Annotated in this window: 46 protein-coding genes; 22 read left to right on the top strand and 24 right to left on the bottom strand. The window is 65.7% G+C overall.

The genetic code is table 11. The features are described from left to right. Positions 1–34: 34 nt before the first annotated feature. Positions 35–1939 carry an ATP-binding cassette domain-containing protein gene (locus VK98_RS00695; RefSeq protein WP_048412185.1) on the bottom strand — a complete coding sequence of 635 codons (1905 nt, stop codon included), beginning with the start codon at positions 1937–1939 and terminating at the stop codon, positions 35–37. A gap of 121 nt (positions 1940–2060) precedes the next feature. Continuing rightward, positions 2061–3086: a tRNA (adenosine(37)-N6)-threonylcarbamoyltransferase complex transferase subunit TsaD gene (gene tsaD / locus VK98_RS00690; protein WP_048412184.1), complete on the bottom strand. Its 1026-nt coding sequence runs from the start codon at positions 3084–3086 to the stop codon at positions 2061–2063. Positions 3087–3208: 122 nt separating this feature from the next. Here tsaD and VK98_RS00685 point away from each other — a divergent pair, with 122 nt between their 5' ends. Continuing rightward, positions 3209–3625, top strand: a complete 417-nt coding sequence (locus tag VK98_RS00685) for an OsmC family protein (protein WP_019102622.1) — start codon at positions 3209–3211, stop codon at positions 3623–3625. Here VK98_RS00685 and VK98_RS00680 read toward each other — a convergent pair. Beyond that, the gene (locus tag VK98_RS00680) at positions 3594–4031 is read right to left on the bottom strand and encodes a hypothetical protein (RefSeq protein WP_048412225.1); all 438 of its coding nucleotides are present in this window, start codon (positions 4029–4031) and stop codon (positions 3594–3596) included. The two genes, VK98_RS00685 and VK98_RS00680, sit on opposite strands and share 32 nt — an antisense overlap. Positions 4032–4253: 222 nt before the next feature. Here VK98_RS00680 and VK98_RS00675 point away from each other — a divergent pair, with 222 nt between their 5' ends. The 3 genes from VK98_RS00675 to VK98_RS22595 all read left to right on the top strand — a co-directional run bounded on the left by VK98_RS00675 (position 4254) and on the right by VK98_RS22595 (position 8616). Then, a complete protein-coding gene (locus VK98_RS00675; protein WP_048412183.1) occupies positions 4254–4850 on the top strand; it encodes an MFS transporter in 597 nt (198 codons plus the stop codon). After that, a complete protein-coding gene (gene hslO, locus VK98_RS00670; protein ID WP_048412182.1) occupies positions 4847–5728 on the top strand; it encodes an Hsp33 family molecular chaperone HslO in 882 nt (293 codons plus the stop codon). The genes VK98_RS00675 and hslO overlap by 4 nt, the downstream gene beginning before the upstream one ends. A gap of 221 nt (positions 5729–5949) precedes the next feature. Continuing rightward, positions 5950–8616, top strand: a complete 2667-nt coding sequence (locus tag VK98_RS22595) for a collagenase (RefSeq protein WP_082158698.1) — start codon at positions 5950–5952, stop codon at positions 8614–8616. A 197-nt stretch (positions 8617–8813) separates the two neighbouring features. On the opposite strand, the gene VK98_RS00660 is transcribed toward VK98_RS22595, so the two are convergent. Continuing rightward, a complete protein-coding gene (locus tag VK98_RS00660) occupies positions 8814–9962 on the bottom strand; it encodes a hypothetical protein (protein WP_231589180.1) in 1149 nt (382 codons plus the stop codon). Positions 9963–10000: 38 nt separating this feature from the next. Between VK98_RS00660 and VK98_RS00655 the strand changes: the two genes are divergently transcribed. After that, complete coding sequence (locus VK98_RS00655; RefSeq protein WP_048412181.1) at positions 10001–10726, top strand: GAF domain-containing protein; 726 nt, start codon at positions 10001–10003, stop codon at positions 10724–10726. Positions 10727–10861: 135 nt separating this feature from the next. Continuing rightward, positions 10862–11443, top strand: coding sequence for a GTP cyclohydrolase II (gene ribA, locus VK98_RS00650; protein ID WP_048412180.1), 582 nt, complete (start codon positions 10862–10864; stop codon positions 11441–11443). 61 nt (positions 11444–11504) lie between these two features. On the opposite strand, the gene VK98_RS00645 is transcribed toward ribA, so the two are convergent. The 5 genes from VK98_RS00645 to lptF all read right to left on the bottom strand — a co-directional run bounded on the left by VK98_RS00645 (position 11505) and on the right by lptF (position 18982). Continuing rightward, positions 11505–12149 (bottom strand): HugZ family protein, encoded by a 645-nt coding sequence (locus tag VK98_RS00645; protein ID WP_048412179.1) that lies wholly within the window; start codon positions 12147–12149, stop codon positions 11505–11507. 102 nt (positions 12150–12251) lie between these two features. Further along, a complete protein-coding gene (locus VK98_RS00640; RefSeq protein WP_048412178.1) occupies positions 12252–13880 on the bottom strand; it encodes a protease pro-enzyme activation domain-containing protein in 1629 nt (542 codons plus the stop codon). 342 nt (positions 13881–14222) lie between these two features. Continuing rightward, entirely contained in the window at positions 14223–16796 is a 2574-nt protein-coding gene (locus tag VK98_RS00635; protein WP_048412177.1) for a [protein-PII] uridylyltransferase, read from the bottom strand. Position 16797: 1 nt separating this feature from the next. Continuing rightward, complete coding sequence (gene lptG, locus VK98_RS00630; RefSeq protein WP_048412176.1) at positions 16798–17874, bottom strand: LPS export ABC transporter permease LptG; 1077 nt, start codon at positions 17872–17874, stop codon at positions 16798–16800. Positions 17875–17881: 7 nt separating this feature from the next. After that, positions 17882–18982: an LPS export ABC transporter permease LptF gene (gene lptF, locus VK98_RS00625; protein ID WP_048412175.1), complete on the bottom strand. Its 1101-nt coding sequence runs from the start codon at positions 18980–18982 to the stop codon at positions 17882–17884. A 201-nt stretch (positions 18983–19183) separates the two neighbouring features. Here lptF and VK98_RS00620 point away from each other — a divergent pair, with 201 nt between their 5' ends. The 4 genes from VK98_RS00620 to VK98_RS00605 are packed head-to-tail and all read left to right on the top strand — an operon-like array spanning position 19184 to position 24437. Beyond that, on the top strand, positions 19184–20749 hold the full coding sequence (locus tag VK98_RS00620; protein ID WP_048412174.1) for a leucyl aminopeptidase: 1566 nt from the start codon (positions 19184–19186) through the stop codon (positions 20747–20749). Then, positions 20733–21158: a DNA polymerase III subunit chi gene (locus VK98_RS00615; protein ID WP_231589178.1), complete on the top strand. Its 426-nt coding sequence runs from the start codon at positions 20733–20735 to the stop codon at positions 21156–21158. The genes VK98_RS00620 and VK98_RS00615 overlap by 17 nt, the downstream gene beginning before the upstream one ends. A 2-nt stretch (positions 21159–21160) precedes the next feature. Next, positions 21161–23884: a hypothetical protein gene (locus VK98_RS23540; protein WP_048412173.1), complete on the top strand. Its 2724-nt coding sequence runs from the start codon at positions 21161–21163 to the stop codon at positions 23882–23884. Next, a complete protein-coding gene (locus tag VK98_RS00605; RefSeq protein WP_048412172.1) occupies positions 23877–24437 on the top strand; it encodes a cob(I)yrinic acid a,c-diamide adenosyltransferase in 561 nt (186 codons plus the stop codon). The genes VK98_RS23540 and VK98_RS00605 overlap by 8 nt, the downstream gene beginning before the upstream one ends. A gap of 67 nt (positions 24438–24504) precedes the next feature. Here the strand turns inward: VK98_RS00605 and VK98_RS00600 are convergent, their stop codons facing one another. From VK98_RS00600 to glnE, 6 genes are all read right to left on the bottom strand, one after another. Next, positions 24505–25104, bottom strand: coding sequence for a hypothetical protein (locus VK98_RS00600; RefSeq protein ID WP_048412171.1), 600 nt, complete (start codon positions 25102–25104; stop codon positions 24505–24507). A gap of 123 nt (positions 25105–25227) precedes the next feature. Then, a complete protein-coding gene (locus VK98_RS00595) occupies positions 25228–25776 on the bottom strand; it encodes a TetR/AcrR family transcriptional regulator (protein ID WP_231589177.1) in 549 nt (182 codons plus the stop codon). A 41-nt stretch (positions 25777–25817) separates the two neighbouring features. Continuing rightward, positions 25818–26858, bottom strand: a complete 1041-nt coding sequence (waaF, locus tag VK98_RS00590; RefSeq protein WP_048412169.1) for a lipopolysaccharide heptosyltransferase II — start codon at positions 26856–26858, stop codon at positions 25818–25820. A 133-nt stretch (positions 26859–26991) separates the two neighbouring features. Beyond that, positions 26992–27192 (bottom strand): zinc-finger domain-containing protein, encoded by a 201-nt coding sequence (locus VK98_RS00585; protein ID WP_019104039.1) that lies wholly within the window; start codon positions 27190–27192, stop codon positions 26992–26994. A 43-nt stretch (positions 27193–27235) separates the two neighbouring features. Continuing rightward, positions 27236–28159, bottom strand: coding sequence for a branched-chain amino acid transaminase (locus VK98_RS00580; RefSeq protein ID WP_082158697.1), 924 nt, complete (start codon positions 28157–28159; stop codon positions 27236–27238). 102 nt (positions 28160–28261) lie between these two features. After that, positions 28262–30952: a bifunctional [glutamate--ammonia ligase]-adenylyl-L-tyrosine phosphorylase/[glutamate--ammonia-ligase] adenylyltransferase gene (glnE, locus tag VK98_RS00575; protein ID WP_048412168.1), complete on the bottom strand. Its 2691-nt coding sequence runs from the start codon at positions 30950–30952 to the stop codon at positions 28262–28264. A 57-nt stretch (positions 30953–31009) separates the two neighbouring features. On the opposite strand from glnE, the gene VK98_RS00570 reads away from it, so the two are divergent. The 6 genes from VK98_RS00570 (at position 31010) to VK98_RS00545 (ending at position 39722) form a co-directional block, all read left to right on the top strand. Then, positions 31010–34882 carry a YhdP family protein gene (locus VK98_RS00570; RefSeq protein ID WP_197082920.1) on the top strand — a complete coding sequence of 1291 codons (3873 nt, stop codon included), beginning with the start codon at positions 31010–31012 and terminating at the stop codon, positions 34880–34882. Next, on the top strand, positions 34879–35688 hold the full coding sequence (locus VK98_RS00565) for a carbon-nitrogen hydrolase family protein (protein WP_048412166.1): 810 nt from the start codon (positions 34879–34881) through the stop codon (positions 35686–35688). The genes VK98_RS00570 and VK98_RS00565 overlap by 4 nt, the downstream gene beginning before the upstream one ends. Positions 35689–35702: 14 nt before the next feature. Then, positions 35703–37145 carry a metalloprotease TldD gene (tldD, locus tag VK98_RS00560; protein ID WP_048412220.1) on the top strand — a complete coding sequence of 481 codons (1443 nt, stop codon included), beginning with the start codon at positions 35703–35705 and terminating at the stop codon, positions 37143–37145. A gap of 349 nt (positions 37146–37494) precedes the next feature. Next, the gene (locus VK98_RS00555; RefSeq protein ID WP_048412165.1) at positions 37495–38019 is read left to right on the top strand and encodes an ester cyclase; all 525 of its coding nucleotides are present in this window, start codon (positions 37495–37497) and stop codon (positions 38017–38019) included. Then, positions 38016–38723 (top strand): SDR family oxidoreductase, encoded by a 708-nt coding sequence (locus VK98_RS00550; protein ID WP_048412164.1) that lies wholly within the window; start codon positions 38016–38018, stop codon positions 38721–38723. The genes VK98_RS00555 and VK98_RS00550 overlap by 4 nt, the downstream gene beginning before the upstream one ends. Before the next feature lie 27 nt (positions 38724–38750). Beyond that, on the top strand, positions 38751–39722 hold the full coding sequence (locus VK98_RS00545; RefSeq protein WP_048412163.1) for a polysaccharide deacetylase family protein: 972 nt from the start codon (positions 38751–38753) through the stop codon (positions 39720–39722). A gap of 199 nt (positions 39723–39921) precedes the next feature. Here VK98_RS00545 and VK98_RS00540 read toward each other — a convergent pair whose 3' ends face one another. From VK98_RS00540 to VK98_RS00515, 6 genes are all read right to left on the bottom strand, one after another. Beyond that, positions 39922–40854 (bottom strand): LysR family transcriptional regulator, encoded by a 933-nt coding sequence (locus tag VK98_RS00540; protein WP_048412162.1) that lies wholly within the window; start codon positions 40852–40854, stop codon positions 39922–39924. Between the two features lie 46 nt (positions 40855–40900). Continuing rightward, positions 40901–42688, bottom strand: coding sequence for an aminopeptidase P family protein (locus VK98_RS00535; RefSeq protein ID WP_197082923.1), 1788 nt, complete (start codon positions 42686–42688; stop codon positions 40901–40903). Between the two features lie 151 nt (positions 42689–42839). Then, positions 42840–44198 (bottom strand): APC family permease, encoded by a 1359-nt coding sequence (locus VK98_RS00530; RefSeq protein ID WP_048412160.1) that lies wholly within the window; start codon positions 44196–44198, stop codon positions 42840–42842. 212 nt (positions 44199–44410) lie between these two features. Continuing rightward, complete coding sequence (locus VK98_RS00525; protein WP_197082919.1) at positions 44411–45949, bottom strand: aminotransferase class III-fold pyridoxal phosphate-dependent enzyme; 1539 nt, start codon at positions 45947–45949, stop codon at positions 44411–44413. Beyond that, positions 45946–47457 carry an aldehyde dehydrogenase gene (locus tag VK98_RS00520; protein WP_048412159.1) on the bottom strand — a complete coding sequence of 504 codons (1512 nt, stop codon included), beginning with the start codon at positions 47455–47457 and terminating at the stop codon, positions 45946–45948. The genes VK98_RS00525 and VK98_RS00520 overlap by 4 nt, the downstream gene beginning before the upstream one ends. Beyond that, entirely contained in the window at positions 47447–48877 is a 1431-nt protein-coding gene (locus tag VK98_RS00515) for an amidase family protein (protein WP_053077151.1), read from the bottom strand. Before VK98_RS00515 ends, VK98_RS00520 begins: the two co-directional genes overlap by 11 nt. Before the next feature lie 300 nt (positions 48878–49177). Between VK98_RS00515 and VK98_RS00510 the strand changes: the two genes are divergently transcribed. From VK98_RS00510 to VK98_RS00500, 3 genes are all read left to right on the top strand, one after another. Continuing rightward, positions 49178–50134: a LysR family transcriptional regulator gene (locus VK98_RS00510; RefSeq protein ID WP_048412157.1), complete on the top strand. Its 957-nt coding sequence runs from the start codon at positions 49178–49180 to the stop codon at positions 50132–50134. A gap of 146 nt (positions 50135–50280) precedes the next feature. Continuing rightward, positions 50281–50409: a hypothetical protein gene (locus VK98_RS24320; protein ID WP_254894653.1), complete on the top strand. Its 129-nt coding sequence runs from the start codon at positions 50281–50283 to the stop codon at positions 50407–50409. A 283-nt stretch (positions 50410–50692) separates the two neighbouring features. After that, positions 50693–51058: a DOPA 4,5-dioxygenase family protein gene (locus VK98_RS00500; RefSeq protein WP_048412155.1), complete on the top strand. Its 366-nt coding sequence runs from the start codon at positions 50693–50695 to the stop codon at positions 51056–51058. 220 nt (positions 51059–51278) lie between these two features. Here the strand turns inward: VK98_RS00500 and VK98_RS00495 are convergent, their stop codons facing one another. Continuing rightward, complete coding sequence (locus tag VK98_RS00495; protein ID WP_048412154.1) at positions 51279–52457, bottom strand: acetyl-CoA C-acetyltransferase; 1179 nt, start codon at positions 52455–52457, stop codon at positions 51279–51281. 232 nt (positions 52458–52689) lie between these two features. Continuing rightward, on the bottom strand, positions 52690–54390 hold the full coding sequence (locus VK98_RS00490; protein WP_369700238.1) for a PHA/PHB synthase family protein: 1701 nt from the start codon (positions 54388–54390) through the stop codon (positions 52690–52692). Positions 54391–54734: 344 nt separating this feature from the next. Between VK98_RS00490 and VK98_RS00485 the strand changes: the two genes are divergently transcribed. The 3 genes from VK98_RS00485 to VK98_RS00475 all read left to right on the top strand — a co-directional run bounded on the left by VK98_RS00485 (position 54735) and on the right by VK98_RS00475 (position 57138). Further along, the gene (locus VK98_RS00485) at positions 54735–55391 is read left to right on the top strand and encodes a fumarylacetoacetate hydrolase family protein (RefSeq protein ID WP_048412152.1); all 657 of its coding nucleotides are present in this window, start codon (positions 54735–54737) and stop codon (positions 55389–55391) included. After that, positions 55376–55792: an RNA-binding S4 domain-containing protein gene (locus tag VK98_RS00480; protein ID WP_197082918.1), complete on the top strand. Its 417-nt coding sequence runs from the start codon at positions 55376–55378 to the stop codon at positions 55790–55792. The genes VK98_RS00485 and VK98_RS00480 overlap by 16 nt, the downstream gene beginning before the upstream one ends. A gap of 176 nt (positions 55793–55968) precedes the next feature. Beyond that, on the top strand, positions 55969–57138 hold the full coding sequence (locus tag VK98_RS00475; RefSeq protein WP_048412150.1) for an MFS transporter: 1170 nt from the start codon (positions 55969–55971) through the stop codon (positions 57136–57138). Here the strand turns inward: VK98_RS00475 and VK98_RS00470 are convergent. Next, positions 57126–57656: a GNAT family N-acetyltransferase gene (locus tag VK98_RS00470; RefSeq protein WP_048412218.1), complete on the bottom strand. Its 531-nt coding sequence runs from the start codon at positions 57654–57656 to the stop codon at positions 57126–57128. The genes VK98_RS00475 and VK98_RS00470 overlap by 13 nt on opposite strands. Positions 57657–57671 lie beyond the last annotated feature (15 nt).

Here is a 57671-nt window from a genome sequence, read left to right as displayed (position 1 = left end):
CGATTGCTGTGGAAAACCCCGGCCGTCGCCGCCGTCATTCCGCCTGTTCCAGCGCCTCCAGTTCGGCCTGGGCGTCCAGCCAGGCTTCCTCCACTTCGGCCAGCCGGGTCGCCACTTCGCCCTGGCGGCGCACCGCGTCGGCCAGCTTTTGCCGGTTGGCGTCCTCGTAGGCGTCGGCGGAAGCCATGAAACCGTCCAGCTCGGCTTTGGCCGCGCTGAGCTGGTCCAACTCCTTTTCCAGCTTGTTCAGCTTGTTCTGCAGCGGTTTGCGCAGCTGGGACAGCCGCTGGCGGGCTTCCGCTTCCTGGCGCTTCTGTTCCTTGCGGTTCAGGCCCTGGGCGTCGCCGGACGAGGGCTTGCCGGCGTCGGCCAGCAGGGTCAGCCGCCATTGGCGATAGTCTTCCAGGTCGCCGTCGAAGGCTTGCACCTTGCCGTGGCTGACCAGCCAGAAAACGTCGGTGGTGGCTTCCAGCAGGCTGCGGTCGTGGGACACCACGATCAGCGCGCCGCTGAAGTCCTGCAGCGCCATGGTCAGCGCGTGGCGCATTTCCAGGTCCAGGTGGTTGGTGGGTTCGTCCAGCAGCAGCAGATTGGGCTTTTGCCAGACTATCATCGCCAGCGCCAGCCGCGCCTTCTCGCCGCCGGACATCGGGCCCACCGGGTCGGTGGCGGCGTCGCCGCGGAAGTTGAAACCGCCGAGGAAGCTGCGCAGCTCCAGTTCGCGCGTGGTGGGCGCCAGTCTTTGCATGTGTTGCAGCGGCGTTTCGTCTTCGCGCAGGGTTTCCAGCGTGTGCTGGGCGAAATAGCCTATCTTCAGCGTTTGCGCGTTGACGACTTCGCCGCGCAGCGGGGGGAGGTCGCCGGACAAGAGTTTGACCAGGGTGGACTTGCCGGCGCCGTTGACGCCCAGCAGACCGATGCGCGCGCCGGACTCCACCGATAGGTTGAGCCCGCCGAGTATGGTGGCGTCGCCGTAGCCGACATCGGCCTGTTCCAGCTTCAGCAGCGGGTTGGGCAGGTTGTCCGGGCTGTCGAAGTGGAAGTCGAACGGCGAGGCCACGTGGGCCGGCGCGATGCGCTCCAGCTTTTCCAGCGCCTTGACCCGGCTCTGCGCCTGGCGCGCCTTGGAGGCCTTGGCCTTGAAGCGGTTGACGAAGGATTCCAGGTGGGCGATCTGGCGTTGCTGCTTTTCGTATTCGCCTTGCTGGCGCGCCAGCTTTTCCGCGCGCATCACTTCGAACTGGCTGTAATTGCCGGTGTACAGCGTCAGATCCTGGTTGGCGACTTCGACGATGTGGTCGCAAACGCTGTCCAGGAAGTCGCGGTCGTGGGAAATCATCAGCAGGGTGCCTGGATAGCCTTGCAGCCAGTCCTCCAGCCACAGCACGGTTTCCAGGTCCAGGTGGTTGGTGGGCTCGTCCAGCAGCAGCAGGTCGGAACGGCACATCAGCGCCTGCGCCAGGTTCAGGCGCATGCGCCAGCCGCCGGAGAAGCTGGCCACCGGCCGTTGCTGGGCGTCGACGTCGAAGCCCAGGCCGGTCAGCAGCTTGCCGGCGCGCGCCGGCGCGGCGTAGGCGTCGATGCGCGCCAGCTCGCCGTGCAGATGGCCGATGGCGTTGCCGTCGTGGCGCGCTTCGGCGTCCAGCAACCCCTGTTCCAGCTGGCGCAGCTCATGGTCGCCGTCCAGCACGTAGTCCAGCGCCGAGCGTTCCAGCGCCGGCGTTTCCTGCGCCACGTGGGCGATGGTCCAGTGCGGCGGCAGCAGCGCGTCGCCGCTGTCGGCGTGCAGTTCGCCCATCAGGAGCGCGAACAGGCTGGACTTGCCGGCGCCGTTGGCGCCGGTCAGGCCGGTCTTGTAACCGGGGTTGAGGGTCAGATTGGCGCCTAGCAGCAATTCTTTCAGGCCGCGGCGCAGATTGAGGTTCTTGAGCTGGATCATGGTTGTTTTGGCCGCGAAACCCGCGAAACGTCAGCAAGGGCAAAAGCCGGCGAGGCCAGGCCAGGCTGGCCGCAATGCTTGATGTTGTTCGCGTCGTTTCGCGGCGATAAGATTTTCAGGTTCAAACCGCCGGCAGGCTGGACAGGTCCCAGCGCGGCTTGATCGAGTAGCTGCCGGGAGCTTGCGCGTATTGCAGCCGCATGGCGCCGGCGAAGGCGATCATCGCGCCGTTGTCGGTGCACAGCGCCAGCGGCGGATAGAACACGTCGAAGCGGCGGCGGCGCGCGGCCTCGTCCAGCGCGGCGCGCAGTTGCTTGTTGGCGCCGACGCCGCCGGCCACCACCAGCCGTTTCATGCCGCACTGCTTGAGCGCGGCCAGCGATTTCTTGGTCAGCACTTCGACGATGGCTTCCTGGAAGGCGCGGCAGATGTCTTTGCGCGTCTGTTCGTCGATCTGGCCGTCGGCGTCCGCCACTTGCTTGCTCAGCGTCAGCACCGCGGTTTTCAGGCCGGAGAAGCTCATGTCCAGATCGCCGGAATTCAGCATCGGTCGCGGCAGGGTGAAGCGGGCAGGGTCGCCTTCCTCGGCCAGCCGCGACAGCAGCGGGCCGCCGGGATAGGGCAGGCCCAGCAGCTTGGCGGTCTTGTCGAAGGCTTCGCCGGCGGCGTCGTCCAGCGTCTCGCCCAGGATCTGGTAGTCGCCGACGCCGCGCACCGCCATCAACTGCGTGTGGCCGCCGGAAACCAGCAGAGCCAGGAAAGGGAACTCCGGCCTGGGCTCGGCCAGCAGAGGCGACAGCAAATGGCCTTCCAGGTGGTGGACGCCCAGCACCGGGATGTTCAGGCCGAAGGCCAGCGCGTTGGCCACGCTGGCGCCCACCAGCAGCGCGCCGCCCAGGCCCGGGCCCTGGGTGTAGGCGATGGCGTCGAGGTCGGCCAGGGTCTTGCCGGCTTCGGCCAGGCAGGCCTCGGTCAACGGAATGGCGCGGCGGATGTGGTCGCGGCTGGCCAGCTCCGGCACCACGCCGCCGTATTCGGCGTGCATGGCCATCTGGGTGTGCAGTTGGTGGGCCAGCAGGCCGCCGTCTGTGTCGTACAGCGCGACTCCGGTTTCGTCGCAGGAAGATTCAATACCTAGTACCAGCATGTTTGGGCGCAGCTCGGAATATAGCGGGACAATCTTTCTATTTTACCGGTGAATCTTTGTTCGCCCAAATCGGGATGTTAGGCTAGCCGTTTTCGATAGCTTGACGGTGAAAGGTGGGAGCGATGAAAGCCAGGCTGAAGTGGGTGGACGGCGTGTGTTTCCTGGGCGAGAGCGGCAGCGGCCACGCTGTGGTGATGGACGGCGCGCCGGAGGGCGGCGGCAGGAATCTGGGGCCGCGGCCGATGGAACTGTTGCTGCTGGGCACTGCCGGCTGCACCAGTTACGACGTGATCACCATTTTGAAGAAGTCGCGGCAGCGGGTCAGCGATTGCTGGGTGGAGATCGAGGCCGAGCGCGCCGAGGAGGAGCCCAAGGTGTTCACCCGCATCCATTTCCATTTTGTGGTGACCGGCCATGAGTTGAAGGCCGACGCGGTGGAGCGGGCGATCAGGCTGTCGGCGGAGAAGTACTGTTCCGCCTCCATCATGCTGGGCAAGACCGCCGACATCAGCCACGATTTCGAATTGCGCGACGCCTGAGCGCCTGGCCGGCGACGGGCGGACCGGCCAGCAGTTCCGCCGCCAGGCTCATGGCCGCGTCGCAGTCCGGCCGGTGACGCAGCGGATAGCCCCAGAACTTTTCGAAGCGCGGCGCGAACTCGTCCAGATACAGCTGTTGATCGGCCTGCGGGGCGATCACGATGGTGCCCCGTATCAATTGGCGGATCTGCAGTCGGTTGTCCTTGACCCACAGCGCCGCCATTTTGCGGATGATGCGCGCGTGCAGGTCCAGTTCGGTCGGGGCCGGTTCCCTGGCGATGAAGACGAAGGGGCGCTGCTGAAGCAGCAGCTGGTCCAGCGTGGCGAAGATGTCGGTGGGCTGCTGCCCATCCGGGCGGCGGCGATCCAGCCAGACGATGGGAAAGTCTTGAGCGTGGAATTGCATGGCTATTTTGTAAATGAGAATCAATATCATTGTATCGATAAAAACCCGCTTTGTCATCCCGTCGCGGCCGCGAAGCGGTCTTGAGATTCGCGCCGGCGATCCCCACCTTTTTCCGGACCGGCCGTGGGCGCAAGGCTTGGGTTGCCGGGCGTAAGCCGATACAATAGGCGGTTTTGCGCGGCCGTCGACCCCGGGGCCGCCATCGACGAAAAAGGCGCAGGGATGACTACCATCGTGGCGGTAAGAAAGGGCGATCAGATCGCGATCGCCGCCGACAGCCAGACCACTTTTGGCGACGACCAGAAGCTGCTGGCCGGCTATGATTGTTTCCACAACAAGATTTTCCAGCACGGGGACAGCTATTTGGCCATCTCCGGCTCGGCCGCCCACGATCTGGTGCTGCAAGGCGCGCTGAAGGAATTGAAGAAGAAGGACCTGAGCAGCCGCCAGGGCATTTTCGAGACCTTCCGCAAATTGCATCCCAAGCTGAAGGACGGTTTCTACCTGCGTCCGGAAGAGGACGAGGAAGATCCGTACGAATCCAGCCAGATGATGGTGGTGATCGCCAACCGTCACGGCATTTTCGGGGTTTACCCGATGCGCGAGATCTACGAGTTCTCTCGCATCTGGGCGATAGGCTCCGGCCGCAAGTTCGCGATGGGCGCGATGTACGCGGTGTACGACCAGGCGCTGAGCGCGCGCGAGATCGCCGAGATCGGCGTGCGCGCCGGCTGCGAATTCGACGTCAGTTCTTCGATGCCGATGACGGTCTATACCGTAGAACTGGCGGCGGACAAGGATAAGAAAGACACAGCATGAGCACACAAGACAGATTGCAACGATTTTTGTTCGACGGCGCGCCGGTGCGCGGCGCGCTGGTGAGGCTGGACGGCGCCTGGCAGCAGGTGCTGGCCCGCCGCAGCTATCCGCCGGCCTTGAAGAAGATCGTCGGCGAGATGATGGCGGCGGCCGAGCTGATGGCCGCCAATCTCAAGTTCGACGGCGCGCTGATCCTGCAGCTTCACGGCGCCGGCGCCCTGAAGCTGGCGGTGGTGGAGTGCAACAACGACCGCACCATTCGCGCCACCGCCAAGTGGGACGAAGGCATTGCCGACGACGCCTCCATCCAGTCCTTGCTGGGCGCTCACGGCCGCTTCGTGGTGACGCTGGAGCCGCGCGTGGACAAGGCGCAAACCTGGCAGGGCATCGTGGCGCTGGAAGGCGACAGCATAGGCGAGATGCTGGAGAACTATATGTTGCGCTCCGAGCAGCTGGAAACCCGGCTGATTCTGGCCTCCAGCGACGAAACCGCCGCCGGCATGCTGTTGCAGAAGCTGCCGGAAGGCCACGGCGATCCGGAGGGCTGGGAGCGCATCCAGATGCTGGGCGCCACGCTGAGAGCGGACGAACTGCTGGGCCTGCCGGCCGAGGACGTGCTGCATAGGCTGTTCCATGAGGAAACGGTGCGGGTGTTCGATCAGGAAACGGTGAGCTTCGCCTGCAATTGCAGCCGCGAGCGCGTCGGCGACATGCTGAAGATGCTGGGCGGCCAGGAGGTGGGCGAGGTGTTGCTGGAGCAGGGCAGCGTGGAAATCGTTTGCGACTACTGCAACCAGCATTACGTCTATGATGAGGAAGACGCCAACCGACTGTTCGATTACGACGTGATGGCCGCCGCGCGCGAAGCCAGGCATTGATGCATTAGTCGGTTTGGCAACAAACTTTATGGAAGCCGCCTGCGCGGCTTTTTTTACGCCCTTTTTTCGGCGAAAAACAGGGTAAAAATACCAATGTTGTAATTATGGTTTAAATTGGCGGTTTTATTTTAAACTGAATTCTCATGACGATGGCTATTCTATATGATTTGAAATGCGCATCTGAATATTGATGCGACATTATTAATGTCTTGGATAGCGTCATGATAAAAACAGCTTCGCTCAGCGGCGTGCGCGCACTGAGTCTTTCCGTGATGGCCGCCGCCTTATTGGCCGGTTGCGTCAGCGATTCCGAAAAAACAACGGTCAACCAGCCGGCGCCGCAGGCCAATCTGCCGCAGGCCGGCCACTCCTCGCATTCTCCGGCGCTGTCGGAGAAACCGTCCTACCCGCACGGCCTGCCACCCGGCGCGCCGGCCGACGGCGCCGGCCCCGGCGCCAAGCCGCAAGGGCCGATGCAGCAGACCGGCGCGCGCCGCGCCAAGGTTGCCGCGGCCGCGCCGCAATACGCCGCCTGCGAGGAAGCCAAGCTGGGCCAGTTGTCCGGCGCGGCGCTGGCGCGCTATGTGGCCAGCGTGCAGGGCAGCTGCATGAACCGCCTGTTCCAGGCGGACGCCTTCACCTACCGAGTGGTGTCGCCGGCGAATATGCGCGAAGTGGCGGCCGAAGCCCGCGCCCGCGCGCAAAACTGGGACGGCAAGAGCGCCAACGGCTTGTGGCCGCTGGCGGTGTTCCTGAAGGCCGGCTACTTCACCCAGTACAGCCACGCCGCGGAAGTGGGCGACTACGGCCGTCCGGTGGACGAGCCGGTGATGCAGGCGGTGAGCGCGCTGGCAGAGAATCCGGCGCTGTGGAGTGAACCTGTGCGCGACGGCAGCGGCGATCAAGACGCCTGGTATCTGGCGACCGATCTGCGCCAGTCGGTGGCGGAAACCATGATCCTGGCGGATTCGGTACGCAAGCAGGAATACGCGCTGCCGCTGCTGCAGCGCTTCTTCGGCCGCTACAACGCCGCGGCGAAGAACAACTGGGCGCGCATCGCGCTGCACCCGATGCAGACCACGCTGTTCAATATGCATTACACCGAGGGCTTCGCCGCCAAGGCGGGCGCCGGTCAACTGGACGCGCTGGCGACCAGCCTGGCAGGGCTGACCCGCGCCGGCCAGCCGGCCTTCGCCGATGAACAAATGTATCTGAACACCGTGCGCGAAACCGGCCGCTTCATGCAATACCCGCGCACCGCCAAGCTGGCGGAAGACGCGGTGGCCGGCTTGCTGGGCGGTGAGAAGTTCGGCGCCTCGTGGGCGGAAGCGGTGTACGCCTTGAAGAAGCTGGGCAAGGTGCCGTGCGAGCGCTACGGCATCTGCCAGGCCGAGCAGGAGCTGAAAACGCATCTGTTCCCGCACAGCTGGAGCTTCGACAACGGCAATCTGGTGTTCGAAACCCCGCTGGCGCTGGCCGAGGTGGAACCGCTGTACTACGCGATGAAGCAGGTGCAGGCGCAACTGGGCCGGGTCAGCGGCATCAGCCAGCCGGTGACGGGCGACAGCAACGCCAAGCTGCGCATGGTGATCTACGGCAGCAAGACCGCCTACCAACGCTTCCAGGGCCTGCTCAATGAATTGTCCACCGACAACGGCGGCATCTACATCGAGAAGGACGGCACCTTCTACACCTTCCAGCGCGAAGTGCCGCGCGAGAGCTATCTGAGCCTGGAAGAGCTGGTGCGCCACGAGTACGTGCACTATCTGTCCGGCCGCTTCATCCAGCCCGGCATGTGGGGCAGCTCCGAATTCTACCGCGACGACCGCCGCATGGCCTGGTACGACGAGGGCTTCGCCGAGTTCATGGCCTGGAGCACTTCGCGCGACGGCATCAAGGTGCGCGGCCACGTGGTGGACGTGGTGGCCAATGGCTGGCCGCAAAGCTATCTGGAACCATCCCGCATCATGCGCTCCAGCTATAGCGACGGCTGGGACTTCTACAGCCATTCCGCCCTGTGGTTCTACTATCTGAACCAGCAACAGCCGGGCCGTATCGCCGAGATCCTGGCCGCGCTGCGCGCCGACGACGTCAAGCGCTTCGACGCGCTGGTGGCGGAAATGGGCCGCGACGCCGGCCTGGCGCAGGGCTTCCACGACTATGTGGGCCGTCAGGTGGAGGCGCAGCGCGCCGGCCAGCTGGGCAATACTTCGACCGAGCAGGGCGTGGACTGGCTGAAGCAGGCGCAATGGCAGGCCGGCGACGTCGGCGTGATCGAAGGCGCGATGCGTCGCCATCTGCCGGTGGCGTGCCGCGTCTGGGCCGACGGCGAGCGCAGCGCGCTGCGCCGCTTCGAATGCGACGGCGCGCTGCCGCTGCGTTCCGGCACCGCCACGCTGGCGCGCCAGGAACTGGACAAGACCCTGGACTCCGCCTTGCAGAGCCTGCTGCGCGGCAGCGGCATCAACAATATGATGGCGCTCAACTGCGCGGCCACCGACTACGACTTCAAGGCCAAGCGCGCCGCGCTGCGCTGCGAAGGCCCGTTGGGTCCGGCCGCGTCGCAGCCTTCGCAACCGGGCGGCGGAGACGCGCAACTGGGTTTGGCCAAGCTCAGCTATTCCAGCCCTGTGCGCTGCCTGCGCGGCCAGCTGCAAGGCGTGGGCGCGCCGGACGGCTATAGCCTGGTGACCGGTCCCAAGCTGGGCCGCGCCATCATGGCCGACCACGGCGCGTTCAACTACCGCCGCGATCAGGACCAGCCGGGCGTGGCCGACCAGATCACCGTGCGGGTGCGCAAGGGCGCGCAAACGCGGGACGTGGTGGTGCAGTTGCTGGCGACGCCGGTGAATATGTCGGAAGAGGAGTGCTGGGCTCGCGCCGGTTGAGGCGTGTCTGAGGTATGAATGAAAAGAGCCGGGAGATTCCCGGCTCTTTTTGTTTTAGAACCTGTTTACGATCTGCTGCGCTTCGGCGATACAGCGTTGAAAACACCCTCAAAATGCTCATGTACCAACCGTACACTCCGCTTTTTCGGTCGTTTTCGCCTTGTCTCGCTCTTGCTCGCGAGACTTTGAACAGGTTCTTAGAGCGCTTGAACCTGGCCCAGGTCCGGCCGCTCCAGCCACGCCATGAAGGCGTCGCCCAGCCTTTGGCTCTCGGCGGTGGCCTGGCGCCAGACCTGCTGGCGCTGAGCGTCCCGGCCCAGGTAGCGGTGGAAGTCCTTGCGGTCCGGCAGTTTGCCGCCGGGCAGCCGCGCCAGGTAGTCGGGCGACGGCGCGATCAACACGGTGTTGGCGTGGTGGGCCGGACTGGACCGGCGCCAGGGCAGGAATTTGTCGAACCAGCCGGGCACGATGCGATCGGTGAAATGCGGGTAGAGCACGATGTCGTCGCCCTGGGCGAAGGGGAAGTCCAGATGGTAGTCGGTCAGGCCGCCGTCGCGGTAAGTGGCCGCCGGCGCGCCCGGCAGCTGCACGCCGTTGAGCACGCCGGGAATGGCGATGGTGCCCATCAGCGCGGCGTCCAGATTATCCGTTCCCAGCGGCTGGCACAGCGTGGGGATGTCGTCTTCGGGCTTGAAGCGCAAGGCGCTGCGCGGATCGTGGCAGATCACCCGGCTGAAGGCGTGGCGCAGCAGGCCGCGCGACACGGCGTTGAGCGCGGCGCTCAAGGCCAGACCGCCCAGCAGCGCCGCCCGCGCCTCGCTGGCGAGCAGGCCGTGGGAACGCACCAGCAACAGGCTAAGCTGATAGTGCGGGTGATCGATCAGCCCGGCGCGCGCCGCCGGCGGCAGCACCTCGTCCAGCATCAGCCGGGTCTGGCGGGTGATGTCGGCCACGCCGATGTCGGCGGCGTAGGTTTCCGCGGTGTAGCGCTCCGCCAGCCGGGCCAGCGCCTGGCGCGGGTCGGCCTGCATCGCGCAGGCGAAGCGCCAGCCGCCGATGGAGGCGCCGACCAGCTCGCGCCGGCGCGGGCTGCGGTTCAGCCATTCGAACACCGCCTGGTCCAGGCCGGTGATGCCTATCGCCTTGGGGCCGCCGGCTGCGCCGGGCAGGGTGGCCACGCTGGCGGCGGGCAGGCCCTGGCTGGCCAGCAGCTTGCGCGCGTGCGCGCCGGCTTTGATCACGAGGGGCGGGTAAGGGATATGGATGGCGGGCATGGTGTCGTATTCTGGACTGGGGTTGGCCAGCGCGGGGCGGTTTTTGGTATCCTGCTGGGTTTCGATATTCATTCGCATCGGGCGGCGCGGCCGCCTTCAGGAGCACAGTCATGATACCCGTAAGCCAACTGGCCGACTATCTGCGCGAGCAGAGCCTGGAACTGGATCGCACCGAGCTGCAGATCGCGGTGCTGACCCTGTCCGCGGTGTTGAACGCGGACAAGCCGGCGGCGCGCCAGGATTTGTACCGCTACCGGGTGCCCAAATTGAGCGAGGACGGCAGCTGCTCTCTGTTCGAGGAGCTGGCCGACGAGCCTTACGACCTGGCGCCGCTGTTCGGCGGCGAAAGCCCGGAGGCGGCGACGGCGCTGCGCAATCTGCACGCGCTGGTGGAGTCGGTGAACCACAAGGTGGGCGCGGACTGGCTGGGCGTCTACCGCAAGATAGGCAAGGGCCAGCAGGCCAAGCTGGTCAAGCTGGCCTATCAGGGCGTGCCCAGCCGCGCCGAGTTTCCGCTGACCGAGGCCTTCGCCGAATACAGCAACAACAGCCGGGTGGGCCTGACCGGTTGGGCGGTGTTGATCGAGGACGTCAAAGCCTGGCGCGCCGAGGGCGGCGGCTATTACGAGTGCGACCCCAAGGTGATGAGCGAGGTCTGCCTGCCGGTGCTGGGCCAGGACGACAATGTGCTGGGCATTCTGGACGCCGAGGCCTCCAGCGCCGGCTTCTTCACGCCGGAGCGGCTGGTGTGGCTGACCGCGCTGGCCATCGTGCTGGCCGAGCCCTTCGCCGCCTTGCCGCTGGCGCTTGAAAATCCGGAAGCCGACCACAGTTAATCAAGATTATCGCGCGCGGATTCAGGCGCGCTCATTAGGGCCTGTGGACGCGGGTTTTCAGCCGCGACAGGCGCTAAATCTAGTGGAGAAACAATGTCATTGCCTGCTGTCGAGCTCAGCGCGGATGAGCCGAGGATGGAATACATAGCCAGTTGCAAGCTGCCCACCCCCTGGGGCGAGTTCACCATGCATGGTTTTGAGGAGGAGGGCGGCCGCGAGCACGTCGCGCTGACTCTGGGCACGATAGACGACGGCGAGCCGGTGCTGTCGCGCCTGCATTCGGAGTGTCTGACCGGAGACGCGCTGTTTTCGCTGCGCTGCGACTGCGGTTTCCAACTGGAGGCGGCCTTGTCCGCCATCGCAGCCGAAGGCCGCGGCGCCTTGCTGTATCTGCGTCAGGAAGGCCGCGGCATCGGCCTGATCAACAAGATCCGCGCCTACCAGCTGCAGGACGGCGGCGCCGACACCGTGGAAGCCAACGAGCGGCTGGGTTTTCCCGCCGACATGCGCGATTTCCGCATCGCCCGCCACATGCTGGAACAGCTGGGCGTGTCGCGGGTGCGGGTGATGACCAATAATCCGCGCAAGATCGAAACCCTGCGCAGCGCCGGCATCGACGTGGTGGAACGGGTGCCGCTGGAGGTGGGGCGCAATCCGCACAACGACCGTTATCTGGACACCAAGGCCAGCAAGCTGGGCCATATGTTGTTCAAGTGAGCGGCCGCGCCGGAACGGCGCCGCCAGGGATGAGGGAACGGGAGCCGGCGGCTCCCGTTTTTCATGCCAGCGCGGCGATCAGTTCCGGCCAGCGGGCGGCCAGTTCGTCGCTTTCCAGCGCGGCGGGGAAGGCCAGGCGCCGGCGCGCGGCGGCGCTCTCGTAGTCGATGCCGTGGCAGTCGGCGCCCAGCAGCCGGACGCCGGCGGGCAGCGCGGCGGCCCGATCCAGCAATTCCGCTTCCCGTTCCGGCTCCAGCGTCGGACCGTCCAGCCACTGTTCCGCCTCCAGCCAGCCCATGCGGCCGAAGCCCTCGATATAGCGCAGCCGTTGCGGCCGCAGCCGGTAGAAGGCGAAGTCCAGCCGCAGCCAGTCTTCGGCCTCCGGCTGGTAGCGCAGGTGGCGGGCCAGCTCCAGCGGCGTGGGCTGGAAGGGCTCCATGTCGCCCAGCAGGGTCAGGCGCGAGCCGCTCTGGCTGGACGCGGCCTCCGGGTCCAGCAGCGCCACGCTGCAGCGCGGATCGGCTTGCAGGTTCTTGCTGTGCTCGGCCAGCGCGCTGAGGCAGAGCGTGGGCCGGTGGCGGGCGTCTGGCACGCAGGGTATCGGCGTGGCGTAGGGGTAGCCGGCCAGTTGGGTGCTGTGGCTGGCCAGGCTGGCGTGGACGCAGCGGTGCAGCAGATGGATGGCGGCGGCGGGCGGGATTTTCATGGCGATTTATCTTTGGCGCTAAGTGGCCCCATCTTAGCCGCCGGCGGCGGCGGGCGCAAAAAAGCCCCGGCGGGCCGGGGCTCAAGGCGAGAGGGCGCCGCTTTAAAAACCAGGTGTCCGCGCGATGAAGGCGTTCAGATTGGCGATGTTCAGACTGCCCCAGCCGGTGGTGTAGTCCCAGCCCTTGGCGGCGCTGTAGGCGCCGTTGCTGCCGCTGGTGACGTCGTGGTACAGCGCCGGGTTGGCCTTGAAGTATTTGTAGATGGAAGGCGCCGGCGAGTTGATGTTGTTGCCGTTGGCCGATTCTATCCGCGCCCAGAAGCCGGTGAACAGCGGCGCCGCCAGGCTGGTGCCGCCGATCTGCGAGAGGCCGCCGTTGACCAGCACCAGCGCGCCGCTGTTGGGGTCGGCGTCGAAGGAGACGTCGGGCACGCCGCGCTTGGTCTTGGAGATGGTCAGCACGCCGGCGCTGGTCTGCCAGGCCGGAGCGTTCTCGGTGTAGCTGGGGCCGCCGCCGCCGCCGTTCCAGGTGCTTTCCGACAGGTAGCCGGTCTTGCCGCTGGTGGACAGCGTGGTGCCGCCGACGGCGATCACGTACGGGGACACCGCCGGGTAGCTCTGGCGCGCGGTGCGGCCGCCGCATTCGTAGGAGCCGGAGTCGCCGGTGGACACCGAGAAGGTCTGACCCTGGGCCACCGCCGCCTGGAAAATCTGGTCGGCGCTGGCGGTCATGCCGTCGCTCTTGGCGCTGGTTTCGCACTCGCCCAGCGAGACGTTGACCACCTTGGCCGTGCCGTCGCTGACCGCGGCGTTGAAGGCGGCGGTGATGTCGGCGTTGGTCATCGACGGCGCCACGTAGAAATTCATCTGCTGCACCGCGCCGCCGGCGGCGGCGAGGATGTCCTGACTGTCCAGGTTCCATTCCTCGGTGCCGGAGGTGTCGCTGCTGGGCGCGCCGCTATTGATCACCGAGGTGGCCACCGCGCCGTAGCCGGCGCCGCTGGCGAAGTCCTGCAGATCGCTCAGCGTCTGGCTCAGGTCGCCCTCGGCGATGATGCCGACGGTGGTGTTGCCGGCCGGCGGCAGGCTGTTCGCGTTGTAGATGCTCGGGAAATCGGTGGGCGAGTGGCCGCTGACGCTGGCGGTCTTGAAGGCTTGCGGCGTTGGGTGGCGCAGCGCGGTGTGGAACTGGTGGACGTTCTGCAGGCCGTGCACCGCCAGCACGATGTCGGCCAGCGCGCCGGGCACCTGGGCGTTGGCGACATTGGCGTAGGCCTGGTGGCCGTCGATGGCGTAGCGGTGCAGCGAGGTCTGAAAGCCGGCCTTGACCGTGGCAGCGCTGCCGTCGGCGGTGATCAGCAGGCGGTTGGGCGCCACCTTGATGTTGCGGAAGCCGCTGGCCTGGAGGTGCTTGACCACGGCCTGGGCCTGGGCTTCGGTGGGGGAGAACTGATTCAGGAACTCGGTCTTGCTCAGGTAACGCTTGCTGCGGCCCTGCAGGATGTCCTGGGTCAGCGCGTCAAGTTGCGCCTTGTTGCGCGCTTTCAGCGCCACCGCGATGTGCACGCTTTGTCCGGCGGCGACTTCGCCGCTGTCCTGCGCTTGCGGAATCAGCGTCTGTACGGGATGAGCCAGGGTGTTGGTGGACTGCCAGTCTAGGGTTGCTGCTTGCGCCGCGATGCTGAAGAAGGCGGCGGACACCAGTGCGGCCGTGTATTGCTTGGCAAACATTCACTTCTCCTCTGAAGAAGTACCGCGCGGGCCTGCTGTCGGGCAAGGCCCTTGGACCAGGCTTGTGGTCGCTCGACGGCGCGCCTTTGGTCCAGGTTGGTTGCCCTTGGTGCGGAAGGGCTGCTCCCAATGGGGAACGCTGAATGTGTAATCCTTGATGTCGGTGAATGACAAATAAATTTACGTACAGCGGATAAACTGTCTGAAAAAAGCAAATCTATGACGTTTGCAATGCGGTTTGCTGATCGAGGGAATGAGCGGCGCGCATGGCCGGAGCCGGGCCGGGCGTTTGCTTCAAGTCTTGGCCGCGTTCTTGTTCCGTGGCCTGGGCCGCTGCCTAGCCTAGAGCCGCAGCGCGGCCATTAGCGCGTTCTCCAGCGCCAGCACGGTCTTGTCTTCGTTGAGGCCGGGGCCGGAGATCAGGAAGGAGTCCTCGGCGCGGCTGCCCAGGGTCATGATCTTGGCGGATTGCACGTTCATCCGGTAGTCGGACAGCACTTTGGCGATGCGCGCCAGCAGGCCGGGGCGGTCGCCGGCGACGATGGACAGCACGTAGAAACTGGCTTTGTCGTCCGGGCGGATCAGGATTTGCGGCGTGATCGGGAAGTGTTTGAGGTGGCGGCTGATGCGGCCGGAGGCGGGTAGGCTCAGCTCGCCCTCCTGGCGCAGGCATTCGGCCAGCTCGAACTCGATGAAATTGATCATGTCGCGGTAATCGCCGTCGTGGTGCTCGGGCACGAAGACGTGGAAGGTGTCCAGCGCGTAGCCGTGGCGGGTGGTGTAGACCTTGGCGTCGGCGATGCTGTAATGGGTGCGGCCGAAGAAGGCGCAGGCGCGGGCGAACAGTTCCGGCCGGTCCCGGGTGTAGATCAGCACCTGTATGCCCTCGTGGTCGTCGGACAACCGGGCGCGCACCAGCGGGCCGTCGGCGTGGACGAAGCGGTTGAGCAGCCGCGCGTGCCAGGCGATCTCCTTGGCCTCGTGGCGCAGGAAGTAGACGGTGTCCAGCTCCTGCCACAGCGCGGCCTCCACGCCGCTGGGCACCGCGTGCAGGCGCAGCAGCGCCTGGGCCTGGTGCTTGCGCTCCTCCAGCTCCGAGGCGACGTCCAGCTGGCCGCCGCGCACCAGTTGGCGCATCGCCGCGTGGTAGAGATCTTCCAGCAGCTTGGCCTTCCACGCGTTCCAGACCTTGGGGCTGGTGCCGCGGATGTCGGCCACGGTCAGCAGGTAGAGCGCGGTCAGCCGGCGCGGCGTGCCGACCAGCTCGGCGAAGCGGCGCACGGTTTCCGGGTCGTAGATGTCCTGTTTCTGCGCCACGCTGGACATGGTCAGGTGCTGGCCCACCAGCCAGGCCACCAGTTCGCCGTCCTCGGCCGGCAAGCCGTGCTGACGGCAGAAATCCGCCGCGTCCGTCATGCCCAGCGTCGAGTGGTCGCCGCCGCGGCCTTTGGCGATGTCGTGGAACAGGCCTGCCAGGTACAGCGTTTCCGGCCTTTCGAAGTCGTTGATCAGCCGGGACATCAGCGGGTATTCGTGGGTGAAGGCGCTGCTGGCGAAGCGCCGCAGATTGCGCACCACCATCAGAATGTGCTCGTCCACGGTGTAGACGTGGAACAGATCATGCTGCATCTGGCCGACGATGTGGCCGAAATTGGGCAGGTAGCGGCCCAGCACCCCGTACAGATTCATCCGCCGCAGGCAGCGCGTCAGGCCGTTGGGCTCGCGAAACAGTTGCAGGAACAGTTCGCGGTTGCGCGGATTGTTGCGGAAGCGTTCGTTGATGTGGCTGCGCGCGTGCCACAACGCGCGCAGCATGCGCGGGGCGAAGCCGGTCAGCTCCGGATTGCGCTGCAGCATCAGAAAGGCTTCCAGGATGGCGGACGGGTATTTCTCGAACACGTCCGGCTGACGGATGCCCAGCATGCCGTTGACCGAGTAGAAGCGTTCGTTCAGGTTCTGGGTGATGCGCGGCACTTGCGAATAGATCCGGCCGCGCAGATTGGGCAGCAAGATGCCGTTGAGCTGGTTGACGGTCTTGGCTGCGCGGTAATACAGCTGCATCGCCTGTTCGCTGGCGCGTTTGGCCGGCGTGTCCTGCAGGCCCAGCGCCCGGCCCAGCTGCTGTTGCAAATCGAAGATCAGCCGGTCTTCGCGCCGGCGCGCCAGCAGGTGCAGCTCGATGCGCAGGCCCAGCAGCTGGCGTTCGCTGTGCTTGATCAGCCTCGCCTCGGCCAGGGTCAGAATGCCGCGGCGCACCAGCGCGTCCCAGTTGTCGCCCAGACCGATGGCCTTGCTGATCCACAGAATGGTGTGCAGATCGCGCAGGCCGCCCGGGCTTTCCTTGATATTGGGCTCCAGATTGTTGCCCACGCCGAAGTGGCGGGTGTGGCGCTGCTGCTGCTCCTGGGTCTTGCCTTCGAAAAAGGCCAGCGGGTCGCGCTGGCGGTCCAGCAGCGCGCTCATCCGCCGCCAGGGCGCGGCGTCGCCGGCGATCAGCCGGTTTTCCAGCAGATTGGTTTCAATGGTGATGTCGCCGCGCGCCTCGGATAGGCATTCGTCGACGGTGCGCACGCTGTGGCCTATCTCCAGGCCCACGTCCCACAGCAGGCTGATGAAGGCGCCGACGCGCTCGCCCAGCTCCGGCGACGGCGGCTGGTCCAGCAGCACCAGCAGGTCGATGTCGGAGTGGGGGAAGAGCTGGCCGCGGCCGTAGCCGCCCACCGCGATCAGGCTGGCGGCGCCGTCCAGGCCGGACTGCGCCCACAAGGCTTGCAGCGCGCCGTCCACCGTCTGGCTGTGCCGCTTCAGGTACTCCTGGGGATTGCGTTGCTGGCGGTATTGCTCCGCCAGCGCCTGACGTTTGCCGGCCAGTTCCTGGCGCATGCGAGCGAGGGAGTCCGCGGCCGGCGAGTTCATGTCAGCGCCTTTCCTGCCTGGCGATGATGGCGACGCCCGCCACCAGGAACAGCAAGGTGGGCAGCGTGGCGGACAGGATGGGGTTCCAGTCGTACAGCAGGCCCAGATGGCCGAACAGGCGGTTCACGAAGTGAAAGGCGATGCCCAGGCAGATGCCGCCGAACAGGCGGATGCCCAGCTGGCCGTGGCGGCGTTGCTGCGGGGTGAAGGCCAGCGCCACCAGCGCCATCGAGATGCAGGCCAGCGGGTAGAACAGCTTGCTCCACAGCGCGATCTCATAGCGCTGGGTCTGTTGTTTGTTGCTGCGCAAGTGCTCCAGATAGGTCAGCAGCGCGCTGGCCGACATCTGTTCCGGCACCACCAGCAGCACCGACAGGATTTCCGGCTCGACGATGGATTTCCATGACAGCTCCGGGTAGTGGCGGCTGACGGACTGATCCGCGCCCAGCGTGGTTTCGCGCACATTGATCAGCCGCCATTGCTGCTCGTCCTTGGAGAAGGAGCCGCGTTCGGCGTAACGGGTGCGCACCAGGCGGAAATTGTCGTCGTAGGTGTAAATGCGCACGCCCAGCAGAGAAGTGTCCGGCAGCATTTCATGGACGTTGATGAAGTTCTGGTTGTCCTTGACCCAGATGCCGGAGCGGAATTCCTGCGCCACCATCGAGTGGGTGGCGGACAGCTTAAGGCTTTGCGCCTGCTGGCCGGTGCGCGGCGCCACCACCTCGCCCAGCAGCACGGTGAGCAAGGCGAAGCCGAGACCGAACTTCAGCAGCGTGGCGGCGATCTGCGGCAGCGTCACGCCGCTGGTGCGTATCACCGTGTATTCGCTGCTGGTGGCCAGCTGGGTCATCGCCACCATGCCGCCGATCAAGACCGCCAGCGGCATCAGTTCATAGGCGTGGCCCGGCATCAGCAGCGCGACATAGCCCAGCATCTTGCCCAGGGTGTAGCTGCCCTTGCCCAGATTGGGCACTTCGGCCAGCAGGTCGAAGAAGCCGTACAGGCCCAGCAGGGCCAGCAGGGTGAACAAGGTCGCCTGGCTCAGGGTGGCGACGATGTAGCGATGAATCAGTTTCATGACGGGATCAGGGTTTCCGGAACAACAGGGACAAGGCCTGGCCGATGGGACGGGCCGGCCGGTTGCGGTAGCTCAACAGCGCCAGCGCCAGCGCCAGCATGGCCAGGTGCACCAGGAGCACCAGCCAGACGCCGGCCTTGCCCTGGGCCACCCAGTTGCGGGCCACGGTCAGTCCGTTCTGATAAACGAAGAAAACCAGCAGCGACAGCAGCAGATTGTAGGTCTGGCCGCTGCGCGGGTTGAAATAGGACATCGGAATCGCCAGCAGCGCCAGGATCACGCAGCTGATCGGCATCGACAGCCGCCAGGCCAGCTCGGCGCGGTAGTCGGCCGAATCCTGGCTCAGCAGCTGGGCGGTGGGAATGGCCTGACGGTTGCCGGACGGGCCGGGCATCTGCTGGCTTTCGCCGATGCCGGCGGTGTAGCGCTGGAACTCCGCCACTTCGTAGCTGGCGCTGCCGGGCTCGCCGACGTAGCGCTGGCCGTGCTCCAGCACCACCACGCGCTCGCCGTCCGGGCGAGTGGTAATAAAACCGGATTTGGCGAAAATGGTGGCCACTTTGCCGTCGGTGATTTCCTGCATGAAGATATTGGTGGCCGCGCCGTGCTCGCCGGAGTAGTTCTCGATGAAGTACACCTTGTTGGACGAGGCGGATTCCTTGAACACGCCGGGAGAGATCGCGGACACCTCTTCACGGCGTTTAATCTGTTCGGCATAGTCCTGGCTGCGCTGGTCGGCCCATGGGCCGATGAACAGGGTGACGCCGGCGATCAGCACCGCCAGCGGCAGGGTGAAGCGCATCACCGGCCACACCCAATTGCTCAGCGACAGGCCGGAACTGAGCCAGACCACCATCTCGTGATCGCGCCAAATGCGGGTCAACACCACCAAAATGGTGGCGAAAACCGTCAAAATCATCAATACCGGGAAAAAGCCCAGCGTAGTGAAGCCAAGCACCGCGGCAACGGCCTCGTTGGCCATTTGTCCTTCGGCCGCGCGGCCCAGCAGGTTGACTGCCTGAGTGGAAACGATAATCGCCAGGAGCACGATGAAAACGCCTAATGCGCTCAAAGTCAGCTCGCGAGTCAGGCTTTTTTGAAAAACCATTTATTCAGTGCCTTTTTGACTTTTCATGAAAAGCATTGTGATAATTCCGGGGACCATCCAGAAACGTCAAAAACGGACGATTTCGGAATCAACAACAAAATCCGTCTTCACCGGAAGGCCGGGCCGTCAGGATTCTACCTGCGCATCGACGGCCGGTTAAGAGGTGGAGCTACAGACACTCGCTCTACACGGGAGTTCTCAATGGAATTTAACATAAAAAGCGGCAGTCCGGAAAAGCAACGGGTTGCTTGCGTTATCGTCGGCGTATACGAATCCCGCAAGCTGACCTTCGCCGCGGATTTGCTGGATCGCATCTCCAACGGCTTCATCAGCGACGTGCTGCGCCACGGCGACATGGAGGGGAAACTGGGCAGCACGCTGGTGCTGCATTCGGTGCCGCACACCCTGTGCGACCGGGTGATGCTGGTGGGCCTGGGCAAGGAGCGCGAATTCCGCGCCAAGGAATACCGCGAGGCGGTGCGCGCCTCGGTCAAGGCGCTGACCCAGACCTCCGCGGTGGAAGCGGTCAGCTACCTGAGCGAACTGACAGTCAAGAAGCACGACGTGGAGTGGATGATTGAACAGGCGGCGGTGGTGACGCTGGACGCCTTGTACCGCTTCGACCGCTTCAAGAGCAAGGTGGACGAATCGGTGCGCGAACCGCGCAAGCTGACGCTGGCGGTGCCGCGCCGCAGCGACCTCGCCGACGGCGAAAAAGGCCTGCAACGCGGCCTTGCCATCGGCAGCGGCATGAAGCTGGCCAAGGACCTGGGCAATCTGCCGGGCAATGTCTGCACCCCCAGCTACCTGGGCGAAGAAGCGCGTCAGATGGCCGCGGCCTTCAGCGCCGACGCCGAAATCCTGGGCCCCAAGGAAATCGCCGAACTGGGCATGGGCTCCTTCCTGTCCGTGGCCAAGGGCAGCGTGGAAGAGGCGCGCCTGATCGTGCTGCGCCACCACGGCGCCAAGGACAAGGGCGATAAACCCATCGTCATGGTGGGCAAGGGCATCACCTTCGACTCCGGCGGCATCTCGCTGAAGCCGGGCGAGGGCATGGACGAGATGAAGTACGATATGTGCGGCGCGGCCACTGTGTTGGGCGCTTTCCGCGCCGCAGTGGAAATGAACCTGCCGCTGAACCTGGTCGCCGTCGTGCCCACGTGCGAGAACATGCCCAACGGCAACGCGCTGAAGCCGGGCGACATCGTCACCTCCATGTCCGGGCAGACCATTGAAATCCTCAACACCGACGCCGAAGGCCGGCTGATTCTGTGCGACGCGCTGACCTACGCTGAACGCTTCGACCCGGCGACGGTGATCGACGTGGCCACGCTGACCGGCGCCTGCGTGATCGCGCTGGGCCATATCGCCACCGCGCTGTACAGCAATCAGGACAGCCTGGCGCGCGAACTGCTGGCCGCCGGCGAGGAAGTGGCCGACCGCGCCTGGCACATGCCGCTGTGGGACGAGTACCAGGACATGCTGAAGAGCCCGTTCGCCGACATGGCCAATATCGGCGGCCGCCCGGGCGGCAGCATCACCGCGGCCTGCTTCCTGTCGCGTTACGCCAAGGCTTATGATTGGGCGCATCTGGACATCGCCGGCACCGCCTGGAAGGGCGGCAAGGACAAGGGCGCCACCGCGCGGCCGGTGCCGCTGCTGGTGCAGTTCCTGCAAGACCGCGCCGACATCGCGCTGGGCAATGTGGTGCGACGCGGCCGTCCGCGCCGCGAAACCCCTGAAACGGTGGATGATGAGCAGGATTGATTTTTACACCAAAGTGGCCGACCCGCAGGGCTTCGCCTGCCTGCTGGCGGCCACGGTGATGCGCAAGGGGGAGCGGCTGCTGATCTGGTTCGACAGCGAGCAGCAGCTCGACACCTTCAGCCGGCAGCTGTGGAGCTTCGGCGATACCCGCTTCGTGCCGCACTGCAGGCTGGGCGCCGACGAGGCGGCGGACACGCCGATCTGGCTGACCGCCCGCCTGCCGGACGCGCTGGAGCACCCGGTATTGTTGAACCTGGGTTCGAATTTGCCGGAGCGGATGGAGCGCTTTGATCGTATTCTGGAAATAGTCGGACGCGACGAAGCGTCGCTGGAGACGGCGCGCCTGCGGTTCAAGGCGTATCGCGAGCGCGGTTATGCAATCGAACATCACGACATGAGCAATAAGTGACCATGAGCGAGCCGTCAAAGCCCAAAGAGCCTGACTGGTCCGGCCTCAACCTGCCGGTGTTGACCGAGGTGGTGGATGAGTCGCAGGTGCCCACCTTGGGCGACGAAGTCATCGACATCCCTGATTTTGATTTCTCCAGCGAACTGGACGCGCTGGCCGACCAGCTGGGCGAGCCGCCGCAGGAGTTGCCCGCCGAGCTGGAAATTCCCGAACTAAGCCTGGAAGAGCTGATCGCCGCTCCGGCTCCCGGCGAAGAGCCCCTGCTGGACCTGGCTTCGCTGCCGTCTTTGGACCTGGACGACATTCCCGCCTCCGAACTGGGCATCGAGCAAGTGCTGCCGGGCTGGAATCCCGCCGCGGCCTTGCCGGAAGCGGCGCCGGCGGCGGAGGCCGCCGATTTCGAATTTTCGCTGATGCCGGCCGGCGAGGAGTCGCCGGCCGAGGCCTTGGCCGCCGAGCCCGCGCTGATCGCGGAGGAGGCGCCCGCGGCGAGTGCTGCGCCCGTCGCCGAGCCGCCGCTGGCCGAGACTTTGCCGGAAACGGACGCCGCGTTTGCGGCCGCGGAGCCGGAGCCCGCGGGCGCCGAGCTTCCGGACGTCCAAGCCGTCGAGTCGCCCGTGTCCGATGCCGGCGCGCTCGAGGCCCTTGCCGCAACGCCCGCGCCGACGCCTTTCACTTCCATTTCCTTGGATAGCCTGCCCACTGGCGTGCTGGGCGGCGGAGTGGGGCCGGAAACCCAGGTGGACAGCTTGTTGCCCAACTGGCCGGAAAGCGCGGCGCTTGAGCCCGCGCCGGCTTTGGGCGAGAGCGTTGCCGAACCGTTCCTCGCGGAGCCGGAAGCGGACGAGTTGGCCGCGCTGACGCCGGACCCCGCGCCGGTGCTTGCCGAGCCTGTCGCGTCGGAACTGGCCGCGGCCCCCGAGCAGCCGTTGTTGGCAGAAATCAACCAAGCATTGGCGGATTTGCAGGCGGAGCCGGCTTTGACGCCGGCCGAAGCCGCCGAACCGGCAGTGCCCTTGCTGGACTCCGAGTTTGATATTCCGGCAGAGGCCGAAGATGTCGCTGCGCCAGTGCTGGACGAGGCGCTGGAGCTGGAGGCTGTAGAGCCGGACGCGCCGCTGATGGACGCCGCGTTTGCGGAACCGGCGGCGGTTGAAGCTGTGGCCGAGCCGGTGCTGGACGAGGCGCTGGAGCCGCAGGCTGTCGCGCCGGAAATACCCTTGCTGGACGTCGAGTTTGATGTTCCGGCAGAGGCTGAAGCTGTCGCTGTGCCAGCGCTGGACGAGGCGCCGGAGCTGGAGGCTGTAGAGCCGGACGCGCCGCTGATGGACGCCGCGTTTGCGGAGCCGGCGGGGGGTGAAGCTGTGGCCGAGCCGGTGCGGGACGAGGCGTCGGAACTGGAGGCGGTCGAGCCGGAAGAGTCGCTGATGGACACCGGGTTTGCGGAGCCGGCGGCGGTCGAAGCTGCGGCCGCGCCGGTGCTGGACGAGGCGTCGGAGCTGGAGGCTGTCGAGCCGGAAGAATCGCTGGTGGAAGCCGCGGTTGTGGAGCCGGCGGAGGGTGAAGCTGTAGCCGAGCCGGTGCTGGACGAGGTGCTTGAGCCGCAGGCTGCCGAGCCGGAAGAGTCGCTGATGGAAGCCGCGTTTGCGGAACTGGCGGTGGTTGAAGCTGTGGCCGAGCCGGTGCCGGATGAGGTGCTTGAGCCGCAGGCTGTCGAGCCGGAAGAATCGCTGATGGACGCCGCGTTTGCGGAGCCGGCGGCGGTCGAAGCTGTGGCCGAACCGCTGCTGGACGAGGCGCCGAAGCTGGAGGCTGTCGAGCTGGAAGCGCCGCTGATGGAGGCCGCGTTTGCGGAACCGGCGGTGGTCGAAGCTGCGGCCGAGCCGGTGCTGGACGATGTGCCGGAGCTGGAGGCGGTCGAGCCGGAAGAGTCGCTGATGGAGGCCGCGTTTGCGGAGCCGGCGGTGGTTGAAGCTGTGGTCGAGCCAGCGCTGGACGAGGTGCTCGAGCCGCAGGCCTCCGAGCTGGAAATGCCCTCGCTGGATGTCGAGTTTGCGGAGCCGGCGGCGGTCGAAGTTGCGGACGAGCCGGTGCTGGACGATGCGCCGGAGCTGGAGGCTGTCGAGCCGGACGCGCCGCAGATGGACGCCGCGTTTGCGGAACCGGCGGAGGTCGAAGCTGCCGCCGCGCCGGCCCTGGCCGAGAGCGATATTCCCGAGCTGACGGAGCTTGAGTCCGCGCCCGAGGCGAGCGGAATCGGCGCCGCGGAGTTGGCGCTTGGAGCGGGGGCCTTGGTCGCGGCGGGAGTGGCGCTGGCCGCCGGAACCGAGCCGAAGGCGGGCGAGGGCGAACAGGAGCCAGCACCCGAGGCGCCGGCGGCGCGAGGCGTGGAAGTCTTGAAGGTGTCCGAGGTGGCTTCCGCCGCCGCGGCCGCCGCGATGATGGCGCCTCAGGCGGTCAATGCGCCGCCGGGCACGGTGGCGGTGATCGACGAACAGGCTTTGCTGCAGTCCATGTACGAGAAAATGCTGCCGCGGATGAAGGTGGAGCTGTCGCTGTGGTTGCAGGACGCTTTGGAGTTGCAGGCCAAGCAGATGTTGTCCGGCGTGATGCACCAGCTCAAGGAGGACTACGAAATGCTGTTCGGCGAAGCCTTGAAAGAGAGCCTGCGCCAGACCATCAACTCTTTGGGCAAGATTGAAAAGGATGGGAAGCGCGATGAGTGATCGATTGTCGCATATCGTCACCCGCACCGGCGACGACGGCAGCACCGGTCTGGGCGACGGCAGCCGGGTGGGCAAGGACAGCTTGCGCATCCACGCGCTGGGCGAGGTGGACGAGCTGAACTCGGTGCTGGGGGTGTTGCTGGCGGAAACGCTGCCGGACGAGGCCAGGACCTGGCTGTCCGAAGCGCAGCACGATCTGTTCGACTTGGGGTCGGAGCTGGCGGTGCCCGGCTACAGCGCCTTGGGCGCCGGCCACGTGCAGGCGCTGGAGGCCGTGGTGGCCTTCCTCAACGAGGATTTGCCGCCGCTGAAGGAGTTCATCCTGCCCGGCGGCTGCCGGGCGGCCGCGCTGTCGCATCAGGCGCGTTCGGTATGCCGCCGCGCCGAACGCGCGGTGGTGGCGCTGGCGCAGCAGGAGGCGGTGTCCGACGCCGCGCGCCGCTATCTGAACCGCTTGTCCGATCTGCTGTTCGTGCTGTCACGCTATCTGAACCGCCAGCTTGGCGAGCCGGACGTGTTGTGGCGGCCGGGGCGCAAAACCGGCGAGGCCTGAGCGCGGCGTAGGGACAAAAAAAACGGCAATCCGCGAGGGTTGCCGTTTTTTTGGGGCGAGCGCGTGGTCAGGCCACTTCCGAGACCCGCGGCCGGTAGGTGCTGTTCTGCAGCAGGGACTGGGTGGTCTGGTACTGAGTGACCGCCAGCTGACCGCTGGCGTTCTGCTGTTGAGAGCGGGCCACCGCGTTGTTGTTGGTCTGGCTGGTTTGCTGTTCCGTCTGATTGTTGGCGGCTTGCTGCTCATTGGCCGCCGGCACCGTGTTCGGGCGCGGAGGCGTCGCCGGCGGGGCGCTGGCGGCGCGATTGGCGTTGGCCGCTTCCGCCGCGCGCTGCTGCGCCCGCGGGGTGTCGTTGGCCGCGGCGGCGGGAGCGGCGGTGCTGGCCAGGTTGGCGGTTTGCGCTTGTTCCTGGCTGACCCGCTGCTGCTCGCTATTGCGGGTTTGCGCGGCGTTGGCCTGCGCGGAGTTCAGCTGGCGTTGCAGCTGCTGCTCGACGCGGGCGGTGTCGGGGTTTTGCCGGACCGCGGTCTGGCTGACGTTTTGCTGTGAAACCGCCGGCGTGGCGGACCGCGGTTCTTCCAGCGTCTTTTGCTCAGGCCGCGTGTTCTGCAGCGATTGCAATTGCTGCAGAGAGTTGAGGCTGCCTATGCTGCCGGTGCTTGCCATATCGCTCTCTCCAAACCGTGGATGCCGTTGCCGTCGCGCAGGACGGTATAGAGCCCAGTTGCCCTATATCGCTGATTCTAGAATCTTTTTTGCCGGATTGCCGAATTTTTTCCAGTCTAAAGGTCAGATTTGTGGCAGCAATACCAATTCCAGCATGCGTTCGGCCAGCTGATCCACGCTCAGCGGGCCTTCGGAGCGGTACCACTGCACCGACCAATGCAGGCTGCCCAGCAAGGTGCGGCGCAGCAGCGCGGTGTCGGGCTTGACCAGGCCGGCGGCGGCGGCTTCGTCCAGCGCCTGCTGCCACAGCGCCTCGTAGCGGTCGCGCAGCACGATCAGGCCGGGCCTGGCGGAGGCGGACACGCTGCGCCATTCGTACAGCATCACTTCCAGTGCCGCCTGATTGTCCCCCAGCAGCGAATTGAGGTGCACGCGGAACAGCGCCGCCAGCTTGGCCCGCGGCGATCCGGCCTCGTCCAGCGCGCGCTTCAGCTGCTCGGTGGTGCTGGTGATGCCCAGCGCCATCACCGCGACCAGGATCTCCTCCTTGGTGCGGAAGTGGTAGAACAGGCTGCCGGACTGCATGCCGACCGCGTTGCCCAGGTCGCGCACCGTGGTGCGTTCGTAGCCCTGGTCGCGGAACAGCATCGCCGCGGCGCGGACCAGCTCCATGCGGCGGCTGTTTTCTTCGACGGGTGCGGTGTTGTCTGTATTCATTGTTGTGTTGGGCGTTGGACGTTGGCGGGCAGCAGCGGAAGCGCGGCTTGCCAGACCCGCTCCGGCTCCATTTTTTCCAGGCAATCGGTATGGCCGTACGGACAGGTCCGTTCGAAACAGGGGCTGCAATCCAGATTGAGGGAGACGATGGCGGCCTGTTCGGACAAGGGCGGGGTGAAGTCGGGGCTGGAGGAGCCGTACAAGGCCACCAGGGGCTTGTCCAGCGCCGCCGCCACGTGCATCAGGCCGGAGTCGTTGCAGATGGCGAGCCGGGTCAGGCCGATCAGGTCTATCGCTTCTTCCAGGCCGGTGGCGCCGCAGAGGTTGACGGCCAGGCCGCCGGACAGGCGGCTGATGTCGTCGCCGACTTCTTTGTCCTTGCCGGAGCCGAACAGCCACACCGCGTAGCCGGCGGCGTCGAAGCGACGCGCCAGTTCGGCGAAGTGGCGGGCCGGCCAGCGCTTGGCCGGGCCGTATTCGGCGCCGGGGCAGAAGGCGACCGCCGGTCGGCTGACGTCCAGTTTCAGCTTGTCCAGCACCGCTTGCTGGCTAGCGTCGGTGAGCGCCAGCCGCGGGTGGCTGAGCGGCCGCGGCAGCGGCTCGCCCTTGTCTTCGGCCAGCGCGCAAAAGCGCTCCACCATCATCGGCAGCGCCTGTTCGTCCAGTTCGCGCGCGTCGTTGAGTATCCAGTAACGGGATTCGCCGAGGAAGCCGGTGCGCAGCGGGATGCCGGCGAACAGCGGGATCAAGGCGGATTTCAGCGAGTTGGGCAGCACGATGGCTTGATCGAAGCGCTCGGCGGCCAGCTGGCGCGCCACCTTCCAGCGTTCGCCCAGGCGCAACGCGCCGTGGCCGAAGGGGTTGAGGTGGGCCTTGGCCACTTCCGGCATCCGCGCCAGTAGCGGCAAGGTCCAGGCCGGCGCGAACACGTGCAGTTCCAGATCGGGGTGGCGTTGATGCAGTCTTTGGTACAGCGGTTGCGCCATGACGCTGTCGCCGACCCAGGAGGGGCCGATGACCAGGATTTTCTTCTTCATTGCAGATGTTCCGATTGCAAACCGAAACCGGGTCGAGGCGGCCCGGCTTGGGTTTGCAGACGAGGCGGGCCGGCAAGCAAAAAAGGTGCGGCTCGCGCCACACCTTAGCTGCGTTGCCGGCGCGGGGCCAGGCTCAGTGGTGGCCGCCTGCCGGACCGTTCAGCTTGTAGCGGGTGCCGCAGTACGGGCACAGCGCTTCGCCGGTCTTGTGCACGGGCAGGAACACGCGCGGGTGGGAGTTCCAGGACACCATGTCCGGCATCGGGCAATGCAGCGGCAGGTCGTGCTGGGTGACTTCGATCACGCGTTGCGTGTTTTCTTTCTGTTCAGCCATTCTGTATTCCTTGCGGAGCCGCCGCGCGGGCGGCTCGTCTTGCTTAGTTGACGTAGGTCAGCCAGTGCTGGTGTTCGGCATCCAGTCCTTTGACGATGTCGAAGTAGCGCTTCTGGATTTCGGCGGTGATGGTACCACGATTGCCGTCGCCGATCGCACGTCTGTCGAGTTCGCGGATCGGGGTCACTTCGGCGGCGGTGCCGGTGAAGAAGGCTTCGTCGGCACTGTAGACTTCGTCGCGGGTGATGCGCTTTTCTATCAGTTCCAGGCCCATTTCCTTGGCGATCTGCACCACGGTGTCGCGGGTGATGCCTTCCAGCGCGCTGGTCAGGTCCGGAGTGTACAGTTTGCCTTTGCGGACGATGAAGATGTTTTCGCCGGAACCTTCCGCCACGAAACCGTCCACGTCCAGCAGCAGCGCTTCGTCGTAGCCGTCGGCGGTGGCCTCGTTGTTGGCCAGGATGGAGTTCATGTAGTTGCCGTTGGCCTTGGCCTTGCACATGGTGATGTTGACGTGGTGGCGGGTGAAGGAGGAGGTCTTCACGCGGATGCCTTTTTCCAGACCTTCGTCGCCCAGGTAGGCGCCCCAGGGCCAGGCGGCCACGATCACGCGCACGTCGTTCTTCAGCGGCGCCACGCCCAGCTTGCCGGAGCCGTAGAAGGCCATCGGGCGGAAATAGCAGGATTTGAGGCCGTTGGCTTGGAGCACGTCATGATGGGCTTTGCTGATCTGTTCCGGGGTGAACGGCAGTTCCATGCCCAGAATCTTGGCGGAGCGGAACAGCCGCGCGGTATGGTCTTCCAGACGGAAGATGGCCGGGCCCTTGGGGGTTTCGTAGGCGCGCACGCCTTCGAACACGCCCATGCCGTAGTGCAGGGTGTGGGTCAGCACGTGGGTGGTGGCGTCGCGCCAGTCAACCATTTCGCCGTCATACCAGATTTTTCCGTCACGATCAGCCATCGACATCTTGGTGTTCTCCAATATTGTGTTTTCGCTTTGCGGATGGGGCCGGATCTTGTCCGACCGTATCCAATGAGTTTATCTCGCCCTTATGACGCTGTGAACCGTTTATTTGAGCGCTTGCTCGAATACTCGCCGCCACAGCGATCGGCACAGGCCGTAGTCCTCCAGCAAGGCCGCGTCCGGCGTCACCGTTTGCTTTTCATTGAGCCGGGCGGCGTGTTGCAGCCGGCGGTAGTGGCGGTAGGCGTTGCGCGCGGCTTCGGCGTCGGCGGCGGGGATCAGGCCGGCGTCGGCGGCGGTGGCCAGCAGCGCGATGTTGCCGGCGTTGGCGGTCAGCGCCGGCAGTTGATGGGCGTGGGCCAGGATCAGGTACTGGACGAGGAACTCGATGTCTATGATGCCGCCGCGCGCGTTTTTCGGGTCTTCGTCGCGGGCGGGGTGGCTGTCCAGCATGCGCTGGCGCATCGCCAGCACTTCGTCGCGCAGCGCGCCGAGCTCGCGCCGGCGGGTGAGGATGGCGTGGCGCTCCTGTTCGAACTGGACGCCGACTTCGGCGTCGCCGGCCACGTAGCGGGCGCGGGTCAGCGCCTGATGCTCCCAGACCCAGGCCTGTTGCTCCTGATATTGGCGGAAGGCGTTGACCGAACTGACCAGCAGGCCGCTGGCGCCGTTGGGGCGCAGCCGCAGGTCGATGTCGTAGAGCACGCCGGCGGCGGTGGCGCTGGTCAGCCAGGTGGACATCTTGCGCGCCAGCCGCGAATACAGTTCGGCGGCGTCCGGGTGCTCGTCGTCGTAGAGGAAGATCAGGTCCAGGTCCGAGGCGTAGCCCAGCTCTTTGCCGCCCAGCTTGCCGTAGCCGATGATGGCGAATCGCGGCGCGTCGCAGTGGCGGCTGGGAATGTCGAGCCAGGCGTGGCGCAGCGTGGCGGCCAGCACGATGTCGGCCAGCAGCGACAGCTGGTCGGACAGCGCCTCCACCGTCCACATGCCGGCCAGGTCCTGCGCCACCAGGCGGAAGGATTGCGCGTGCTGGAAGTGGCGCAGCGCGTCCATCTTGGCTTCCACGTCGCCGTCGGCCTGACGCAGCAACTGCTCCAGTTGCTCGGCCAGCTGCGGCCAGTCCGGCGTGGCGTAGAGCACGCGCGCGTCCAGCAGTTCGTCCAGCAGGATGGGATGGCGGGTCAGGTAGCCGGAGACCCAGGCGCTGGACGAGTAGAGCGAGGCCAGACGCTGCAGGGTCTGCGGGTATTCGGTCAGCAGCGCCAGGTAGGAGGCGCGGCGGCTGATCGCCTCCATTAGCGCGATGATGCGCGACAGCGTGGCGTCGGCGTTGTCGAAGCGGGAGGCGACTTCGATCAGCGCCGGCATCAATTGGTCGAACTGCTTGCGGCCGTTCAGCGGCATCTGCTGGTAGCGCTGCCCCAGAGCCAGGCTTTGCAGCTGGCGCGCCACTTGATCCGGTTCGGCGAAGCCCAGCCGCCGCAGCCGCTCCGTCGGCAGTTCGTCGGCGATGTCGCGCCACAGATCGGCCAGCGGATGATCGGCGGCGCCCTCGGTGGGCAGGATGAACACTTGCTCGAAGTGGCGGGTGACTTTGCGGCGCTGCTGATTGAGCCGGTTCATGAACTGGTCCCAGTCGGCGCAGCCCATGCCGGCGGCGATGCGGGCGCGGTTGTCGGCGCCGGCGGGCAGGGTCTGGGTCTGTTGGTCGTCCAGGTATTGCAGCCGGTGTTCCAGATTGCGCAGGAAGGCGTAGGCCTGCATCAGTTCCTCGACGGCGGCGGGTTCCAGCAGGCGCAGCTCGCCCAGCCGGCGCAAGGTTTCGCGGGTGCCGCGCAGTTGCAGGCTGCGGTCGCGGCCGCCGCGTATCAGTTGAAAGACCTGGGCGATGAATTCCACTTCGCGGATGCCGCCGGGCCCCAGCTTGATGTTGTCGGCCATGTCGCGACGCGCCACTTCGCGGCGGATTTGCGCGTGCAGGTCGCGCATCGCGCCGTAGGCGCTGTAGTCCAGGTATTTGCGGTAGACGAAGGGGCGCGCCGTGTCGGCCAGCGCCGCCGCGTCGCCGCTGAGCGGCCTGGCCTTGATCCAGGCGTAGCGCTCCCATTCCCGGCCCTGGCTCAGCAGGTAGTTTTCCAGCGCGGCGAAGCTCATCGCCAGCGGGCCGGAGTCGCCGTAGGGCCGCAGCCGCATGTCGACGCGGAACACCTGGCCGTCGGCGGTGACGTCGTTGAGCAGGGCGATCAGCCGCTTGCCCACCTGGGTGAAGTATTCGTGGTTGCTGATCGAGCGGCCGCCGTGGGCGCCGCCGTCGGTGTCGCCGCTTTCCGGGTAGATGAAAATCAGGTCGATGTCGGAGCTGACGTTGAGCTCGCCGCCGCCCAGCTTGCCCATGCCGATGACGATCAGCTGCTGGACCTCGCCGCTGTCCTCGCCTATCGGCTGGCCGTAATGGGCGAGGCCGGCGCGCGCGGAGGCCAGCGCCCGCTCGACGGCGAAATCGGCCAGCGCGCTGACGGTGGTCACCACTTCGTCCAGATCCGCCAGGCCGTTGAGGTCGCGGCAGATCAGCCGCGCCACCACCGCCTGCCGCAGCCGCCGCAGCGCCGGCGCCAGCAGTTCGGCGTCGTCCAGCGCCGCCCAGTCGGCGAAGCCGGCCATCTCCGCCGCGTCGAAGCGGTGGCCCAGCCGGTTTTCCAGTCGCGTCAGCTCGGCGGGCTGGGCGGTCAGCAAACGTTGCAGATAGTGGGAGAACTCGCGGCTGCGGGCAATGGCAGCGGCCGTGTTTGCTGGCATAATAGGCCTCTACGGCATGTCAATTCTTGATGGCCACATTGTAACGGTTTGCCGCATTTGGAAAAGCTATTCTCCGTTCTGTCCCATATCCATGTGATCAAGGTCCTGAAACGGACCTGTGCGCTGTTGGGAATGGCCGTCGCCGTCGCCTTGACGTTGCTGCTGGCGGCGTTTTGCGCGTTCACTTTCTGGGTGCTGCCCAATCTGAATCAGTTCCGTCAGCCGCTGGAGCGCTATCTGAGCCAGTCGCTGGGGCGGCCGGTGCAGGTGGCGGCCCTGTCCGGCGAGTGGCTGACCGTGGGGCCGCGCTTCGAGCTGGGCGGCGTCACCATCGCCAATCCGCAGGACGGCAAGGCGTTGACCCTGCGCCAGGTGTCGCTGGAGCCGTCTTGGCGTTCGCTGCTGGCCTTGGAGCCGCGCCTGGCCAGCGTGGTGGTCAAGGGTCCGGCGGTGGAGCTGCTGCGCTCGCGCCAGGGCGTGATCTATCTGAACGGCTTCGATCTGAGTTCCGGTCCCGCCGACAGCGGTCTGGGCAACTGGCTGTTGCGCCAGCCCAGCCTGGAGATCAGCGACGCGCGGCTGAGCTGGCAGGACGAATTGCTGGGCCTGCCGCGGCTGGACCTGAGCCAGGGCCAACTCAAGCTGAGCGCCGGCCTGTTCGGCCACGGTCTGAAGCTGTCCGGCCAGCCGGCCGCGTCCCTGGGCAAGGGCTTCGATCTGACCGCTTCCTGGCGCGGCGACGACATCGCCGCCTGGCAGCAGTGGTCCGGCTCGATCAAGGTGGCGCTGGACGGCGCGCGGGTGGGTTCGTGGACGCGTTATCTGCAGCAACTGGGCATGCTGCGCAGCGGCGAGGGCAGCGGCACGGTGGAGATGTCCTTCTCCGACGGCGCCGTCGACGCCTTGAAAGCCAGCGTCAATGTCCACGACGCCGCCTACACGCCGCCGGATTCGCAGGAACTGGTGCTGCCGCGGCTGCAGGGCGAGCTGCAACTGACGCGCCAGCTCAGCGGCAGCTATAAGGTCAAGGCCAGCCGGCTGACCCTGGCCAGCGCCAGCGGCCTGGCCTTCGACAATTCCAATATCGACGGCGAGTGGCGCTACGGCGAGCAGGGCTTCGGCCAGCTGACGCTGGACAATGTCGATCTCGGCCATCTGACCCCCTTCATTCACGCGCTGGGCGCCGACCGCAATCCGCTGTTCGCGCGTTTCTCGCCCAGCGGCGCGCTGCGCGACCTGACCGTCAGCTGGAAGGGCGCGCTGGAGACGCCCAAGGCCTTCAAGCTGAAGTCCCGTTTTGAAAAGCTGGCCTGGCAACCGTTCGGCGAGCTGCCCGGCGTGGCCGGCGTCAGCGGCGCGATCAGCTTCGACGAAAAGGGCGGCCGCCTGCAATTGGACACCGGCAAGTCCCAGGTCAGCTATCCCTCGGTCTTCGTCGCGCCGCTGGCTTTCGACAAGCTGACCGCCGACGTGGGCTGGCAGCGGCAGGGGCAGGCGGTGGCCTTGGATTTCCGCCAGGTGGCCTTCTCCAACGCCGATTTGTCCGGCAGCCTGCAAGGCAGCTATCGGCACCAGGGCAGCGGCGCCGGCGTCGCCGATCTGCGCGCCAGCATTGCCGGGGTGCCGGCGGCCAGGGTGGCGGAGTATCTGCCGCACGAGGTGGGCGAGCACACCTTGCGCTGGTTGCGCCAAGCCTTGCAGGGCGGCCAGTTGCGCCAGGCGACGATGAAGCTGCGCGGCGATCTGGAGCAATTCCCCTTCGCCGGCGGCAAGGGCGGCGAGTTCCTGGTGGAGGCCGAGGTGGAGCGCGCGCGTCTCAGCTATCAAGCGGGCTGGCCGCGCATCGACGACATTGACGCCCAATTGCTGTTCCACAACGAACGGATGGAAGTGAACGCGCGCCGCGCCGTCACCGTGGGCGTGCCGCTGAGCGGCGTCAAGGCGGTGATCGCCAATCTGGGCGCCGACGTGCCCGTGCTGACGGTGGAGGGCCGCGCGGCCGACCGCTTGCAGCGCATGCTGGCCTTCACTACGCAAAGCCCGGTGGACGGTTGGCTGGACGGTTTCACCGGCCAGATCGAGGCCGGCGGCGACGCCAGCCTGGACTTGAAGCTGACGATACCGTTGGCCGGCGAACAGGGCGTGGCGGTGCGCGGCGATCTGCATTTCGCCGACAACGCGCTGCGCTTCAAATCCCTGCCGATTCCGCCGCTGAGCAAGGCCCGCGGCCGGCTGACCTTTACCGAACGCGGCGTGGACAGCCCCGGCCTGCAGTTCGTCGGCTTCGGCGGCCCCTTCCAGCTGAAGGCCAACACCGGCGCCGACAAGCGCATGCGCTTCGAACTGGCCGGACAGGCCGATTCGCGCCAAGTGTTGAAGCAATACCTGCCGGCGCTGGCGGAGCAGGTGGCGGGCAAGTCCGGCTACCGCGCGCAGTTCGTCGTCAAGCAGGGCCTGGAGAGCCTGACGGTGGCCTCGGACCTGCAGGGCACGGCTTTCGACTTGCCGGCGCCCTTGGGCAAGACCGCCGCCGCGGCCTTGCCGCTGCAACTGCAGCTGCGGCCGCAGCAGATGCGCGGCGCGCAGACCCTGCGGCTGGACTTCGGCCTGGACGGCATGCTGGGCGGCCGCCTGCGTTTGAACGAGCGCGGCGACTTGCAGTCCGGCGCGCTGGGCGTGGGACGCGCGCCGGGAGAGCCGGCGGCGTCCGGCCTGACGGTGCGGGTGGCGCAGCCCAGAGTGGTGCTGGACGACTGGCTGAAACTGGCCGACGGCGCAGCGCAGTCCGGCGGCGGCGAGCCGGCGGCGCTGTCCGCCTTGCCGGCCTTGCAGCTGGAACTGGAAACGCCGGAGCTGGTGTTGCCGGGCCTGAGCCTGCACAAGGTCAACGCCAGGCTGGGCAACCGCGAGCTGTCCAAGGCCTGGACCATACAGCTGCGCTCCAACGAGATGAGCGGCGACGCCAGCTACCGGCCGGAGGGCAACGGCCTGCTGCAGGCCAATCTGAGCCGGCTGGCCTTGAGCCTGCCGGCGGACAAGAAAGAGGGCGCGGCCGAGGCCAAGGCCGGCGGCGAGCCCTCGGTGCTGAACCGCAAGCTGCCCGAGATGAAGGTGCGCGTCGGCGAGCTGGTGCTGCAGGGGCGTTCGGTGGGCCGGCTGGAACTGGAGGCGCGCCGCGACGGCAGCGTCTGGCAGATGGCGCCCTTGCGGCTGACGACCAACGACGGCACGCTGAAGGCCACGGTGCGCTCGGACGCGCGCGGCGCCGGCAATGTCGACGCCCGCTTCGAACTGAATGTCGGCGACGCCGGCAAGCTGCTGACGCGGCTGGGCCAGGGCGAGATTTTCCGCAACGGCCAGGGCACGCTCAGCGGCCGCTTGAATTGGCCCGGAGGCCTGGGCGATCTGGATTTGGCCAAGGTGTCCGGCGAATTGGCGCTAGACTTCAAGGACGGACGCTTCGCCAAGGTGGACCCGGGCGTGGTCAAATTGCTGGGCGCGCTCAGCCTGCAATCGCTGCCGCGCCGCATCCGCCTGGACTTCACCGACGTGTTCAGCGACGGCTTCGCCTTCGACAGCCTCAAGGGCGAGGCGCAGGCCCGCAACGGTCTGTTCACTTCGCCCAAGGTGGAGATGAAGGGGCCGGGCGCGGACGTGACGATTTCCGGCGAGCTGGATCTGGGCAAGGAAAGCCAGGCCTTGAAAGTGCATGTGATGCCGCGTCTGGCGGAGAGCGTGGCGCTGGCCGCGGGCGCGGCCCTGCTCAATCCGGTGGTGGGCATCGCCACGCTGGCGGCGCAGAAAGTGCTGCGCGACCCGGTGGGCCGCATCCTGTCGGTGGATTACGAAGTGAGCGGCTCGCTGCGCGACCCGAAGGTGGTGCGCACCGCGATCGGTCCGATACAGCAGAACAAAGGGGGAAAACCATGAAGCAGAAATTCCTGGCGGCGGCGGTGCAGATGGTGTCCGGCGCCGACGTGGCGGCCAATTTGCGCCGCGCCGCGCATTGGGTGGCGGAAGCCGCCGGCAAGGGCGCGCGGCTGGTGGTCCTGCCCGAGTATTTTTGCTTGATGGGACGGCAGGAAACCGACAAGGTTGCCGTGTGCGAAGCCTACGGCGACGGCCCCATCCAGAGCGCGCTGGCGCAGATGGCGCGCGACAACGGGGTATGGCTGGCGGCCGGCACCGTGCCCTTGCGCAGCCCGGAGCCGCAGCGGGTGTTGAACACCACTTTGTTGTTCGACCCTGACGGCGAGGTGCGCGCCCGCTACGACAAGATCCATCTGTTCGGCTTCTCCGGCCTGGGCGAGAGCTATTGCGAATCCAACACCATCCGCCCGGGCGAACAGCCGGTGAAGGCGGATCTGGGTTTTGCCGAGATGGCCTTCGGCATCTGCTACGATCTGCGCTTTCCGGAGCTGTTCCGCCAGTTGTCGCCCTATGATCTGATGATTCTGCCGGCGGCCTTTACCGCCACCACCGGCGAGGCCCATTGGGAGCCCCTGCTGCGCGCGCGCGCGATCGAGAACCAAAGCTATGTGCTGGCCTCGGCGCAGGGCGGAGAACACGACAACGGCCGCAAGACCCACGGTCATTCGATGATCATCGATCCGTGGGGACGCGTGTTGGCTGAAATAGACAAGGGCGAGGGCGTGATCCTCGCCGAAATCGACCCGACATTGATCCAGTCGGTGCGCACCCGCCTGCCGGCGCTGGCGCACCGCGTACTCGCGTGAAAGAACCCGACATGATGCAAGATGCTTTCTCCGCGGCAGACAGCCTGCTGCTCAAGCCTTACGGCCTGGACGAGGCGGCTTTGGAGGCCACGCTGGCGCGCATGCGCCACCACGCCATCGACTACGCCGACCTCTATTTTCAATACACCCGCAGCGAGGCCTGGAGCCTGGAAGAGGGCATCGTCAAGTCCGGCAGCTTCAGTATCGACCAAGGCGTGGGCGTGCGCGCGGTGGCCGGAGACAAGACCGCCTTCGCCTATTCCGACGCCATCAGCCTGGAGGCGCTGAGCCGCTCCGCCGACGCGGTGCGCGCCATCGGCCAGGCGGGCGGCGACGGCTCCGCCGGCCGCCAGGCGCCGCGCGCGCCCAAGCCGCTGTATCCGGCGCTGGACCCGTGTCACAGCCTGGAGGCGGCGGCCAAGGTGGCCTTGCTGGAAAAGGTGGAGCGGATGGCGCGGGCGCTGGACCCGAGGGTGATCCAGGTGATGGCCGGCATGGCCAGCGAATACGACGTGGTCTACGTGGCGCGCCACGACGGCGTGCGCGCCGCCGACGTGCGGCCGCTGGTGCGGCTGTCGGTGATGGTGATCGCCGAGCAGAACGGCCGCCGCGAGCAGGGCTCCAGCGGCGGCGGCGGCCGCTTCGATCTGGCCTACTTCGACGACGAGGTGCTGGAGCGCTACGCGCGCCAGGCGGTGCATCAGGCGCTGACCAATCTGGATTCGCGGCCGGCGCCGGCCGGCCAGATGACCGTGGTGCTGGGGCCGGGCTGGCCCGGCGTGCTGCTGCACGAGGCGATAGGTCATGGCCTGGAAGGCGATTTCAACCGCAAGGGCACTTCGGCCTTCTCCGGCAGGATCGGCCAGCGGGTGGCGGCGCCCGGCGTCACCGTGGTGGACGATGGCGTGATGGAAGAACGCCGCGGTTCGCTGGCGATAGACGACGAGGGCAATCCCACCCAGCGCACCGTGTTGATCGAGGACGGCGTGCTCAAGGGCTATATGCAGGACGCGATGAATTCACGCTTGATGCAGGTGGGCGCCACCGGCAACGGCCGCCGCGAGTCCTACGCCCACATCCCGATGCCGCGGATGACCAACACCTATATGCTGGCAGGCCAGCATGACCCGCAGGAAATCATCGCCTCGGTCAAGGACGGCCTGTACGCGGTCAACTTCGGCGGAGGCCAGGTGGACATCACCAGCGGCAAGTTCGTGTTCTCGGCGTCGGAGGCCTGGCGCATCGAAAACGGCAAGCTCAGCTATCCGGTCAAGGGGGCCACCCTGATCGGCAACGGGCCGGACGTGCTCAACTACGTCAGCATGATAGGCAATGATTTGGAGCTGGATCAGGGCGTGGGCGTCTGCGGCAAGGAAGGGCAGAGCGTGCCGGTGGGCGTGGGTCAGCCGACGCTGCGCATAGACGGCGGGCTGACCGTGGGAGGCACCGGCGGCTAAGAACCTGTTTACGATCCGCTGCGCGTCGGCGGGACGAGTAGAAAGGGGCGTTAAAAACAAGCTCAAAATGCTGATGTACCGTGTGTACACTCCGCTTTTTCGCTTGTTTTCGCCTTGTCTCGCCTTAGCTCGCGAGATCGTAAACACGCTCTAAGAACCAGTTCACGATCCGCTGCGGGTTGTGTTTGAGAAAGGCGAAGCGCAGGCGCTTCGCCTTTTTTTGCGCCTATTTTCAAATTTAACAAGCAGATCATCCAAATACAAAGCCAATTATCAATTCCGATCGGCGGCGACACAATGCGCTGGTCCGGTGTCGCCATGGTGGCGGCGCCGCAATCGGGAGACGATGATGAAAGCTTTGACCTTGGCGCTGGGCTTCGGCCTGGCCATGAACGCGGCCTTCGCCGGCGCGGCGGAAAACCTGCCGCAGCCGGCGCGGGTGTGGGCGGACCGCCCGGCCGGCAGCGTGGCGGCGGTGAAGCTGGCCGCGCTGCGCTACGCGGCGTTCTGGAACAGCGGCGATCCGCGCTACGCCGAACTGGCGTTGGACCCCGACTTCATCGACCGCACTTTGCCCGCCGGCCGCCAGCAGGGCGTGGCCGGCCCCTTGCAGGCTTCGCGCCAGTTCCGCGCCGCGGTGCCGGACTTGAAGGTGGACGTCACCGACATGGTGCTGGCCGGCGACCGGGTCGCCTTGCGCCTGCATTTCCAGGGCCATTTCAGCGGCCGCTTCGGCGACGTGCAAGGCCAGGGCCAGCCGGTGGAGTTCCAGGCTTTCGATCTGTACCGCGTCAAGAACGGCCGCATCGCCGAGAACTGGCACCTGGAAGACAATCTGACCCTGATGCAGCAACTGGGCGTGGTGAAGCCATGAGCGCGGCGGCCTTTTCCTTCCAGGGCCAGACTGTGGCGGTGCTGGGCGGCGGTTCCGGCATCGGCCGAGCGGTGGCGGACGCGGCGGTGGAAGCCGGCGCCCGGGTCTATGTGCTGGGGCGCTCAGCCCAGTCTTCCGCGGACCGGGACGGCATCCAGGCGGACATCACCGACAGCCGGGCGCTGGCCCAAGCCTTCGCCGCCATCGGCCGCATCGATCATCTGGTGCTAACCGCCGGCGCGCGGGTCGGCGCGCCGGCGCTGGCCGAGCTGAGCGAGCAAGCGCTGCGGCAGACTTTCGACGTCAAGCTGTTCGGCAGCCTGCTGGCGGTGCGCGAGGCCTTGCCCTATCTGACAGAGCGGGCGTCGGTGACCTTCACCTCCGGCCTGCTGGCGCGCAAATTTTCCAGCGGCGGCCTGCTGAAAAGCACGGTCAACGCCGCGCTGGAGGCGGCGGCCAAGAATCTGGCCAAGGAGCTGGCGCCGCGTCGCGTCAACGTGGTCAGCCCCGGCGTGGTGGACACCGAGCTGTGGGGCGAGGCCGGCTCGGCCGCGCGCCAGGCGACGCTGGCCCGCATCGGTCAGGGCCTGCCCGTCGGCCGCGTCGGCCAGCCGCAAGAACTGGCGCAAGCCTATTTGCTGGCGATGGCCAACGGCTTCATCACCGGCGCGGTGCTGGACGTGGAGGGCGGGGCCTTGTTGTAGGCCCTGGCCCAAGAGAGAGGACTCGAGATGTCCGATACCCTACCCATCAATCGTCGCCAGTTCCTGGCCGGCGCGGCCGCGGGCAGCACCGCGCTGATGCTGGCGCACGGCGCGGCGCTGGCGGCGACCGGAGCAAGCAAGATGACGGCAAACTCAACAAGCGGCGGCGCCTTCTGGCCCAACGGCGCGCGCCTGGCGATTTCTATTTCCATGCAGTTCGAGGCCGGCGCCCAGCCGGAACGCGGCGCCAGCGGGCCGTTTCCGCCGCTGGACCCCAAGTACGCGGATTTGCCGATGCAAAGCTGGTACGACTACGGCGTCAAGGAGGGCATTCCGCGGCTGCTGGACCTGTGGGACCGCACCGGGGTCAAGGTGACTTCGCATATGGTGGGCCAGGCGGTGGACCGCAGCCCGCAGCTGGCGCGCGAAATCGTGGCGCGCGGCCACGAGGCGGCGGCGCACGGCCAGACCTGGGAGCCGCAGTACCCGATGACGCCGGCGCAGGAAGAGGCGGCCTATCGCGCCAATATCGCCAGCATAGAGCGCGCCACCGGCACGCGTCCGGTGGGCTTCAACGCCTTCTGGCTGCGCGGCACGCCCAATACCCTGGGCATTCTGCAGCAGCTGGGCTTTCTCTATCACATCGACAACGTCAGCCGCGACGAGCCGTTCACGGTACCGGTCAAGGGCAAGCCCTTCGTGGTGGTGCCCTATACCTTGCGCAACAACGACATCGTGCGCTTCGATTCGCCGGCCTTGAGCAACGAGGCTTATCTGTCCGATCTGAAGGCCGAGTTCGATCTGCTCTACGCCGAGGCGGGTTCGCGGCGGCGGATGATGTCGATCAGCACCCACGACCGCATTTCCGGCTCGCCGGCGCGGGTCAAGGCGCTGGAGCAGTTCATCCGCTACGCGCAAAGCCACGCCGGCGTCGCCTTCATGCGCAAGGACGAGATCGCGCGCTTCGCCTTGCAGGCGGACAAGGTGCCGGCGAACTGAGTTTTTGAGTTGCGTTCCACAACCGCGGGACGGCCATTGGCCGCGCCGCGGTTTTCTTAGAGCCTGTTTACGATCTCGCGAGCTAAGGCGAGACAAGGCGAAAACGAGCGAGAAAGCGGAATGTACAGATGGTACATGAGCATTTTGAGCTCGGTTTCAACGCCGTATCGCCGACGCGCAGCAGATCGTAAACAGGTTCTTACAATTGGGCGCCGGCCTCCGGCAGCAGCGCGGTGGCCGGCAGCGCCGACAGCCGCTCGCGCAGGAAATCGATCAGCCGACGAATGCGCAGCGGCTGGCCGCGCTGGCCGGGATAGAGCAAGTGCAGCGGCGCGCTGTCGGTGAAGTAGTCGTCCAGCACCGTGAGCAGGCGGCCCTGGCGCAGATCGTCGGCGATGTCCAACAGCGATTTGTAGGCGAAGCCCTGGCCTTGCAGCGCCCAGCGGCGGATCACCTCGCCGTCGTTGCTCTGCTGTGCGCGCTCCAGCCGCAGCGCGCGGCGCTGGCCGTGCTCGCGGTAAGGCCATTCATGCATCGGCCCGTCGCCGGTGACCAAGGTCAGCGTCGGCAGCTCGGCCAGCTGCCGCGGATGGCGCGGCGTGCCGGTGCGGGCCAGCAGCGCCGGCGCGGCGCAGACCACGCGGCGGCTGGCGGCCAGCTCGCGCGCGATCAGGCTGCTGTCCGCCGGCTGGCCGTAGCGGATGGCGATGTCGATGTCTTCGCCGATCAAATCGGCTGGGGTGTCGTCCAATTGCAGGGCGAAATGCACCGCCGGATGCAGGCGGCGGAATTCGTCCAGACAGTCCAGCAAGGCGTGGCGGCCCAGATCCGACGGCGCCGACAGCCGGATCAGGCCGCTGAGCTCGCTTTGCTCCCGCTGCAGCCGGTCCTGGCCTTGTTGCAGGGTGTCCAGCGCGCGCTGGCAGTGGTCGCGGAATATTTCGCCGGCCTCGGTCAGCCGCAGCTGGCGGGTGGTGCGCTGAAACAGCCGGCTGTCCAGCGCGGCTTCCAGCCGCTGGATACAGGCGCTGGCGGCGGCGGGCGACAGTCCCTGCTTGCGGCCGGCGGCGGAGAAGCTGCCCAGCTGGGCGGCGTCGAGGAAGAGGCGGAGGTCGTTGAGTCGGTCTAGCATCGGGCAGAGACGGCCCGGGCGCGGACGCGCCCGGGCGGCAAGAGGCTTAAATGGTTTCGGTGTTGGACAGCAGCCATTCGCGCGCCGCGCCGTCCACCAGCGGCAGCAGCCGCGCGCGCACTTCGGCGTGGTACTGGTTCAGCCAGTCAACCTCGGCGCGGGACAGCAGGTTGAAGTCCAGGCAGCGGGTGTCGATCGGGCACAGGGTCAGGGTTTCGAAGCGCAGGAAGTCGCCGAACTCATTCTGCGACGAGGCCACGTTCAGCACCAGGTTTTCGATGCGCACGCCCCAGCGGCCGGGACGGTAGACGCCGGGCTCGATCGAAGTGACCATGCCTTCCTGCATCGCCATATTGGCGTCCGGCACCGCGCGGGAAATGCTCTGCGGGCCTTCGTGCACATTGAGGAAGTAGCCGACGCCGTGGCCGGTGCCGTGGCCGAAGTCGATGTCGTGCTGCCACAGCGGCGCGCGCGCCAGCGCGTCCAGCATCGGCGACAGGGTGCCGCGCGGGAAATGGGCCATGGACAGGCCGATGGTGCCTTTCAGCACCAGAGTGAAGTCGCGCTTCTGCTCGGCGGACGGCGCGCCGACCGCCACCACGCGGGTGATGTCGGTGGTGCCGCCCAGATATTGGCCGCCGGAGTCGATCAACAGCAGGCCGTCGCCCTTGATCTCGCTGTGGGCGGCCTCGGTGGCGTGGTAGTGCGGCAATGCGCCGTTGGCGTTGAAGCCGGCGATGGTGCCGAAGCTGGGGGACACAAAGCCGGGACGGCGCGCGCGCGCGGCGGTGATTTCCTCGTCTATGGTCAGCTCGGTGACGCGGCTGCGGTTGACCTGGGATTCGAACCAGGCGAAGAACTCGCACAGCGCCGCGCCGTCCTGTTCCATCGCGCGGCGGATGTGGGCGGCTTCCTCCTCGGTCTTGCAGGATTTGAACAAGGTGCTGGGATTGATCGCCTCGATCACGCTGGCGGCCGGATTGACCGCCTGACGCAGGCCCAGGGTCACGCGGCGCGGGTCCAGCAGCAGCTTCGCGCCAGCCGGCAGCGCGGCGAGCGCCGGCTTGGCCTGGGCGTAGGGTTGGACCTCGACGCCGTCGGCCGCCAGTTGGGCGCGCAACTCGGCGGAAACCTTGCCTGCGCCGACGAAGAGCGTGGCCTGCTGCCGGCTCAGCAGCGCGTGGCTGATGAACACCGGATTGTAGTTGACGTCGCTGCCGCGCAGATTGAAGCTCCAGGCGATGTCGTCCAGCGTGGACAGGAAGTGCCAGTCGGCGCCGGCCTCGGCCATGGCGGCGCGCAAGCGCGCCAGTTTGTCGGCGCGGCTTTGCGGCGCGAAGGCGGCCTCATGCTGGTAGACCGGCGCCTCCGGCAGCGGCGGGCGCTGCGGGTCGATGGCGTCTATCAGGTCCAGATCGGTGCGCAGCCGGGCGCCGGCCTGTTCCAGCGCGCCTTGCAGCGCCTTGGCCGCGGCCAGGCCAAGTGAGTCGCCGTCCACCGCCAGCGTCTGGCCGGCGCTCAGGGTCTTGGCGATCCAGCCCAGGTGGTCGGCGCTGGCGGCGCTGACGATCTTGACCAGCTGGATGCCGCTGCCGGCCAATTCGGCTTCCGCTTGCACCCAGTAGCGGCTGTCGGCCCAGACGCCGGCGAAGTCGCGGGTGACGATCAGCGTGCCCATGGAGCCGGTGAAGCCGGACAGCCATTGGCGCGCCTGCCAGCGCGCCGGCAGGTATTCGGACAGATGCGGGTCCGAGGAGGGCACCAGACAGGCGTCGACGCCGGCGTTCTTCATGGCGGCGCGCAAGGAGGCGATGCGTTGCGGAATGGTGTCCAATTGCGGGGTTGCGAGGGTGTTCATGCCGGCTCCGGGGGATGTATGCCATGCATTCTGTGGCTAATGAAACCGGGGCGCAAGAGTATGAGCATAGCTGATGATTGCCATGTCATTTTAGCTGGAGGCGCGGGCGTGGGACGCCCGCCCTCGCTCAAGACTCGCTGTCGTCGAATTGAACCGTGGGCACGGCTTTGCGCAGGCCGCGCGTCAGGCACAGCAGATACGCCATGCCCGCGGCGAGCCAGGCCAGGCCGATTTGCAGGGTGAGCGCCGATAGGCTGGTCCATAGCCAGAGCGTCAGGGCAAACCCAAGCGCCGCCGGCAGGCCATAACGCAGCCAGGCGCTGAACGGATGCGGCTTGCCGTCCAGCAGATAGCTTTTGATCACCGCCAGATTGACCACCGAGAACGCCACCAGCGCGCCGAAACTGATCAGGGAGGCCAGGGTGGACAAATCCATCACCAGCGCCAGCAGAGAACAGAGGGATACCACCAGTATCGACCAGATCGGGGTGTTGAAGCGTTGCGACAGCTTGGCGAAGACCCGGTGCGGCAAGACACGATCCCTGCCCATGCTGTACAAAATGCGCGAGACCGAGGCTTGGGAGGCCAGCGCCGATCCAAAGGCGCCGGCCACATAGCTGGCGGTGAAAAAACTGACGAAATAGGGGCCGGCGATGCGCTGCATCACCTCATTGGCGGCGGAGTCCGCATGCTGGAACCGGCTGCCGGGGAAGGCCAGCTGGCTGATGGCCGCCAACAGGATGAACAGCAGTCCCGCTGCTATCGTCGTGATGATGATGGCCCGCGGGATGTCGCGGTGCGGTTCCCGCGCCTCTTCCGCCAAAGTGGACACCGCGTCAAAGCCCAGAAAGGACAAACACAGAATGGCCGCGCCGGCCAGCACCGGAGCCATGCCGATGGCGCTGCCGTCCCCCTGCCACGGAGCCAGCAAATCCACGCTGGTCTGAGTCATGATCTGCCGGGCGGCCAGCGCGACAAACACTAGAACAAAGACGAGCTGCGCGGCCACCAGCACATTGCCGAAACGCGACACCGATTGAATGCCCAGCACATTAAACACCGTGACCAGCGCGATCATGGTCACGATAAAGCCCCAGGCCGGCACTTGAGGAAAGCTTTGATGCAGGTAGATGCCGATCACCAGATAATTGATCATGGGTAAAAACAGGTAATCGAGCAATAAAGACCAGCCGGCAAGAAAGCCCGCCATCGGACCAAAGCTTTTACGGGCGTAAGAATAGGCCGAGCCTGCAACCGGGTAACGGCCGACCATGCGGCTGTAAGACAGCGCGGTGAAAAAAATGGACAGCAAGGTGAGCAGATAAGCCAAAGCGGTGCGGCCGCCGGTGACTTGAGTGACCACGCCATAGGTGGTGAATACGGTCAAGGGCACCATATAGACCAGGCCAAACAAGGTCAGCGCCGGCAGCGATAATACTCGGCGCAGCGATCCGGCGTAGGGCAGGGGCTGTGCCGGCGCCGTCATCGGAAGTGGAGCAGATCCTGGCATCATGACTCTCCTCTATATGCCGGCAAGCTCGTCTGGAGGAGGCCGGTCATCGTTATCGTGAGCAATGGGACAAGCGGGGGCCTGGCCGCGCCACTCATGCGAGCGCGCTGCTAGACGGCGGCGAAACCAGGCGATTCAGGGGGCTATGAAGCCGAGGCTAGCGGGTCCATGGGCCGGCAAAGCCGGCATTAGCGTAATAAAGCTTTCTCCGCGGCCGTCATGGCTTGCTCGAAGGTGTCCGCGATGATGTCGGCCTGCTCCATGCTCAGTGTCAACGGCGGCGAGATGATGAAGGTGTCGGCCAGATTGCGTATCAGAACCCCGTGCTGACGGCAGAAGTCGGAGATATGTGCGCCGAAGCCCAGGTCCAGATCAAACGGCCGCTTGCTGACAGGGTCGGCGACCAGTTCCACGCCTATCATCAGGCCCAGGCCGCGAACATCTCCCATATTGGGGTGCTTGTTCTTGACTTGCCTTAGCCGTTGCAAGAGATGGCCGCCCACCTTGGCTGCGTTTTCGGTCAGGTTTTCCCTTTCGATAATCTCCAGATTGGCCAGCGCCGCGGCGCAGGCCAGCGGATGGCCGGCATAGGTATTGCCGTGATAGAAGGCGCTTGAACTAAACTGGCGGGTGTCGCTGGAGTGAAATGCCGACTCCACTCGCTGATTCATCAAGGTCGCGCCCAGAGGGATGTAGCCGCTATTAATCCCTTTGGCGAATACCATGATGTCCGGTTTCACTCCCCAGTGCCGGCTGCCGAACAGGGTTCCGATGCGGCCGAAACCGGTAACCACTTCGTCCGCAATCAACAGCACGCCATGACGATCGCACACCTCGCGCACCAAGGGCCAGTAATGGGGAGGAGGGACAATGACGCCGCCGGCCCCTTGCACCGGCTCGGCAATGAAGGCCGCCACCGTGCCAGGGCCCTGGTAGAGGATTTCCCGCTCCAGCAATTGCGCGCATAAGCGCCCCAGGGTTTCTGAATCATCGGTGTAGGGGTTGCGGTACAAATGGGGAGTGTCCACTTGGCTGAAGCCCGCCAGCAAGGGTTCGTAGGCCTGACGATAAGCGGCGCTGCCGTTCGCCGACAGCGCCCCCAGCGTTACTCCATGGTAAGCCTGTTTGAGAGAAATGATTTTATGGCGGCTGGGCTCGCCGCTTTGCCGCCAGTACTGGCGGGCCAGTTTAAACGCCGCTTCATTGGCCTCCGAGCCGCCGGATGAGAAAAAGGCCGCGCTCATGCCTTCTTGCTTCGTCATCTGACACAGGCGTTCCGCCAGTGCAATGGCGGGCTGCGTTGTTGTGCCGCCAAAAATGGAATAAAACCCAAGCTGATTCAATTGCCGGGTAATCGCGTCCTTGATTTCTTTGCGATCATGGCCGGCATTCACATTCCATAAACCAGCTTGCCCATCAAGATAGCGCTTCCCCGTCTGGTCAAATACATGGCAGCCTGCCGCGCGATCGATCAGCAGCGGCGGGTGGGCGGCAATATGGCTGGCGTTGGCGAAGGGATACAGCAGGTTGCGGGTGGGGTGTTGATTTGTCGTGTTTGTCATGATGCGTTCTCCTCTGTTTTTATGCGGCGCGATTCGCGCCGAAGACTGCTCGTATACCGGGTCTACATTCCGCTTCTGCAGCCGTTTTTGCCTTGTCTCGCCCTGGCTGGCGAGACTTTGAACAGGCTCTCCGGTGGCCTGGGCGATGCCGCGGTCTGTGTTCACCTTTGATTCAAGGTCATCCACACCCCCTTGGTCTGGGTGTAGGCCAGCAAGGCGTCAAAGCATTTGTCACGACCATTGCCGGACTCTTTCCAGCCGCCAAACGGCAGTTGCATATCGCCGTCCATATAGCTGTTGACATACACCATGCCCGCTTCGACTTCGCGAGCGAAGCGATGGGCATGGTTGAGGTTTTGGGTCCAGATACCCGCCGCCAGGCCAAAGCGGCTGTCATTGGCGATCTCGATAGCCTGGTCCAGGCCAGAGACCGGCATCACGCAGGCCACCGGCCCAAAAATTTCTTCCCGCGCGATGCGCATGCCGTTGTCCACGCCGGCGAACACGGTGGGATTGACGTAGGCGCCGTGCTTCAGGTGGCGCGGGGCGTCGCCGCCCAACAGGCATTGCGCGCCGGCTTGCCGGCCCAGCGCGATGTAATCCAACACGCGCCGCTGCTGAGCGCGGTTGACCAGCGGCCCCATGCTGGTGCCAGGGTCCAGCGGATCTCCGGGGAGATGATGGGCGCGCGCAGCAGCTAAAAAAGCGTCAAGAAAGTCGGGCAGGATGCACTGCTCCACCAATAGGCGAGAGCCGGCGCAGCATACCTGTCCTTGATTGCCGAATACGCCCATTGCCGCCCAGCGCGCGGCGGCCTCCAGGTCCTGGACATCGGCCAGAATCACGTGAGGGGATTTGCCGCCGCATTCCAAGGACAGCTGCTTCATATTGGACTGACCCGCATAGCCCAGCATCAGCTTGCCCACTTCCACCGAGCCGGTGAAGGCGACTTTATCGACGTCCTGATGCAGGGCCAGCGGACGGCCGCAGCCGGGCCCATCGCCGGTGAGCACATTGAATACCCCGGGAGGGCCGCCGGCCTCGATGAATAATTTGGCCAACAATAAAGCGCTTAGCGGCGTGTCTTCCGCCGGCTTGAGCACCACCGAGTTGCCGGCGGCCAGCGCGGGCGCGATTTTCCAGCAGCTCATCAGCAAGGGGTAATTCCACGGCACCACGCAGGCCACCACCCCCAAGGGCTGTCGCAGGACAAAACTATGGATATGGCTGGCGGTCGCCCCCACTGTGCCTTGCACTTTATCGATGCATTCCGCGGTAAAGCGCAGGCATTGCACGCTTAAGGGCACATCCACCGTCAAGGTTTCCGTGATCGGCTTACCCATGTCCAAGGTGTCCAGCAGGGCGAATGTCTGCTGCCGTTGCTCGATCAAATCGGCGAGCCGCATGAGCACGGCCATGCGCTCTCGCGGCGGCCGTCTGGACCAGCAGCCGGATTGAAAAGCGCGCCGCGCCGAGTGGACGGCAATATCCACATCCTGGCCGTCGGCGTTGGGCAGTTCGGCCAGAGTCTCGCCATTGCTTGGGTTGACGCTGGCAAAGCGCCGGCCGGAACGCGCCTGACGAAAGTCCCCGTCAATGAACAGGCCCAGCTCCAAGGGCAGCCCCTTGGCCAGGGCGCGCCAGTCGGCGGCGGATAGAGGTTCAGCGCTCATCATCGGCTCCTGAGTCTAATAGATGGGGAAAGACGCCCAGCGCTTCAAACTGGCCGGCCAGCGACAACAGCTGTTGATCCGCTCCCCGGGCGCCAATGAATTGCAGACCAACTGGCCGGCCATCCGGAGTCAGGCCGCAGGGGACGACGCAGGCGGGATGCTGGCTCAGATTGAGCGGGAAGCTGAAGCCCGCCCACTCCGTCCAGGCCGCGCCATCGCCGGCTGGCTGTCGCGAGGCGATGGGAAAGGCCGCCAAGGGGGTGGCCGGCGCCAGCAGCAGATCGAACCGGCTCATCGTCTGGTCCATGAAGGCGCCAAACTCGGCGCGCCGCGTCTGAGCCGCGACCAAGTCCGCCGCGCTCAGGGCAAGGCCGCGTTCGGCTATCTCGACAAAGCCCGGGTCCAGTTGTTCGCGCAGGGCCGGCGCCACCATGGACAGCCGGTTGGCCGCGCCGCTGAACCAGTGCTTCTGGAAAACATCGAGCAGATCGATATCGGGGAGCTCGAATGGCTGGATCTCCACCCCCAATGAGCGCAGCAGACTCAAGGTCCGCTCCATGACCGTGGCCACTTCCGGCTGCAGCTGGCCGCAGGCCGGGGTGGCCCAGTAAGCCACTCTGGCCCGGCTGAGCGCCAAGGGCGGGAAGGAGGGTGGGCCGCCGATGGGCTGATGCCAGTCACGCAGGTCGCGGCCGCTCATTGCATCCAGCATGGCGCTGACGTCGCCGACGCAGCGCGCGATCGGACCAATATGCGCCAGGGTGCCGAAGGCGCTGCCGGGATAGGCGGGCACCCGGCCAAAGCTCGGCTTGTGCCCGACCAGGCCGCAGAAGGCCGCCGGGATGCGAATGGACCCGCCGCCATCCGTTCCCAGGTGCAATACGCCCGCGCCGGCGGCGGCCGCCACGGCCGCGCCGCCGGAAGAGCCGCCCGGCGTCAGCTCAGGCCGCCACGGATTGCGCGTAATCCCATGCAGCGGATTATCAGTGACGGCTTTCCAGCCGAATTCCGGCGTAGTCGTCATGCCCAGCAACACGGCGCCGGCGGCGCGCAAGCGAGCCACCGACGGCGCGTCGCCGGCGCAAACCGCCGCGCTGCTGCTGTGGCTGCCATAGCGCACGCTCCAGCCTTGCACCTGGACGATGTCCTTGATCGTGACCGGCACGCCATCGATGGGCGACAAGGGACGGCCCCGCCGCCAACGCTCATCGGCCGCGGCGGCGGCGGCGAGCGCGCCGGCGCGGTCGATGGAGGCGAAGGCGTTGTATCGGTCTTGGACCGCCGACGCCCTGGCCAGCGCCGCTTCCGCGACTTCAAGCGGAGAAAGGCTTGCCGCGGCGTAGCGGGCGGTCATGGTTTGCACGTTCAGCCGGCAGAGCGGGGACGCGTCCGCCAGCGGATTTGGAGAAATAGATGACATACTCAGCCCCAAGGTAAGGAGCGGCGCGGCCGCAATGGCATGACTGGGCGGTGGTGTTGCCTGGCGATGATGGTAAGCAAACGTGGCGGCGCGGAAAAATGCATTTTTCGCGGCAAGTTGCGCTGTTTTTATGTGTAAGAGCCTGTTCAAATCGCGAGCGAGAGCGAGACAAGGCGTTGCGGCTGCAGCAGCGGAATGGTCATACGGTACATGAGCATTCTGAAGATGTTTTTCAAGGCCGTATCGCTGAAGCGCGGCAAGCTTTTAACAGGTTCCTAAATGCCAGCTAGGAGCGGGGCCATGAATATTTCGATTAGACAAATCCGTTATGTCTATGAGGTGGCGTTGACGGGAAGCATCGCGGCGGCGGCGGAGTCGATACCAATTTCCAAATCCGCCTTGTTGAGCGCCATCATTCATGTGGAAAACCAAATAGGGTTTCGTATTTTTGAACGGCGCCCGGCGCGAGGCGTAAAAATCACTCCGGCGGGCAAGCAATTCATGCTGGCGGCGCAGGATATGTTGGAAGCGAAATCAACGTTTAATCGCAGCATCGCCAGTCTGACGCGGCCGGGCGCCGTGCAATTGCGGATTGGCTGTTTTGAGCCGTTTGGCGCTTTATTCATGCCGGATGTGCTGAAGCGCTATATACAGGGCCAGGGCGAAGTCGACATCCAGCTGCGGGAAGGAGATCAGTCGCAACTGCGCGGCTGGTTGGCGGCCGACGAGGTGGATTTGATCGTGACCTACGATATCGGCTTTCATTTGGACGAGGAGGTCAGCCGTATCTGCAAGGTGCCCTGTCATGCCTTGCTGTCGATACAAGACCCGCTGGCGAAGCAAGAGGCGGTTTCCTTGACGGATTTGGCGCGCCGGCCGCTGGTATTGCTGGATTTGCCGCAGACGGCGGCGTATTTGCTGGCCTTGTTCGCCATATCGCCTTGTCAGCCTCATGTGCGCTTCAGGACGCGCTCTTATGAAACCGTGCGCGCGGCGGTTTCCGCGGGATTCGGCTGTTCCATTCTGAATATGTGCCCGTCCGGCAGCGCCACTCGGGATGGGCCGGAATTGATACGAAGACCATTCGCCGATTTCAGCTCCGCGCCCACGCTGATCGTGCAGGATAAACATGGTCGGGAAAAACCCGCTTTCATCCAGGATTTTATTAGCGCGACGCAGCAGCATTTTCGCCAATTGGGGCCGGAGGGCTTCGCCGTGGCGATCCCGGCCTTGGCGGCGACTTTGTTTCAGGTGTAAGTATTGATTGAACCATTTAAAAGGCGATTGGAAACCGCCGCTCTGGCCTTGACGCCCGGATGGGTGTTTTATCGCCATGGCAAGCCCGGATGAGGTCTATACTGGAGCCGGCATCGGCACCGCCGATGCATGCAAAGGAGCTGATCATGAGCAAATCAAGACACAGCAGCAAGGAAGCCAAGAAGCAGCCGTTGATGACGCCCAAGGAGAAACGGGCGGCCAAGCATCAGAAGAAACATGGGCCGGACGGCGCCCCCATCATTGTTCCCCACTAAGGCGAGCGCCGCGGCGATGCGGCAGCCTTGATGTGCCGATCGTGCCGTTGGCTTCAATTCGCGCGTTGTTCCTCTCCACGGTCGATCCGACCGTCTACACCGGCCAGTGGGCTGGTCAATCGCCCAAACCTCCTGCCATCGCGGCCAGGAGGTTTTTGTTTGGCGCAGGCCGACGCGCGCGGCAGGAATATGCTGTCTTGATTTTTTGCGTCGGAGACGATAGCTTCACTGGCTTTATTCGGGGCCGGTCCGCCGCGAGCGGGCAAGGGACAAAGGGCGAGCGATGCAACAGGCGATTGAGGTGACGGGCTATCACGCCCATGTTTATTATGACGCGGCGCAACAGCCGGCGGCGAGGCGGCTGCGCGAGGCGGTGGCGCAGCGCTTCGAGGTGGAGCTGGGGCGCTGGCGCGAGCAGGCTTACGGGCCGCACCCGGTGGGCGCTTACCAGATCGCCTTCGCGCCGGCTCTGTTTGGTCAGATCGTGCCGTGGCTGATGCTGAACCGGGAAGGGCTGAGCGTGCTGCTGCATCCGCTTAGCGGCGACGACGTCGAAGACCACAGCGATTTCGCCATGTGGCTGGGCGCGCCGCTGGAGTTGAACATGGACTTTCTGCGCGAGCACGGCGACAACGGGCGCTCGGGCTGAGTGGCGGCGAGCCGCGCACTGAAAACAAAACCCACCGGCCGGAGCCGGTGGGTTTTGTTATTGACGGGTAAGGACTTAGAACGTGTTTACGAACTTGCGAGCTAAGGCGAGGCAAGGCAGAAACGAGCGAAAAAGCGGAATGTACTCGTGGTACATGAGCATTTTGAGCTCGTACTCACCGTGCAACGCTTCACGACGCGCAGCAGATCGTAAACAGGTTTTAGCGCCGTTCCACCGCCAGCGCCACGCCCATGCCGCCGCCTATGCACAGCGTGGCCAGGCCTTTCTTGGCGTCGCGGCGCTGCATTTCATGCAGCAGGGTGACCAGCACGCGGCAGCCGGAAGCGCCGATCGGGTGGCCCAGCGCGATGGCGCCGCCGTTGACGTTGACCTTGTCCGGGCCCCAGCCCAGTTCGCGCGCCACGCCCAGCGCCTGGGCGGCGAAGGCTTCGTTGGCTTCCACCAGGTCCAGCTCTTCCACCGTCCAGCCGGCCTTGTCCAGCGCCTTGCGGGTGGCGGCCACCGGGCCTATGCCCATGATTTCCGGCGCGCAGCCGGTCAGCGCGTAGCCCTTGATCGTGGCCAGCGGCTTCAGGCCCAGCTGGTCCGCCTTCTGCGCTGACATCAGCAGCACCGCGGCGGCGCCGTCATTGATGCCGGAAGCGTTGCCGGCGGTGACGGTGCCTTCCTTCTTGAAGGCGGCGCGCAGCTTGGCCAGGCCTTCGGCGCTGGCGTCGTGCTTGATGAACTCGTCGCTGTCGAAGGCCACCGGATCGCCCTTGCGCTGCGGTACCAGCACCGGAGTGATCTCGTCTTTGAACTTGCCGGCTTTCTGTGCGGCGGCGGCGCGTTGCTGCGAGGCCAGCGCCAGCGCGTCCTGCTCTTCGCGGCCGATGCCGTACTTCTCCGCCACGTTTTCGGCGGTGATGCCCATGTGGTAGGCGTTGTAGGCGTCGGTCAGGCCATCGTTGACCATGGTGTCGATCAGCTGGGCGTTGCCCATGCGGAAACCGTCGCGCGAGCCGGGCAGGATGTGCGGGGACAGGGACATGCTTTCCTGGCCGCCGGCGATGACGATGTCGGCGTCGCCGTTGGCGATGGCCTGGGCGCCCAGGTGCACGGCGCGCAGGCCGGAGCCGCAAACCACGTTGAGGGTGGTGGCCGGGGTGGAGACCGGCAGGCCGGCCTTGATCAGCGCCTGGCGCGCCGGATTCTGGCCGCTGCCGGCGGTCAGCACCTGGCCGAGGATGACTTCGCTGACGTCTTCCGGTTTCAGGCCGGTTTGGGCCAGCAGCGATTTGATGACGGTGGCGCCCAGTTCCGGGGCCGGGATCTTGGCCAGCGCTCCGCCGAAACTGCCGATGGCGGTGCGGGTTGCTGCGACAATCACGACTTCCATGTTTTTCTCCGTCTCTCTTCTAATGTGACCGCGAAGGTCGGTGTGTCGGCCAACGCGCCGCCGGAGGCTGGGCCGGACGGCGGCGCGTCGAGGCTCTAGAGCTTGTTCGCGATCCGCGCGTCGGGGCAAGGCGAAAGCGGCTGAGCAAGCGGCATGGCCATGGGGCGCATGAGCATGCCGAGGCTGTGCTCGCCGCGAGCCTCACGACGCGCGGCGGATCGCAAACAAGTTCTTACTGCAGGCTGGCCACCACGCTGGGCATGGCCTTGGCCAGCACATAGCTGCCCGGCGCCGCTTGCAGCGGCGGGAAGTCCTTGCTGCCCAAGGCCTTGGGCGCGGCGACCTGCTTGCCGGATTGCGGCGCCAGCCAGGCGTCCCAGTCCTTCCACCAGCTGCCGGGGTGGCTTTCCGCGGTTTCCAGCCAAGCGTCGGCGTGCTCGGGCAACTTGTCGTTGACCCAGTAGTTGCGCTTGTCCTTGGTCACCGGATTGATCGAACCGGCGATGTGGCCGGAGGCGCCCAGCACGAAACGCCGCGACGGCGCGCCGTTCAGGTAGTGGATGCCGGAGTAGGCCGAGCTCCACAGCACGATGTGGTCTTCGCGCGCGGCGAAGATGTAGACCGGAATGTTGATCTTGGAGATGTCGATGGGCACGCCGCACAGGGTGATGGCGCCCGGCTTGGTCAGCGCGTTGTTCATGTAGAACTGGCGCAGCAGGAAGGTGTGCATCGGCAGCGGCAGGTCCACCGCGTCGTTGTTCCAGTAGAGCAGGTCGAACGGCGCCGGCGTCTTGCCCAGCAGGTAGTTGTTGACCACGTAGTTCCACACCAGGTCGTTGGCGCGCAGGCTGGCGAAGGTGCGGCCAATCTCCTTGCCGCTGATGATGCCGCCGGCGGCGATCTTGGCCTCGCGGCTGGCCACCAGATTCTCGTCGATGAAGTAGGAGATCTCGCCCGGCTCGGCGTGATCTATCAACGAGGTCATGAAGGTGGTGGAGTCGAAGTACTTGAGCCCGCGCGCCTGCAGCACGCATTGGGTGGTGGTCAGGATCACGCCGCCGACACAGAAGCCCAGCGCGTTCATGCTGTCCTGCTTGGTGATCTTGCGCACGGTTTCCGCCGCGGCGATCACGCCTTTCTCGATATAGCTTTCCCAGGTGAAGTGCTTCATCTCGGGCACCGCCGAGCGCCAGCTGATCAGGAACACGCGGTAACCCTGGGCGACGAAGTGGCGCACCATGGAATTGTCCGGCTGCAGGTCCATCAGATAGTACTTGTTGATGCAGGGCGGCACGATCAGCAGCGGCTTCTCATAGACTTGGCCGGTGGTCGGGGTGTACTGGATCAGTTCGATCAAGTCGTTGCGGAACACTACCTCGCCGGGCGTGACCACAATGTTCTTGCCGATGTCGAACTGGCTCTCGTCCGACATCGAGATGTGGCCCTTCTGGAAATCCTCCAGCATGTTCTTCATGCCGTCGACCAGGCTTTCGCCCTTGGTCTCTATCGCCCGTTTCATCACGTCCGGGTTGGTCAGCATGAAGTTGCTGGGGGAGACCGCGTCCAGATATTGGCGGGTGGCGAAGGCCAGCTTGTCCTTGGCTTCCTCCTCCAGCTGGGCGTTGTCGACCAGTTCGGTCATCCATTTGCTGGTGAGCAGATAGCCTTGTTTGAGGAAGTGGTAGAACGGGTGTTCATCCCATTCCGGGGAGGCGAAGCGACGGTCGCCCTTCTTCGCCGAGGCGTCGCCGTTGGCGGCGGGCCCCTGGCCCAGGAACTGCGACCACAGATGCATCTGCTGCTGATACAGGCTGCTTTGCCAGGCGAACAGCTGGCCGGCGTTGCTGAGCATGGCGCCCCAGGCGTTGGCCAGCGGCAATTCGGTATTTCCAGGTTGCGGCGGCAGCGGCAGATTGTTGACGAACTGCTGCATCCACTGTTGGTTGGCCTCGGATAGGCTGGCGAAGAAACTATCCAGCGGGTTTGTACTTTCTTGGGTCAAAGCTGTCTCCTGAAACGTGCCGAAGCGTTATCGAAGCTTTCCTGCATTGGACCGTGTAACAAAATGTGCGGTCGCAAGGTACGCCATGACTGTAACAGGGTTACATGACATTTTCACCGGGTGGCGGGCAATCGGCGCGTCAAAAGCCGCATCTTGTTGCCGCGGTGCACAATCTGCCTAGCTGTCCTTTCGGACTGGCATGCCGAGGGGGTGGAAATTATGGGATAATCGCGAGCTTGCATGGTTGGCGTTGAACAGAACGGGAAAGGATAGTCATGTCGGCATTCAAGGCGCGCTTGGGCGAACAGGACGTCGCGGTGGGCAATATCTTCTGCATCGGGCGCAATTACGCCGCGCACGCGGCGGAATTGAACAACCCGCTGGAAGACGAGCCGCTGGTGTTTCTGAAGCCGACTTCGGCGCTGGCCGGCGAGGGCGAGCCCTTGCGGTTGCCGGATTACTCCAGCGACGTTCACCACGAATGCGAGCTGGTGCTGCTGATAGGCAAGGGCGGCCGCGACATCGCCGAGGCGGAAGCGCTCGGCCATGTGGCCGGCTACGGCATCGGCCTGGACATGACGGCGCGCGACGTGCAATCGGCGGCCAAGAGCAAGGGCCATCCGTGGACCAAGGCCAAGGGCTTTCCCACCGCCGCCTGCCTGTCGCGGCTGGCGCCGGCGGCCCAGGTGGCCGATCCGCAGCGGCTGAGCTTCGAACTGCGCGTCAACGGCGAGCTGCGCCAGCAAGGCGACACCGGGCTGATGTTGTTCCCGGTGGCGGCCATCATCGCCTATCTGTCGCGCATCTACGGCCTGCAAGCCGGCGACCTGATCTATACCGGCACCCCTGAAGGGGTGGCGGCGGTGCGTTCCGGCGACAGGCTCAGCCTGAAACTGGAGGGGCTGGCCGCCGCCGAATGGAGCGTGCTCTGATGGCGGCCGGCGTGGAGGACGACGGCAAGGTCCGTCTCGACAAATGGCTGTGGGCCGCTCGTTTCTTCAAGACCCGGCAACTGGCGCACGAGGCGCTGGAGCTGGGCCGGGTGCAGGTCAACGGCGATAGGGTCAAGGCTTCGCGGGTGGTCAAGGAGGGCGATCAGCTGGTGATGCGCATCAATCAGCTGGAGTACCGCGTCGAGGTGTTGGCCTTGAGCACCCAGCGCCGTCCGGCGAAAGAGGCGCAGCTGCTTTACCGCGAGGACGAGGCCTCGCAGCGCGCGCGGGAGGAACAGCAGTTGCTGCTGAAGGCGGAGCGCGCCAGCTTCCCGCACGGCGACGGCCGGCCCACCAAGAAGGCGCGGCGCGAGATCGGCAAGTTCAAAGGGCAGTTCTGAGAAGCCGTTGGCGCGACGCGGAGGGCATGGCCTCGGCATGCCCGCGCAGCGCTTGGCCAAGGCCGCTTTCTCGCTTGCCTGGCCTGGTGCCGCAGCCGCGCGCGAGACTTTGAACTGGCTCTAAGCGCTGTTTTTGTTTTCAACCAGGAGCCCGTCACGGGCCGAGTTTTCAGATCATGCCGTCTTCCGCGTCACCCGCCGTATCCCTGCTGCCGTTCAGCCTGTTCTATTTCAGTTATTTCGCCTTCCAGGGTCTGTTCAGCCCGTTCTGGGGGCTGTATCTGCAGTCGCTGTCCTTCTCCGCCTGGCAGATTTCGGTGCTGATGGCCTTGTCCACGCTGGCGCGCATCGTGGCGCCCGGCTTCTGGGGCTGGCTGGCGGACCGGCGCGGCCGGCGGCGCGCCATCATTCTGACGACTTCGCTGCTGTCGGCGGCGGCCTTCCTGCTGGTGGGGCTGGACCGCGCCTTCTGGTGGGTGTTCGTCAGCCTGGCGGTGTCGCACTTCTTCTGGGCGGCGGCGCTGCCTCTGGTGGAGGCCAGCACCGCCCACCTGACCCGCGCGCAGCCTGGGCGTTACAGCCGAGTGCGGGTCTGGGGTTCGATAGGCTTCGTCTGCCTGGCGATGAGCGGCGGCGTGCTGCTGGACGGCATAGGCATAGGCAATCTGCCGTGGGCGCTGTGCGCGCTGCTGGGCCTGGTGGCGGTGGCGGCCTGGCGGGTGCCGGAAGTGGCGGCCGAGCGCAGGAGCGGGCCGTCGACGCCTATCGCCGCCACGCTGCGGCGGCCGGAGGTGATGGCGCTGTTCGGCTGCTGTTTCCTGATGGCCTTCGCCCATGGCCCTTACTACACCTTTTTCTCCATAGGCCTGAAACAGGCGGGTTATGAGCAGGGCGCGATCGGCATGCTGTGGGGGCTGGGCGTGGTCAGCGAGGTGGCGGTGTTCCTGCTGATGCCCAAGATCATGGCGCGCGCGCGGCTGGAAACGCTGATGCTGTTGTCGCTGGGGGCGGCGGCGCTGCGTTTCGCGCTGATCGCCGCCGCGGCGCAGCTGGCCTGGGTGGCGATAGGCGCGCAGTTATTGCACGCGCTGACCTTCGGCCTGCATCACGCGGCCTCGGTGGGGCTGATCCACCGCATGTTCGAGCAACAGCACCACGGTCGCGCCCAGGGCCTGTACATCATCGCCTCGTTTGGCGTCGGCGGCAGCGCCGGCGGCCTGATCGGCGGGCTGGTGTGGCCGCACGGCGGCATGGCGACGACCTTCGCGATGTCGGCCGCCGCCGCGGCGCTGGGCGTGGCGCTGTGCCGGCGCTGGCTGCGGCCGGCGGCGCATCAGGCGGGTTGATCTTTCAATAGCGCCGGCGGCACGAAATAGCAGCTGTCGCCGTCGATGCCGGGCAGTTCGATCCGGCCCTGATAACGCAGGCCGATTTTCTCCAGCACGCGGATGGACGCCTGATTGTGCGGCGCGGTGATGCCCACCACCACCGCGTGCCCCAGCTGTTCGCGGCCGTGTTCTATCGCGGCCAAGGCCGCCTCGCTGGCGTAGCCGCAGCCCCAGTATTGTTCCAGGAAGGCGTAGCCGATGTCCGGATAGGCCAGGCCGTCGCGCTTGACCAGGCCGCAGATGCCTACCGGGACGCCGTCGTCCAGCCGCTCCACCAGCAAGAGGCCGTGGCCGTGCTTGCGGTAGCTGGATTGCGGGCCTTCCTCGATGTAGCGCAGCGCGCCGAGCAGGTCGTGGGCGTCCTTGTCGCCGATATTGGCGATGAAGGCCGGCTCGTTCAGCAGCTTGAGCATGAAGGGGGCGTCGCTGGCGTGCAGCGGGCGCAGTTGCAGTCTGGCGGTGGCGATGTGATGCATGGCTGGTTCGAGTTT

The organism is Chromobacterium sp. LK11 (assembly GCF_001043705.1).
Taxonomy (GTDB): domain Bacteria; phylum Pseudomonadota; class Gammaproteobacteria; order Burkholderiales; family Chromobacteriaceae; genus Chromobacterium; species Chromobacterium alkanivorans.
Note: the sequence above shows the minus strand (reverse complement) of the source record. Positions and strands in the feature narration are given on the sequence as shown.

Coding starts and splice junctions, on each gene's coding strand:
- VK98_RS00695 (WP_048412185.1), bottom strand. CDS start 1,939: ATGATCCAGCTCAAGAACCTCAATCTGCGCCGCGGCCTGAAAGAATTG.
- tsaD (WP_048412184.1), bottom strand. CDS start 3,086: ATGCTGGTACTAGGTATTGAATCTTCCTGCGACGAAACCGGAGTCGCG.
- VK98_RS00685 (WP_019102622.1), top strand. CDS start 3,209: ATGAAAGCCAGGCTGAAGTGGGTGGACGGCGTGTGTTTCCTGGGCGAG.
- VK98_RS00680 (WP_048412225.1), bottom strand. CDS start 4,031: ATGCAATTCCACGCTCAAGACTTTCCCATCGTCTGGCTGGATCGCCGC.
- VK98_RS00675 (WP_048412183.1), top strand. CDS start 4,254: ATGACTACCATCGTGGCGGTAAGAAAGGGCGATCAGATCGCGATCGCC.
- hslO (WP_048412182.1), top strand. CDS start 4,847: ATGAGCACACAAGACAGATTGCAACGATTTTTGTTCGACGGCGCGCCG.
- VK98_RS22595 (WP_082158698.1), top strand. CDS start 5,950: ATGATAAAAACAGCTTCGCTCAGCGGCGTGCGCGCACTGAGTCTTTCC.
- VK98_RS00660 (WP_231589180.1), bottom strand. CDS start 9,962: ATGAATATCGAAACCCAGCAGGATACCAAAAACCGCCCCGCGCTGGCC.
- VK98_RS00655 (WP_048412181.1), top strand. CDS start 10,001: ATGATACCCGTAAGCCAACTGGCCGACTATCTGCGCGAGCAGAGCCTG.
- ribA (WP_048412180.1), top strand. CDS start 10,862: ATGGAATACATAGCCAGTTGCAAGCTGCCCACCCCCTGGGGCGAGTTC.
- VK98_RS00645 (WP_048412179.1), bottom strand. CDS start 12,149: ATGAAAATCCCGCCCGCCGCCGCCATCCATCTGCTGCACCGCTGCGTC.
- VK98_RS00640 (WP_048412178.1), bottom strand. CDS start 13,880: ATGTTTGCCAAGCAATACACGGCCGCACTGGTGTCCGCCGCCTTCTTC.
- VK98_RS00635 (WP_048412177.1), bottom strand. CDS start 16,796: ATGAACTCGCCGGCCGCGGACTCCCTCGCTCGCATGCGCCAGGAACTG.
- lptG (WP_048412176.1), bottom strand. CDS start 17,874: ATGAAACTGATTCATCGCTACATCGTCGCCACCCTGAGCCAGGCGACC.
- lptF (WP_048412175.1), bottom strand. CDS start 18,982: ATGGTTTTTCAAAAAAGCCTGACTCGCGAGCTGACTTTGAGCGCATTA.
- VK98_RS00620 (WP_048412174.1), top strand. CDS start 19,184: ATGGAATTTAACATAAAAAGCGGCAGTCCGGAAAAGCAACGGGTTGCT.
- VK98_RS00615 (WP_231589178.1), top strand. CDS start 20,733: ATGATGAGCAGGATTGATTTTTACACCAAAGTGGCCGACCCGCAGGGC.
- VK98_RS23540 (WP_048412173.1), top strand. CDS start 21,161: ATGAGCGAGCCGTCAAAGCCCAAAGAGCCTGACTGGTCCGGCCTCAAC.
- VK98_RS00605 (WP_048412172.1), top strand. CDS start 23,877: ATGAGTGATCGATTGTCGCATATCGTCACCCGCACCGGCGACGACGGC.
- VK98_RS00600 (WP_048412171.1), bottom strand. CDS start 25,104: ATGGCAAGCACCGGCAGCATAGGCAGCCTCAACTCTCTGCAGCAATTG.
- VK98_RS00595 (WP_231589177.1), bottom strand. CDS start 25,776: ATGGAGCTGGTCCGCGCCGCGGCGATGCTGTTCCGCGACCAGGGCTAC.
- waaF (WP_048412169.1), bottom strand. CDS start 26,858: ATGAAGAAGAAAATCCTGGTCATCGGCCCCTCCTGGGTCGGCGACAGC.
- VK98_RS00585 (WP_019104039.1), bottom strand. CDS start 27,192: ATGGCTGAACAGAAAGAAAACACGCAACGCGTGATCGAAGTCACCCAG.
- VK98_RS00580 (WP_082158697.1), bottom strand. CDS start 28,159: ATGTCGATGGCTGATCGTGACGGAAAAATCTGGTATGACGGCGAAATG.
- glnE (WP_048412168.1), bottom strand. CDS start 30,952: ATGCCAGCAAACACGGCCGCTGCCATTGCCCGCAGCCGCGAGTTCTCC.
- VK98_RS00565 (WP_048412166.1), top strand. CDS start 34,879: ATGAAGCAGAAATTCCTGGCGGCGGCGGTGCAGATGGTGTCCGGCGCC.
- tldD (WP_048412220.1), top strand. CDS start 35,703: ATGCAAGATGCTTTCTCCGCGGCAGACAGCCTGCTGCTCAAGCCTTAC.
- VK98_RS00555 (WP_048412165.1), top strand. CDS start 37,495: ATGAAAGCTTTGACCTTGGCGCTGGGCTTCGGCCTGGCCATGAACGCG.
- VK98_RS00550 (WP_048412164.1), top strand. CDS start 38,016: ATGAGCGCGGCGGCCTTTTCCTTCCAGGGCCAGACTGTGGCGGTGCTG.
- VK98_RS00545 (WP_048412163.1), top strand. CDS start 38,751: ATGTCCGATACCCTACCCATCAATCGTCGCCAGTTCCTGGCCGGCGCG.
- VK98_RS00540 (WP_048412162.1), bottom strand. CDS start 40,854: ATGCTAGACCGACTCAACGACCTCCGCCTCTTCCTCGACGCCGCCCAG.
- VK98_RS00530 (WP_048412160.1), bottom strand. CDS start 44,198: ATGACGGCGCCGGCACAGCCCCTGCCCTACGCCGGATCGCTGCGCCGA.
- VK98_RS00520 (WP_048412159.1), bottom strand. CDS start 47,457: ATGAGCGCTGAACCTCTATCCGCCGCCGACTGGCGCGCCCTGGCCAAG.
- VK98_RS00515 (WP_053077151.1), bottom strand. CDS start 48,877: ATGTCATCTATTTCTCCAAATCCGCTGGCGGACGCGTCCCCGCTCTGC.
- VK98_RS00510 (WP_048412157.1), top strand. CDS start 49,178: ATGAATATTTCGATTAGACAAATCCGTTATGTCTATGAGGTGGCGTTG.
- VK98_RS24320 (WP_254894653.1), top strand. CDS start 50,281: ATGAGCAAATCAAGACACAGCAGCAAGGAAGCCAAGAAGCAGCCGTTG.
- VK98_RS00500 (WP_048412155.1), top strand. CDS start 50,693: ATGCAACAGGCGATTGAGGTGACGGGCTATCACGCCCATGTTTATTAT.
- VK98_RS00495 (WP_048412154.1), bottom strand. CDS start 52,457: ATGGAAGTCGTGATTGTCGCAGCAACCCGCACCGCCATCGGCAGTTTC.
- VK98_RS00490 (WP_369700238.1), bottom strand. CDS start 54,390: ATGCAGCAGTTCGTCAACAATCTGCCGCTGCCGCCGCAACCTGGAAAT.
- VK98_RS00485 (WP_048412152.1), top strand. CDS start 54,735: ATGTCGGCATTCAAGGCGCGCTTGGGCGAACAGGACGTCGCGGTGGGC.
- VK98_RS00480 (WP_197082918.1), top strand. CDS start 55,376: ATGGAGCGTGCTCTGATGGCGGCCGGCGTGGAGGACGACGGCAAGGTC.
- VK98_RS00475 (WP_048412150.1), top strand. CDS start 55,969: ATGCCGTCTTCCGCGTCACCCGCCGTATCCCTGCTGCCGTTCAGCCTG.
- VK98_RS00470 (WP_048412218.1), bottom strand. CDS start 57,656: ATGCATCACATCGCCACCGCCAGACTGCAACTGCGCCCGCTGCACGCC.